Below are 55,431 nucleotides of genomic sequence, written 5' to 3'. Positions count from 1 at the left end.
GCCGAGCAGACCGGATTCTCCCCGCGGAGGCTCACCGGACTGCTGAACCAGCTGCAGGAAACCCGCGCCGTCAAGGCCGGCAAGCGCGGCATCCGGCTGGAAGCGGGAGCCAAGCTGCCCGCAGTGGTGGCACGCGCCGTCGAACATTCCGAAGCACGCCAGCGGGTGGACCGCTCCCGCATCGAGATGATGCGCGGCTACGCCGAGACCGACGCCTGCCGGCGCCAGTTCCTGCTGGGCTACTTCGGCGAGGACCTCCCCGAACCCTGCGGCAACTGCGACACCTGCACCGACGGCTCCGCCTACGAAGAGGATTACGACGACGCCGCCGCGGCCGCCGCGGGCGGGGAACCTTTCCCGCTCCAGGCCTCCGTCGTCCACAAGGAATGGGGGCCGGGCCTGGTGATGAGGCACGAGGACGACGTGATCACGGTGCTGTTCGAGCAGGAAGGCTACAAAACGCTGTCCCGCCAGGCCGTGACGGAAAACGGGCTGCTGATGCTCGCGACGTGAGCCTTCTCGAGAATGGCGGCAGTCATGACGAAGATGCCAGGGCGCTGATCGCCAAAGCGGGTTCCCCCGTCCCGGCGGCCCGGCCGGGTGCCCTTCCGTTAGCGTCCGCCGGGTGCCAGAGTTGAGCAATGACTGAGCAAACCGGGAACGCGGAAACCGGCGGGCTGATCCTTAACCTGGAGTGCATCCTCGCTGCTCCCCCGGAAGACATCTTCAGGATGCTGACGGACTCCGACGCACTGTCACAGTGGTGGGGTCCCCACGGCTTCACCCTTCCCGCCGTCGACCTCAACCTCACGGAGGGTGGCCGCTACCGGTTCCGCATGACACCGCCGGACGGTGAACCGTTCCACCTCGCCGGCGAATTCCTGGAGATCGATCCGCCCTGGCGGCTGGTGTACACCTTCCGCTGGGAGGAACCCACGCCGGACGACCGGGAAACCGTCGTCGACCTCGCACTCCACAGCGACGGCAAGGGCACCCGCCTGGCGCTCTCGCAGGGACCGTTCCTGACGGAGGAGCGTCTGGCCCTGCACCGCAGCGGCTGGACGGAGTCTTTCGAGAAACTGAGGGCAGTACTGGACAACCGGTCCTGAGGCACCGGTCAACCACCCGTTCCCGTACGCCCCGCGTGCGAGGCCCGCGCGGCCTCGTAGCTGCTGTCGAAGGGCAGGGTGTCCATATCCAGCAGCGGGTTCCCGTCCTGGGTGGCCACCAGCTCGCGGGCTGCCTCGTCCGAGTCCACGCTGGGCATCGACCCCGGCAAGTGCCGGCGGGCGGATTCCGGCAGGAAGTAGATGGTGACCATGGCCACCGCCGAGGTGGCCATGAGGTAGTAAGCGGGCATCATGTCGTTGCCAGTCGCCTGGATAAGGGAGGCGATGATGAACGGCGTGGTGCCTCCGAAGATGGCGACGGCGAAGTTGTAGGCGATGCCCATGGCCCCGTAGCGGTGGGCCGTCGGGAACAGCGCCGGCAACGCAGACGCGAGGTTGGCCACGTAGAACGTCACAGGGAAGGCCACCAGCGCCAGGCCCGCGAGGGTGGCCGGGACGGTTCCCACCGCGATCAGGCTGAACGCGGGGATGGCCAGGACCACTGTGCTGACGGCGCCGATCCACAACACGGGGCGGCGTCCGATCCTGTCCGAGAGATGCCCGGTGAGCGGGATGCACAGGGACATGACCACCAGGACGGGGATGGTGAGCAGCGTTCCGTGGATCTCGTCGTACCCCTTGTTGCTGGTCAGGTACGTGGGCATGTAGGAGGTGAGGGCATAGCCCACCGTGTTGGCGGCCGCCACGAGGATCATGGCCAGCACGATCCTGCGCCAGTACGCCCCGAAGATTCCTGCCGGGCCCATGGCACCGAGCACCTCCCCGGTCTCCGGGTGCCGGGCTGATTCCTCTTCCGCTTCCAGGGTTGCCTGGAACACGGGTGACTCCTCGATTTTCATCCGGAAGTAGATCGCCACAATGCCGAGCGGACCGGCGATCAGGAAGGGAATGCGCCAGCCCCACGCTTCCATCTGCTCCTGGCCCAGGGTCAGTTGAAGCACCGAGACCAGCGCCGCTCCCAGGGCAAAACCCAGGTAGCTGCCCATGTCCAGGAAACTGGCGAAGAAGCCTCGGCGTTTGTCCGGGGAATGCTCACAAACGAACGTGGTGGCTCCGGAATACTCGCCGCCAGTGGAAAAGCCCTGCACCAGTTTGGTGACCACCAGAAGGACGGCGGCCCAGATGCCCAGCACCGCGTAGCCCGGAAGAAGGCCGACGGCGAACGTCGCGGCCGCCATCAGCATCAGGGTCATGGCCAGCACTTTCTGGCGGCCGATTTTGTCCCCCAGCCAGCCAAAGAAGACGCCGCCCAGGGGACGTGCGATGAACGTGGCGCCGAAGGTCCCGAGCAGGAACAGGTTCTGCACGGCTTTGTCCGCCTCGGGCAGGAACACCGGACCCATGGTGGTGATCAGATAACCGAACACACCGACGTCGTACCATTCCATGGTGTTGCCGACGATGGTCCCGCCGAGGGCCTTTTTCAGGGTGTGACGGTCAACAACTTTGACGTCCGCGACGCGGAGGCGGCGGATTTTGGGAGGCTGCATATTCGTTCCTCCACAGGAGGTCGTGGCCATCCCCACGTGGCGCCGTGATTGGCTTCGGGTCTGCGCAGTTGGCGAACCCAGGTGCCCGGCAATCGTGCCGGGCTTTGCGGCTCAGCGGTAGTGCTTCACCCATCTTCGCACCGAGGTCCGGGCACATCAATGAATACGGTCCCCTCGGGTCTGCATCAACCCCGACCCGGACCTGGAGGGCACCTGGCTGGTCAACATTAACCTCACCGCCAAGTGACTTCTCCGCACGGTCAGTTAGTGCTTCAGCCCTTTCGCGTAGGCGGCCTGCCCCACGTGCTGGAGGCAGTCGGCAATCGTGCTCACCAGCCGAACGCCGAGAGTGACCGGCGGGTCCCAGCGGGTGTCAACGATGCGGTCGAAGTCCTCGTCGTCCAGGGTCTGCAGGAAGTCCGCGGTCTGCCGGTGAACGGCGTCATAGTATTCGAGCAGCAGCGCCGGCGGGGCCTTCACCGAATCGACCTGCACGCTCGAATGGCCGTAGCCGGTGTCACGCTCGCGAAGCGGCAGGTTGAAGCGGTCCACAAATCCCTGCGAGCTCCAGACCTGTTTCAAACCTGCTGCGGCGGCGACCTGCGCATCCTCCACCCGGCCAAGGTGCCAGACCAGCCATGCAATCGAATTTCCGGTGCCTGCGGGCCGGCGCACCAGGAGGTCGTCATCCACGTCGTCAAGAGTGTCCGCCACAGCCTCCCGGATCCGATCGAAGGCGTCCAGCAGCAGTTCGTTGGATTTCATCGGGTCCCCTCAGTCTGCGGTTTCGGTGAGGCCCATGCTCGCACGGAAGCTGCGCCACGGGATAGGCCCAACCTGCAGCTTCCACGGTTCGGCCGGGACGGGGCCGGACCCCAGGACCCGGGGACGGGGACGGACCCCAACGCCGCCCGGACGCGCGGGATAATGGAGCTATGACCGACCAGGATCAGGACCGGGATCCGTGGGAAGAGTTCGACAAGCTCCCGCCCGCAGGCCCCGACCGCGTTGCGGGGCTGCCCGGCGGACAGCCCCTGGGCTTTGGCTTCCGCACCGGCGTGCGCAGCGCCAGGGTGGCCTTCGGATTCGCCGTGTATGCGCTGGTCCTCGGAACCGTGCTGGTCCTCACCGGCGCAGTCGTCTTCATCAGCCAGGGGCAGTGGCTGCTGCTAGGGCTGATGGTGCTGATCGAGGCGGTCTTCGTTGTCGCCTTCAGCCAGCTGGTACGCCTGGCACGCAACCGGCGCTCGGCCCAATAGCAGGGACGGCAGCGGGTCCCCGGCCGTTGCCCTGCACCGGCGGCCTTGCAATACTTCACCCATGCCTCCCCTCCCCGCCACGTTCGCCGAAGACGTCCTCCACCAGCCGGCCCGCGTCCAGTTCGAAGCATTCCTCAACGAGCACCGCAGCATGCTCAACTCCTCCCTGGACGGACTCACCGAGGAGCAAGCGCGCCAGTCCTTGGTGCCGTCACGGACCACACTGCTGGGCCTGGTGAAACATGCCATCTTCGTGGAAAGGGTCTGGTTCGACGAAGCCATCACGTGCCGCCCGCGCGCCGAGATCGGCATCCCGGCCACACCGGATGAGTCGTTCATCCTGGACGAGTGCGACACCGTCGCCACCGTCCAGCAGGCCCACCGCGAGGCCTGCGACGCTTCCCGCCGCGCCACCTCGGTCCTGGACCTCGACGACGTGCTCCGCGGCAACCGCCGCGGCCCGCTGCCGCTGCGCTGGGTGTACCTGCACATGCTGCGCGAGCTCGCCCAGCACTGCGGGCACGCGGACATCCTGCGCGAACAGATCACGGCCGAACGAAACGCCTCCACCTAAGCGACAGCTGCCGTTAAGGACTTCTTCCGCAAGTCCGGTCATCTCCAAAGCGATCGCGTTGGCGTCTTTGGACAACGGCGACGGCGGGTAAGCCACTGCCAGGGCAAGCCGCCGGCTCCCGTCGGCACTGGCCATCGCGACGGTTCCGTATCCTGGCACGTCGCCCACATAGCCGTTGTAGAAGCCGTTCGTGCAGGTGTCGTTCCATTGATGCAGGCCTAGACCGTATTCGGCGTAGACGGGCGCCAGCATCTCCCCCACCAGACCGCGGCCCACCAGCCGACCATTCAACAGCGCGTCGAAGAACGTGTTGAGGTCCGTCACCGTCGACACAAGGCCGGTGGCCGCGGAACCACGGTGAAGGGCGGCGTAGGTGGTGTCGACGGGTTCACCGTCGACGAGGCTATAGCCGTGGACCATGCCCTCCGGCACCGACCCGTCGTCCGACAACCGGGTACCGCCAAGCCCCAGGGGCTGCACGACGTCGGCCCGCAGGACGTCAGCCAGCGGCCGCCCCCGGAGTCGTTCGACGATGAGGCCGAGGGCAATGTAGTTCGAATTCGAGTAGCTCAGGCCCTGGGCGCTGCGCTTGTGCCAAGGGAGCGTTGCGGCCAACTCAAGCCTCTGTTCAGGACTCATCCGGGTGGCGAGGGCCTGCCGCGGAGGAACGGAATCCAGCAGGGCGGCGTAGTAGTCGGGCATGCCCGAGGTGTGGCCGAGGAGCCGCCGCACTGTGAAGGGCTCCGGCTGGTGGAGCAGGCTGCGGAGCTCCGGCAGGTAGGTGCTGGCCGGTTCGTCAAGGGAAAGCCTGCCTTCCTCGGCGAGTTTCAGCACAGAGACTGCCACGAGGGACTGCGTGATGTGGCCGACGGGAACGGCGTCGGTGGCCCGGGCAGCTTCCCCCGCCGGGTTCCGGACACCCGCGGCATGGGTCCAGACCTCCGCGCCCACATGCAACTCCATGAGGACCGCGGGAGCACCGGCGTCAATCAGCCCCTGGCTGTATTGCTCGAGTTGCGCCCTCACCTCTCGAGTGGCTCCCGACGGCGGCCCGGACGCGGTGGGCGGGGAGGTCGACGTCGGCAATGCCGGCTCCGTGGGGCCCGGCACCGGGCCGACGGTGCATCCGCCCAGCACCATGGAGGTTACAACCATGAAGGCAACGTGCGCAGCACGGATCCACGATCCGCCCACCTGAGCCACAGCCATCGGACAACCTTCTGCCTGTCGGTTCGCAGCGTGCCCGGAAGCAGGGCTGTCCCGACACTTTTTATGCTCCCATGCACGTTACGGGAGTCAATATTCGGCGGCACAGCCGCTCCAGCGTCGTCAGAGCTCCGCGCAGTCCGCATGGCCGCCATGCTGCTCTCCCCCACCCTCCTGGTGCTGGCCCTGGTGATCGTGTACCCGCTCATCTCGGCCATCCACCAGTCGCTCTTCCGCGCCGAATCCGGCCTGGACGCGGATGGCTTCGTCACCGAGGGCGAGGCCTTCGTGGGCCTGGCCAACTACGCGGACCTGTTCGTGGGCGAATCCGGCAGGCGCTTCCTGAATGCCTTCGGCAACACCACGTTCTTCACCGTCACCACGGTGCTGCTGGAGACCGTCCTTGGCTTGTGTCTGGCGCTGGCCATGAACCGGGCGTTCCGCGGCCGGTCCTTCCTCCGCGCCAGCATCCTGGTGCCGTGGGCCGTGCCCACCGCCGTCTCCCGCCTGCTGTGGCGCTGGATCTTCCAGTCGGACGGCATCGCCAACACCCTGCTGGGCAGCGAAATCCTTTGGACCGCCGAGGGCACCGCCTCCAAGCTGGCCGTGATCATCGCCGAGGTGTGGAAGACTGCGCCGTTCATCGGACTCCTGGTCCTGGCCGGCATGCAGATCATCCCCGAGGAAGTGTACGAGGCCGCGAAGATCGACGGGGCCGGCTGGTGGCGCCAGCTGGGCTCCATCACGCTCCCCCTGGTGAAGCCGACGCTCCTGGTGGCCGTGCTCTTCCGTATGCTCGACGCGCTGCGGATGTTCGACCTCCCGTTCGTCCTCATCGGCCCCGGCAAGGAATCCGTGGAAACCCTCTCCATGCTCGCCTGGGACGAGTCCAACCAGCTCCGCTACGGCTCCGCGTCCGCGTTCGCCGTGATCCTCTTCCTGTACGTCGCCGTCGTCGCCATCGTGTTCGTGAAGGTGCTGGGCACGGACGTCACCGGTGCCAAAGAGTTGGGTTCCAAGCACCTGGCGCTCCTATTCCGTTTACGCCGGGCTGGTGCTGATTTTCGCCTACTGCCTGGCGCCGTTCTACTGGATGATCGTCTCCAGCCTCCGCCGCACCGCGGACATCTTCGACAACACCCTCCTGCCCGCGCCGTTCTCCCTGGAGAACTACGTCAAGGTGTTCGACGGCTCCACCATGTTCGGCCAGGCCCTGCTCAACAGCTTGATCGTGGCCGGCACCACCACGGTGTTCGCCCTGGTGCTGGGTGTGTTCGCCGCCTACGCCATCTCGCGGCTGAACTTCCGGTTCAAGTCCGTGATCCTCGGCGTTATTATTGCGACGTCGATGTTCCCCGGCATCTCGGTGGTGGTCCCGCTGCTGAGGTTCTTCACGGACCTCGGCTGGATCAACACCTACCAGGCCATGATCATCCCCAACCTGTCCTTCGCCATCCCGCTCGCCGTCTGGAACCTGACCACGTTCATGAAACAGCTGCCGTTCGACCTCGAGGAAGCAGCGATGATCGACGGCTGCACCAAGTGGCAGGCGTTCCGGAAGGTGCTGCTCCCGCTGGCCGCGCCGGGCGTGTTCACCACCGCCATCCTGACGTTCATCCACAGCTGGAACGAGTTCATCATCGCCCTCTCGATGATCAACGATCCCCGGATCCAGACCGCCACCGTGGCAATCTCCAAGTTCACCGGCGCCACCGAATTCCAGGCGCCGTTCGGCGAACAGATGGCTGCCGGAGTGATCGTCACCGTCCCGCTGGTGATCATGGTGCTGGTCTTCCAGCGCCGGATCGTGGAAGGCCTCACCGCCGGAGCCGGCAAATGAGCGGTTCGCTTTCGGAGGCCGCGCCTTCTTCGGGGGCGTCACCGGAAGCGCACGACGGCGGGTGGTGGCAGTCCGCGGTCATCTACCAGGTGTATCCGCGCTCCTTCGCGGACGGCAACGGCGACGGCGTGGGCGACCTCGCCGGCCTCACCGCCCGCCTGCCGTACATCGCCTCCCTCGGCGTGGACGGTATCTGGATGACCCCGTTCCAGCCCTCCCCGCAGGTGGACCAGGGCTACGACGTGAGCGACTACTGCGGCGTGGATCCGCTCTTCGGCACCATGGCCGAGTTCGATGCGCTGCTGGAGCTGGCCCACTCGCTGGGCCTGCGGGTATTGCTCGACGTCGTCCCGAACCACTGCTCCTCGGCCCACCCGCTGTTCCAGCAGGCTCTCGCGGCCGGGCCGGGGTCGCCGGAGCGGGAAATGTTCCACTTTGTGGAGGGCCGCAGTTCCACCCCGGACTCCCTCAGCGACCTGCCGCCCAACAACTGGCAGAGCGTGTTCGGCGGGCAGGCCTGGAGCCGCGCCGCGCCGGGTTCGCCTACGGATACCGAGTGGTACCTGCACCTCTTCTCCGCCGGGCAGCCGGACTGGAACTGGCGGAACCCGGCGGTGGGCGACTACTTCGAAGGCGTGCTCCGCTTCTGGTTCGACAAGGGCGTGGACGGCCTCCGGATCGACGTCGCGCATGCGCTCTTCAAGGCAGACGGCCTGCCGGACGCACCGTCCGCCACCGCCGTGGTGGACGGGCTCCGGTCCAACCCGCTGGTTTCGGACCAGGAGGAAGTTCACGAGGTGTACCGCCGCTGGCGCACCCTCGCAGAGAAGTACCAGCCGCACCGCCTGCTGGTGGGCGAGGTCAACCTGGAACCGGCCCGCGCCGCCCGCTACACCCGCGCCGACGAGATGCACCAGGCGTTCGCTTTCGCGTTTGTGAAGCTCGGCTGGGATGCCGCGGCCTGGGCTTCCGTGGGGGCGGAGCTGGAGGCGGCCCGGCAGCTCCACGGCGCGGCGCCGAGCTGGGCGCTGGAGAACCATGACATCGTCCGCGCCGTGACGCGGTTCGGCGGTGGCGAGCCGGGGGTCCGGCGTGCCCGGGCCGCCCTGCTGGCACTGCTCGGCCTGCCCGGCGCTGCCTACATTTACCAGGGCCAGGAACTCGGACTACCCGAGGTGGACGTCCCGGTCGACGCCCGGGTGGACCCGATGTGGGCCCGCGGCGGCATCACCCGCGACGGCGCCCGCGTCCCGCTCCCCTGGACCGAGGACCCTGCGCTGAACCACGGGTTCTCGATGGGTTCGTCCGCAGCCAAGCCGTGGCTGCCCCAGCCCGAGGACTGGGGCAGGCACGCGGCCGAAACCCAGCAGCAGGACCCGGGTTCCACGCTCGCGCTGGTGACTGCCGCCGTCGGACTCCGCCGCCAGTTGTGGGAACAGGGCGTGTTCACCGCGCACGACGGCGGCAGCTGGCGCGTGGAGGCAGGGAACCTGCTGATCTGCGAGCGCAGCCCGCGGTTCCTGGTGGCGGTCGCGATGGGAACCGAGCCGGTGCGGCTGCCCGCCGGGACCGTGCTGGCCAGTGCCGCGCCGCTGGAAACCGACGGCTGGCTGCAGCCGGACAACGCCGCCTGGGTGCTGCGGGACTGAGGCCAAAGACGAAGAGGCCGTCCATTATCCTTTCGGGAAGTGGACGGCCTTTGCGCCGCAGCCGGCAATCGTCAGCTACGTTTGATTTTTCTGCTGAATACAATCCAGAAAACGCATGCCAGCACCGCGCCAATGCCCAGCCCAGTGGGCACCATCCAGACATCCGGCCAAGGTTGCTGGAACTGCGCCACTGTGAGTCCGATAGGAACAGCGAACGCCAGGATGGCCAAAGCCATCAGGAGCCAGTTCATAGTGGATTCCGCGTCTCGAGCGACCGTGTCATTGGCCTCGGTGAGTTCTGCCCTTGTGCTCGCCAAGCGCTGTTCTGTGCGGTTGGTGCGCAGCGCAAAGTCGTAAACCTTCTGGAGTGCTCCATCCGTGGACACGATGCCACTCCAGTGCATCTGCTTGAAGGCACTACTAACGGGATCTGCGACAAGAAATCGTCCCAGCCTTCCTGCCCGCCGCGGCTCTTCGACAGAACCCGCTTCAAAGAGTCCGTTATCTACCGCGGTGATCAGCGATCCTTGCATTTCGCTCAGTAGATAAACATCCCGGTAGCGGATGAAATCTCCCTCTCCTTCGTGCACAACCACCAATCCTGACGATCCGATCCCGATTATTGCGGCGTCCCTGGGGAGGTGAATATAGCTGTCCTCTGCTCCGCTTTGCGTCGCAGCCAAGCTATCTATGCGTCCGTCGAGATCCGTCAAGAGCATGATTTGTCGGATTCTGGCATCTATCCCCATGTTCTCCGTCTGGGCCAGCTCAGCATCGTCGGAAAAATCGTCGCCCAGGATTATCTGAGTCATTAGCTTGCAGGGCGGCAATGTGCCGTCGTCGGGAGCAATATGGGCAACGGGCTCGAGCAGAGCTTTATAGAGTCCGTAGACCTTGGACCGGACCTCGTTTTGGGCCGTCGTCCGACCCGCCTGCGAAGGTAGGCCCGACGCGTCCTGCGGCATCTGATTCAGATCGACTCGAGAGGCTGCGTACTCCATATGGGAGTCCATTCGATGGGCCATCCCTGAGCTCGGCTCTTCAGAGGCAGCGACCGGACGTTCGCCTTCAGATTCCACCGCATCATGCAGGATCTCGTCTTCCAAGAGGCAAAGGATGTCGTCCTCATCAAGACCATCGAGCGCGTCGATCCGGACTCTGGAGGACAAAGTCGGATAAAGCGCGAGGTCCCGAAGGACGGACCGCAGCACTTCGAGTTCCTCGAGGATCACGTCCGGCATGTGAGTCGGAATGTATAAAAGGAACCGGATGACCGCGATTCCGTTATTTTCTGTTCCGTCGTGAATCCGTATCAAGTCAATGCCGTCGAGTCCAACCACTCGCTGGGGACCAAGATCAATTTCATCTCCACGGTCATTGTCCAAGGCAGTGCCAAAGCGAGCATCCAATAACTTACGCAGCTTGGGGTCCGCGTCTTCGGGGTTGTGTGGATCGAAATAGTCGTCCCCAGGACGCCGATACCATCGGCGTCCGTCGGTCGCCGGAGAGAGCCAGTAGCTCAACCGCTTGTCGAGGGCCTTCCACTCAACAGGTGCATTCGGGTCGTTCTCGTCGTAGCGACTGGGCAGCCGACCGGCGTGCCAGCCTCTTCCTGTGCTCGGATTCTCCGTGATCGACACGGGAACCATGACGGCAATATCTATATGGTTGATCCCCATTTAGGCCCAGTTTCCAATTTAAAGTGGGGACGTCAACCCGACGTAGAATTCAAGTCCCCCAAGAATGAATCAAATGCGTCGGAGACAGCTAAACACTTGCTGACAAATAATCCAAACTTTCAGGCGTGGATGAATTCTGAAGGATTCGGACGTTCATTCGAATTGGCCTATCTCGTTATGTCCACACACGATGGGCGTTGCGCAGGAACAAGAGACCGATCCGGTTTGTGCCGTCCAGCTCTAGACATGTGACCAATTAGTCACCTATTCTGGAGTCGTGGACGCAGTATTCAAGGCCTTGGCAGACTCCACCCGCCGCGATCTCCTGGATGAGCTCTTCCGGAACGACGGGCAGACGCTCCACGCCCTTGAGGCCCGCTTCGACATGACACGCTACGGCGTGATGAAGCACCTCAAGGTCCTGGAGGAAGCCGGTCTGGTGGTGACCCGCCGTCGGGGGCGCGAGAAACTCCACTTCCTGAATCCGGTGCCCATCCGCCTGGTCCACGACCGCTGGGTGAGCAAATACGCCGAACCATGGGCCGCTGGCCTCAGCGACCTCAAAACCAGATTGGAAAGTCCCATGGAAAAGATCTTCGAAATCTACATCAAGACCACCCCGGAACGGCTCTGGGAGGCCATCACCGACGGCGAGATCCGCAGCAAGTACCAGTTCGGATCCGTCATCACCTCGGACTGGACGCCGGGCAGCCGGTTCGAGATGGCACCCAGGGGCGGCGAGCTCCTGGGCGAGGGCGAGAACCTGGAAGTGGACCCGCCCCGCCGGCTGGTCCAGAGCATGCGCGCGCTCTGGGGCGAGGACGTCAAAGCCGAAGGGACGTCGCGGGTCACCTGGGAGATCGAGCCGGTGGGCGATTCCTGCCGCCTGACCGTCACCCACGACCAGCTCCGCGAAGGCGCCAACGACCAGCTCTTCGGCGGCTGGCCGATGATCCTCTCCGGCCTGAAGACCTGGCTGGAAACGGGCGAGCTCCTCACCACTCCCGGCTCGCTGATGTACACCTGAGGCTGGCAGTGCTGCGGCGACCGGCGGCACCCAAACCGGGTGCCGCCGTCGTGCGTCGCTGCTGCCCTGGTCCCCTACTGCCCTGCTCGCCTACTGCCCGGGCGCCCGGTACGCCGGCGTCTTCTTGGCCGCCTCGTCGATGTCTTCCGGCGTCAGGAGCGGCTTCAGGCGCACGTTCACGGACCCGGTCGAATTGATCATCAGTGAAAGCGCGGCGGCGTCGGCGTGGCTGGGAGCATCGAAAACGCCCAGGACGTCAGTGTCCCCGAAGGCGTAGTAGAAACAATCGAGCGATCCGCCGACGGATTTGAGGGCCTCCACCAGCGCGTCACGACGCTTGCTGCCGCCCTCGCGCATGAGCCCCTTGATTCCCTCGCCCACGTAGTTCGCTTCGAACAGATATTTGGTCATGGTTTTTCCTGTCTTGGAGCGGGTCCCCGGATTGGGGCCGTGGGCACAGCGTAGGCTCCTGTCACCGGGCTAACAATGGGTACTGCAAAGTCGGCCAGCGGCGTCTACAGGACCGACCTAAGGCAGGGTCTGACAGACCCTGCCTCGCGTTCCATAAGTCAGGTAATTTGAGTGGAGGACCCCGGCAACCGGCGCCGCGTTCCTCCCCACTCCCTGAAAAGGATCCTTCACCCGTGTCTCCCGCGACCTCCGCTTCCGCACGCGACCGCATGCCCTTCGGCGCGCTGCTGGTGCTGTCAATGATCGGCTTCACCGCCATCACCACCGAACTGCTGCCCTCCGGCCTGCTCCCCCAGATCAGCTCCGGCCTCAACGTGTCCGAACCCGTGGCCGGCTACCTGACCGCCGGGTATGCCGCCATCATCGTCGCCACGGTGATCCCGGTTTCCATGCTGCTCTCCCGCATCCCCCGGCACACGCTCCTGGTGGCACTCGTCCTGACCTTCGCCGTCAGCAACGCCCTGGTGGGCCTGGTGTCCGACTTCGGCGCCGCCCTAGCTGCCAGGCTGGTGGGCGGCATTGCCCACGGCCTGCTCTGGACCGCGATGGCGCCCTTCGTGGCGCGCATTGTTCCCGCCCACAAGGTGGGCAAGGCGATGGCCATCGTCTTCAGCGGCAACAGCCTGGGCCTGGCCATCGGCGCTCCGCTGGGGACCGCCCTGGGCGGGCTGATCGGCTGGCGGGCGTCGTTCCTCCTGCTGGCGGGCACCGGCGTCGTCCTCGCAGGACTTGCCCTATGGCTCCTGCCCGCCGTGCGCCGGGTCCCGGACGCCCCGCGCCCGTCCCTGCGCAAGGCGGTGGGCCTGCCCGGGGTGAAGTCGGTGGCCATCGCCTGGCCGCTGATGCTGATGGCGCACTTCGCACTGTTCACCTTCATCGCGCCGTTCCTCCGCGAGGCCGGCCTGCCCGACTACAGCATCACCCTGTCGCTCACAGTCCTTGGGTTCTCGGGGCTGGTGGGCATCTGGATCGCCGGCATCACCGTGGACATGCGGCCGCGCCGTTCCCTGCTGATCACGACGGCGATCATCGCCGCAGCGTACGTCCTCCTGCCGCTGGGCGGGACCACCGTCCCCGGCGCCCTGGTGCTGATGGCCGTGTGGGGAGCCGCCTTCGGCGCGATCGGCATCTACAACCAGTCCGCCATCCTCCGCGCAGGCAAGGAATACCGCGAGGCTGCCAACGGGCTCACCGTGCTGACCATCCAGCTGGGCATCACCATCGGCGCACTCTACGGCGCGGCCGCCCTCACCACCCTGGGGCCGCTGATGGTGCCGGTCGCTGCTGCGGTGCCTGTCGTCGTCGCCCTGGCGATTGTGGTGGCCGGACGCAAGCACGCCTACCCGCCGGGACCGAAGGAAGCGGGCTTTGTTGCGGCCGTTGCACCGGCGCCAGCTCCCGCCGCCAAAGCAGCCTCGCGCGCATAAGGGTGCGGCACCGCCACGGGACGATGCCGCACGTGATGCCTCCCGCCGTCGGCTAGGAGCGGCGGCGGGAAACTCTTTATGGCCGGAAGCTTTTGTCAGCCAACACTCGCACCTGTTGGCTGGGCTCCAACCGCCCCGATCTGTTGCATCAGGCTCATCGTGTCGGAGGAACCCCAGTGCTCGGCCACCATCCCGTCCTGGATGCGGATGATGTCCGTGCTGCTGAACTGCACGCTCTTGCCGCTTGCCGGGATACCCATGAACTCCCCCTTGTGCGTGCCGGACAGCACCGCGCGAGAGGCCTCCAGGTCGCCGTCGGCCAATGCCGGATCCAGTGTGACGGTGAGGTCCGGGAACGCCGTGCGGATAGCGTTGATGTAGAACTTCACGCCCTCCTTCCCCTGCGGCTGGCCGGGCATCGGGTCCTCGTGGTCCTTCATGTCGTCGAGCACAAATTCATCGATCAGGGCCAGATTGCCGCCCGCCAGCACTTCTTCGTAAAACCGCCTGAGGAGTCCAGTTCCTTCAGACATTTTCGGCTCCTTTTGTTGGGTGAGACCGGTCAGAATCCCCCCGGCTCATGGCCGCCCCGCACCACGCGACGACGGCACCTTACATCCCCATCCCGTCCATGGTCACGGGAGTGAGGGCAACGCCGAGCGCAATCACCGCCAGCGCCACCGCCACGGAGCGGTTTGCCAGCCGCTTCCAAGGCAGCATCTTCTCCCCGGCAATGAAGGCCCCGATCAGCGCCATCCAGCCGATGCTCATCACCCCGAGGGCGAACAGCGCCACCATCAGCGCCCAGCAGCACGCAACGCACCAGGCACCGTGCTCCACGCCCATGACCAGCGCGCCCCGATAGCCGGGCCGCATGCGGTGCAGGATGAAGTCCATGGGCGTCCGGCATTTCATCAGGCTGACGTTCTTGGCGGGCGTCAGCTGGTAAACCGCCGCCATGAGTATGACGCCCACCGCCAGCCAGCGCCCGCCCTGGTCCGAACCGAAGAGCCCGGGAGCGAGCGACGCGACCGACATATACAGGGAATAGGCCACCATCCCGAAGACCGTCCACGCAAGCAGGTAACCGGCCACGAACACGGCGGTTGCCCCGGCGGGCGCGTACCTCCCCGTTTTGCGCCGATGCTGCTGGATCCGGTCGTACGCCACCACCATGGGCGCCACGGACGGAAACATCATGGCGGCCAGCATCACCACCCACGTGGCAACGAAGAACCCCAGCGGCCCCGGGTCCGTCCAGCGGCCCATGTCCATCCCGCTCAACTGGGCTGAGGTGAAGACCCAGCTCGCCGCGGCCAGGACCAGCAGGACGGCGACGAGCCCAGCCTCCCGCGGATCGATCCGGGAGGCCGCTCTGGCGGAGGGCGACGCTGCCCATGAACCCGCGGCGGACCCGGGCGCGGCAGCTCCCCTGAACAGCTTCCTGTGATACATCGGCCGGCCGGACTTAGCCGCGGCCCTTGGGGGCGCCCTCCGCCATTTCGCTGGCGAAGCTGAAATCGGACGTCTCGCCGTAAACGCCGTCGAACTCCAGGCCGAAGAGGTCCGGGTGTCCCGGTCCCTTGCCGATCCGGAATTCGGGCGCAAAGCCGTACATCGCATTCTTCACGGTGGTTACGCCGCCGTCGGGTCCGGGCAGTGGCTCGAACGTAACCAGCACACGGCCCGCCACGGAGCCGGACGGAGTCTCCCCGTCGGAGAACGTGACACTCGCGCGTTCCAGGCCCAGCCATTCCCCGTACAGCGCCGCCAGGTCGCCGAACGGTCCGCCGGCCTCACCCCGGAGGATGCTCCCGAGGGCGCTCACCTGCGCATCGGACGCGCCGTCGTCGACGACGGCCCCGACCTTCCAGCCGCCTGCGGTCAGGTGGGAGGGGAACCAGTTGGCGAACGCGAAGTCGACGCCGGACAGGTCCGTGTCATCCATCTTCCCGCTCGCGATATGGAAGACGTTCAGGCCGCGGCATTCGCCGTCCGGTCCGGTCGGAGCACTGTCCACAGGGCAGGGACAGATCAACTGGCAACTGCAGCTGCCAACGTATGTTCCGGAAATTTCCCAAGACATGGGACCCTCCTCGCTGGCGCCGTCGCCAAGCAGAAGCGGCCCAGAGTCAGCGCCGAGAATTGTGGAAACAGGGCGGAAGGCCCCGTTAAGGCAGACAATATTCCCGCGCCATCTGCGTGTCAATACGGCGTGAAAACAAGGAAATCGGGCCCGGATGGTGCCCTTCGGAGGGCACGTGTGGGGCCATTCCGGCCCGCGCCCCACAGCTTATTTCCGTTCCCGCCACAGCAGCGTCACGCCGAATGCCACCGCACCGAGCACCAGCATGGTGATCACCATGAGGCCCCAGTTGGCCTGGTTGACGCCGGTGCCGTAGAAGATGCCGATCATCACGGTGGCCGTGATGGCGCCCAGGTACCGGCAGGTCTGGAAGATGCCGGCAGCCACCCCCCGCTCGGCCGGCTGGGTGGAGACGTACATGCCCTGGCTGGACGCGATGCTCACCACGCTCCACGGAATGCCCATCAGCGCCGTGAGCAGCAGCACCAGCGGGATGGCGAACGAGGCGGTCAGCAACCACATCGCTCCCGCGGCCGCCACCAGGAACAGCACCCCGGCAATCAGCACCCGCCGCACACGGAAGCGTTCGATGGCGCGGACAGCGAACGGCGTCGCGATCACGGACATTGCTGCCAGCGGCAGCATGAGGAGACCCACGACGCCGGGATCGTAACCGGCCGCTTCCTGCAGCAGCTGCGGCAGGCCGAAGAACGCGAAATAGTAGATGCCGTTGAACACCGCAAAGCCCAGGTAGACCAGCAGCAGCGGCCGGTTCCTGCCGAGCAGCCTCAGGTCCAGGAAGGGCGGGCTGAACTTCAGTTCACGCCAGACGAACAGCGCTGCCAGCACCGTGCCGCCGCCCAGCAGCAACCAGCGCGCGTCGGGCAGCACGTTCAGCAACGCCATCATGACCAGCGTCAGGGAGCCGACGAAGCCCAGGATGCCGGGGATGTCGGAGTCGCGCAGCAGTTCCGAGGCACTGCCGCGTTCCCGGTCCTCGTCCGCCGGGGCGTACTTCCGGACGATGAGGAGTGCCGCGAGCGCCAACGGCACGTTGATCAGGAACAGGGCCTGCCAGCCGACCAGGCTCACCAGCAGCCCGCCCACCACCGGGCCCACCGCTGCCGCTGAGGTGTTGGCCATCTGGATCCGGCCGAGCGGCCGGGTGGACTTCACCTTCGCCGTCCGGTCCAGCGCCCCGACGATGACGACGGCACTCGGGTACGCGGTGGCCGTGCCAAGGGCCATGAGCGCCCGGGCCACACAGAGGAGTGCGAAGTTCGGGGCGAACGGAGCCAGTGCGCAGGTCACTGCGACAAGCACCATCCCGAAGCTGAACAGGCGCCGCGGCCCGAAGCGGTCCGCCAGCTTGCCCATGAGCGGCTGGCCGGCCGCAGAGGTGAGGTAAAAGGCGGTGATCACCCAGGTGACCGTGGCGACGTCGAGCCCGAAGTCCGCGCGCAGCACCACCAGTGCCACCGCGATCATGGACGAGTTCAGCGGGTTCAGCGACGTGCCCAGGCTGAGGCCGGCAACGGCGAGGGCTGTCCGGGGTTTGTTGCTCACGGAAACAGTCTTGCCTACATGGGGCGCGAGGCCGAACTAGGTTACGCGTGTGCGTTGCGCTCGGGGCGCGGCACAACGGAGTTCCGCCACCGGGGAGCCTGCGGAGAAGTCAGCTCTTCTTTGCGCCCTTTGCCACGGTGAACAGGAAGGTGGAGTCCTCTTGTGCTTCCAGGCTGTGCAGCCCGTCCGGGACGATCAGCAGGTCCCCCGGCTTCCCCTCCCAAGAGTCCTCGCCGAAACGCAGGCGGAGGCTGCCCTGGAGGACATAGACCGTGGCGTCGCCCGGGTTCTGATGCTCACTCAACTGTGTGCCGGCTTTGAGCGCCATGACGGTCTGCCGAAGCACCTTCTCATGTCCGCCGTAGACGGTGTCGGCAGCACGCCCGTTGCTCGCTGCAAGCGCCGCGGCGAGCTGCTGCCGGGCCAGGGCCTCGATCGATATCTTCTGCATGAGGCCACGGTACCCACCGGGGCGGCCGGGCGGTATAGGCCGGTGGTCCCGCTATGCAGAAGCGCACGAAACACATATGTCCTGCCCGGACGCGGCCGGGCCAGCACAACCCCTAGACAGCACGACACGCCGTCAGTAAATTCGAAGAATAGACCCCATCCCGCTCAGGAAAGAGGTCTTCCTTCCGGCCCCTGTGCACAGCCGGCCGGTACGAGCTGCTGAAGCCTCACGGCAGCACTGGATGCACGACGGGAAAGAGCCGGTCATGGCCACTTATGATTACGTTTCCGGAGCTGCGGCGCCCGCCGCTTACCCCCAAGTAGTGCCGAGGCGTAAAGGACGCCTCGTCGTCAACTGGATCACCACGACGGATCACAAGACCATCGGGTACCTGTACCTGATCACCTCCTTCGTGTTCTTCTGCTTCGGCGGCGTCATGGCCTTGCTGATCCGCGCCGAGCTTTTCGAACCCGGCATGCAGGTCCTGCAGACCAAGGAGCAGTACAACCAGCTGTTCACCATGCACGGCACCGTCATGCTGCTCATGTTCGCCACCCCGCTGTTCGCGGGCTTCGCCAACGTGATCATGCCGCTGCAGATCGGCGCCCCCGACGTCGCCTTCCCGCGACTGAACGCCCTGGCCTTCTGGTTCTTCCTGTTCGGCTCCACGATCGCCGTCTCCGGCTTCATCACCCCGCAGGGCGCCGCTGCTTTCGGCTGGTTCGCCTACGCACCGCTGAACAACACGACGTTCACGCCTGGTGTTGGCGGTGACCTGTGGGTCTTCGGCCTCGCGCTCTCCGGCTTCGGCACCATCCTCGGTGCGGTCAACTTCATCACCACCATCATCTGCATGCGCGCCCCGGGCATGACCATGTGGCGCATGCCGATCTTCACCTGGAACACGCTGGTGACGGCCATCCTGGTCCTGATGGCCTTCCCGCCGCTGGCAGCAGCCCTGTTCGCCCTCGGCGCCGACCGCAGGTTTGGTGCGCACATCTATGATCCCGAGAACGGCGGTGCCGTCCTCTGGCAGCACCTGTTCTGGTTCTTCGGCCACCCCGAGGTGTACATCATCGCCCTGCCGTTCTTCGGCATCGTCTCCGAGATCTTCCCCGTCTTCAGCCGCAAGCCGATCTTCGGCTACAAGGGCCTCGTGTACGCGACCATCTCGATCGCAGCGCTGTCCGTCACCGTGTGGGCGCACCACATGTACGTGACCGGCTCGGTCCTGCTGCCGTTCTTCGCCTTCATGACCATGCTGATCGCGGTACCTACCGGTGTGAAGTTCTTCAACTGGATCGGCACCATGTGGGGCGGGTCCCTCACCTTCGAAACCCCCATGCTCTGGAGCATCGGGTTCCTGGCCACCTTCCTGTTCGGCGGCCTGACCGGCATCATCCTGTCCTCCCCGCCGCTGGACTTCCACGTCTCAGATTCCTACTTCGTGGTGGCGCACTTCCACTACGTGGTGTTCGGCACCGTGGTGTTCGCCATGTTCGCCGGCTTCTACTTCTGGTGGCCGAAATGGACCGGCAAGATGCTCAACGAGCGCCTTGGCAAGATCCACTTCTGGATGCTTTTCCTCGGTTTCCACGGAACCTTCCTGATCCAGCACTGGCTGGGCGTTGAAGGTATGCCCCGCCGGTACGCGGACTACATGCCGCAGGACAACTTCGCCTGGATGAACCAGTTCTCCACCATCGCCTCCTACCTCCTCGGAGCCTCGCTGATCCCGTTCTTCTGGAACGTGTACATCACCTGGCGCAGCCACGAGAAGGTTGAGGTGGATGACCCCTGGGGCTTCGGTGCTTCCCTGGAGTGGGCCACGTCCTGCCCGCCGCCGCGTCACAACTTCACGTCGCTGCCGCGCATCCGTTCGGAGCGTCCGGCCCTGGACCTCCACCACCCGGAACTCCGCGTACGCGAACACGAAACCACCCATTCGCCTGCGGCAGACGTCCTCGGGGCGGCAGATATCGGCGAGAGAGACGTCCGGAATCCCAATCCGGACCAGTAAGCAAAAGGCCCTGGGCTTTCATCCGTGGCGCTGCCCCCTCGGGGGATAGCGCCATCCGGGTGCCCCGTCCCGGCATCCCCATCGCTGCGCCGTCCCGTCGTCTTGCCCGACGTTCCTGGGCACGTGGGAAGCGCGAACGGACACTTGAGGCCCTGCTTGCCGGGGCCTCAAGTGTCCGTTGGCGCCAACCGGAGAACTCGCCCATCCTTGCTCACGCTATCGAATATCGATACTGTTCATCTGTTATTCGACACCTTAGGAGACTTGATGGGAAAGCTGACCGTCCTCGCGCTGCGGATTGTCCTCGCGATGGGACTTGCCGGTTCGGTATTTGTCCAGGCAGTGATGGTTCCGCTGCTGGCCCGGGACCTGCACGAGGACATGGGCCCGGACATCGCCAGCGTCAGTGTTCCTGTCATCGTGATCGTCCTCCTGGGCATCGTGACTATCCAGGTCACCATGGTGTGCGTCTGGCGCCTGCTCACGATGGTGCGCCGGGGAACAGTGTTCTCGCATGCCGCCTTCCGTTACGTGGACGTGGTGGCCGGCGCGATCGCGGCGGCCTCCCTGCTGACCTTCGGCCTCGGCGTCGTCCTTGCCCCGGGCGAATCCGTCGCTCCCGGTGTTGTCCTCCTGATTGGCGGCGCCGGCGTGCTGGTGGCCGGAGTCGCGCTCGTCGTCGTCGTACTGCGCCTGCTACTGGCGCAGGCGGTGGCCCGCGACGCAGAAGCCAGGCACCTGCAGGACGAACTGGACGAGGTAATCTGATGCCGATCGTCGTCGACATCGACGTGATGCTGGCCAGGCGCAAGATGCCCGTGGGCGCGCTGGCGGACCGCGTCGGGATCACGCCCGCAAACCTGGCGGTACTCAAGAACGGCCGGGCCAAGGCGGTGCGCTTCACCACCTTGGAGGCGTTGTGTGAGGTACTCGAGTGCCAGCCCGGCGACCTGCTGCGCTGGGAGCCCGAGGACGCGGCGGACTAGCCTACGGCTTGCCTGACCGGACCATCCGGATCACGGGCAGCTCCTCCCACTCGGGCGGAAGCAGTTTGCGTGTACCGTCGGGCCGGAAGCCGTGTTTGAGGTAGAAGGCCAGCGCCCGGGGATTGTCCTCGAGCAACCAGAGGTACGCCGGTGAATCGCCGACGGCGGCATGCAGCAGGGCTGCGCCAAGGCCGCTGCCGTATGTGCGTCGGAGGGTGTAAATCGCATACAGCTCCAACTGTTCGGGCGCGTCCGCGTCAAGGCCCGGACCCGCGTCCGCGAATCCCACCACTTCGTCGCTGGAATCCAGGGCGACAATTCGCGGGTCAGGACTCGCCAGGAAGGGTCGACGCCGTTCAACGCGCTCGGCAATATCGGCCCTGCGGACGCGGAAGAACTCCGGTGACAGCTGGTGCGCGTAGCACTCCTCGTGGGCCAGGGTGTGCATACGCACCACGGCGTCAGCGTCCTCGGGAGTTGCCCGACGGATTCGGTAATCCATCATTCCAGCCTAGCCAGCTGCCTGTTGACGCGCGGGCCCGAACCAGCGCGCCAGCGCATCCTCGAGCCCGGGCTGGGTCCCGTCTCCAGTCCACGCCACATGCCCGTCGGGCCGGATCAGCACGGCCGCAGGAGCGCTGACTGAACCGATCACCGGAAGCTCCCATCCGCCGTCGTACGCGGCGTCCACCAACTGCACCCGATCGGCCCACGGCCCCGGGTCGATGCTGCCCGGCACGCCGAAGTTGAGCAGCACCGCACGGGCACCGTGCAGGAGGGTGAACACGCGCAGCGGGCCGTTAGCGGTGACGACGTCGAGATCGGGCATGCGACGCCCCAGCAGCGCGTGCCCCTCACCGAGGTCATAGCGGACGTCCAGTCCGGAAATGAGCCCGCACAGCCGCTTCCTGGCCTCATCGATCGTCAGCAGGCCGGCCACCGTGTCAGCCAGCGCACCGATGCGCGGGTCGGCCCGCTGCATGAGCGACTGCGCCATCGTGTGCTTCAGCGCGCGGGCCCCTGCGGGGTGACGCTCCGCGTGATAGGTGTCCAGCAGGCTGTCCGGCGCAACGCCCTTGACCACCTGCGCGAGCTTCCAGCCGAGGTTCACGGCGTCCTGGATGCCGAGCCCGATCCCCTGGCCGCCCGAAGGGGCATGGATGTGCGCGGCGTCCCCGGCCAGCAGCACGCGGCCGCTGCGGTAGGCCGCAGCCTGCCGCGTGGCGTCGGTAAACCGGGAGATCCATGTCGGAGAGTGGACCCCGAAGTCAGTGTTATAGACCTCAGTCAGCGCCTTGCTGAGGTCAGCCAGGGTGGGCTCGGTCGCCGGTCCAAGTTGCCTCTCCGTCACGATCACGCGCATGGTTCGCCCGTCCTCCATCAGGTGGAGCCCGTGGACCCCGACCTCGTCGATGCGCATGCCCGCCGGCGTCTCCTCGGTCACCTCCACTTCGGCGATCAGGCTGCTCCTGGTCGCATCCCAGCCGGGGAACTCGATGCCTGCTGCCTTGCGGACGGCACTACGCCCGCCGTCGGCGCCGACCAGGTACAGCGCGCGCATCCGGCCGCCGTCGGCGAGATGCACGTCCACCCCGCTGTCGTCCTGGGCGAAACCGGCCACCTCGAGCCTCCGATGGACCGGCACGCCCAGCTCCTCGATCCAGCCGGCCAGGATCCGCTCAATATGGTTCTGCCACAGGCCCAGCGTGTAAGGGTGCCGAGTAGGAAAGTCGCTCATGTCCAGCATTGTGGTCCCGAAGAACGCCGCCTGGACGGGCTTCCCCTCGGCGAGGAACCGGCCGGCGATCCCGCGCTGATCGAGGATTTCGATCGTCCGCGAGTGGAACCCGCCCGCGCGCGAGCCCACCAGCTCCGGCGTCGGGCGTCGCTCCACGATCGCTGCATCCACCCCCGCCAGCGTCAGCTCACCGGCCAGCATCATCCCGGTCGGGCCGCCTCCGGCAACGATCACATCAACCATCACAACGCCGGCCTCTCCAAAACTTTCCGTGTGCCTGTTCAGGCACGTCCGAGCCAGTTTGGGGCACGAGGGGGGCCTTGCCGCAAGCCCCCATGTGCGCGATAAATTGGAAGTGGCGGGAGCCAGAGCAATGTTTGCCGAGGATACCTACTGTCTAGAACGACGGATCCTGCCAGGTTTCTTCCTCAAGCCCAGCACGTACGAGAGGAACACGAAGGCGCCGATTCCCCCGAAGATTAACGTCAGGACGACGCCCACCCCCCTCAAAAATACGCCGTCGCTTTCGTACCCAAGGACCACTGCGTGGCCCGGGTCGGACTCCCTGTACACCACCGTGACTTCCTCGCCAACAACAGGGTGCTGGTCATGGTCCACGGCGGCCGAGGTGTAGTGAACGAATCCGTCAACGGACTGATACTCCACTTTGATGTCGCGGGCGGAGGCTTTCCTTACATCGTCAAAATCAACAATCGTTCCCACCGTCTGTTCCCCGCTCCGAGCAAGCTCGTCGTCGGCATCTATTAGGAGGGTGCCGACGACGATAAGCACCGGTCCGAGGCAGAGAACCAGAGCTGTGATCGCGAGGTTCGCCCACCTCCCCGGCGACAGTTTTGGTTTGCGGTTCACGTTTGCGTTCGGCGAGGTCACGGTCCCAATTCTGCCCCAGGACCGATCAACCGCTGACAGCCGGAATTAGCGATGCGCGAAGCCATGCGTCAACGTCCTGCTGCGAGCGCAGAACTCTGCCGATGGCCCAGCGGACAAATGTGTTCACGGTCTGTGAAGAATGTATGCCGCAGTTCGTCAAGGAAAACCCCCACGCTCTGCGAGCAATGGCCGCGCAGCATCATATTGCCACTCGGTGGTCCACGAATCAGCGCCGGCCAACCTGTGCACGTCGGCGAGGAATTCGCCCCCCGGCGTCCAGTCCGGCGCGTGGAAGATCGCGTCAATTTCCGTGTGCTTACCGCCCGTGATGGCAGCGATGCCTACACCGCTGCGTCCCGCCCTGCTTGCGCCCCACTTACGTCCGAGCCCGCGCGGCCAGCGCGCCGCTAAGGAACTCGAGGTGGGCCGGCGTGGTGGCGGTAGTGCTACCGGCGTACTCCGGGTGCTTGGTCAGGAACTTCTTGATGTACGGGCACACCGGAACGATCGGCAAGCCATCAGCCACGGTTGCGTCCAGGGCGGCGGTGGCGAGCTTGCCCGCGAGGCCCTGGCCGCCGAATTCCTCGTTGATCACCGTGTGATAGAAAATCCGCTGCCGCGAGTCGCCGGCGTCGTACGTTTTGTACGCGGCCTTGCCGATCACGTTGCCGGCCACAAGCACTTCAAAGCGCTCGCGGTCCGGATTGTGGCGGATAGTCACATCGGTCATCGGAATCTCCTTGATAGCGGCTCTTGCTACAGCCTAACCTCAAGGGATCTGCCGTTATTTCTGACCTAGGAGCAAACATGGCCGCCACCGAAGACGAAGCACAGATCCTGGACCGATGGAGTCACCGGCTGGCCCAGGCCCTGCAGCTCCTGGACCTCGATTTTGACCGGGAACTCATCCTCGACCTCGCCGGGGAGTCCTCACGGTCGGTCACCCACGCAGCAGCGCCGATCACCACGCTGATGGTGGGATACGCCGCGGGACTCGCCGCCGGCAGCGGCACAGCCTCCGGGAGCGCCGGGTCCAAGGAGGCGTCCGCCGCGGCGATCGCCCAGGCCGCCGACGTCGCCCTCAGGTTGTGTGAGGACGGAGCCGACGGCGGCCCGTCCAGCAAAGGCTGGGCCGACACCGCGCAGTAGCAGACACAGCGCAGTAACAGACACTGAGCAGGAACAGATACCGCGCTGGCGGACACCGCCCGGTAACAGCCGCCCGGTAGGGTTGATGTCAACCCCACCGACCGGAAGGCACGCAGCATGCAGGTCCCCCTTTACGTATGGATTCTGACCGTCATCGGCATCGTGGGCCTACTGGCCTTCGACTTCTTCTTCCACGTCCGCAAGGCGCACTCCCCGAAGTTGAGGGAGTCGGCCACGTGGTCCGCGATCTACGTGGGAATCGCCTTGGTCTTCGGGATCGGCGTCCTGGTTTTCGGCGGCCCCACCATGGGCACGGAATACTTCGCCGGCTACGTCACCGAGAAGGCCCTGTCGGTGGACAACCTCTTCGTGTTCCTGATCATCATGGCCAGCTTCAAGGTTCCGCGTGCCGACCAGCAAAAAGTGCTCCTGTTCGGCATCGTCTTTTCCCTGATCGCCCGCACCGGCTTCATCTTCCTCGGCGCCGCCCTGATCAACAGCTTCGCCTGGGTGTTCTACATCTTCGGCCTCATCCTGCTGATCACCGCCGGCAACCTGCTCAGGCCGAATTCGCACGACGACGGCTCCGAGGGTCTGGTGGTCCGGCTCGCCCGGAAGTTCCTCCCGGCGTCGCAGCACTACGACGGTGACAAGCTCTTCACCGTGGAAGACGGCAAGCGCGTCCTGACCCCCATGCTCCTGGTGATGGTAGCCATCGGCGGAACCGACATCCTGTTCGCCCTGGACTCCATCCCCGCCATCTTCGGCCTGACCCAGAACGTGTACATCGTCTTCACCGCGACGGCGTTCTCCCTGATGGGCCTGCGGCAGCTGTTCTTCCTCATCGACGAACTACTGGACCGCCTGATCTACCTCTCCTACGGCCTCGCCGCGATCCTCGGCTTCATCGGCGTGAAGCTCATCCTGCACGCGCTGCACGAAAACAACCTGCAGTTCATCAACGGCGGCGAACACGTGACCGTCATCGAGATCAGCACGGGCCTGTCACTGTCCGTGATCATCGGCGTCCTGGTGGTCACGGTCCTGGCCTCGATCTACAGCCCCAAGGGCAAGGCCAAGAACATGGTCTCCGGTGCCAAGCGGCACGCCACCGAGTACGTGGACCTCAACTACGAGACGGGCATCGCCGAGCGCGAGGAAATCTTCAACAAGATGCTGCGCGAGGAAGCCGAACTCAAAAAGCTTCCCGAGAAGTACAAGCGGCTCATCCGCGACGAGACCGAGTTCATGGACCTGCTCAAGCAGGCCCACGCCGAGCACGACGAAGCCCTCCAGCGGGAGGCCCGCTCCTAGGAGTGACCCCGGGGGAACTGTGTCCTACGCTTGAAAGAGCGTCATCCGCGCTGCGCTCGGCGATCAGGCCTGGGAGTCGCTGCCGGACGGCCCACGGGACATGCTCGCGGCAACCAGCCCGGCGGTGCTCGCCGAGATCCGGGGCGACGGCCTGGATCTCAGCGAGAAGCAGCCCGAACTGAACGCCGAGGACCTGGCACAGCTGCGCCAGTGCGCTTCGCGGCCTGAAGAGGTTCAGTCCGCAAGAGGCTCAGTCCGCAAGAGGTTCAGCCGGAGTCGGTCCGGCTCAGTACACAACGTCGAAGCTGCTGAACTCCCCCGTCGCCGGCGACACCGACTCCTCCACGTGGTCCACGCGCCCCGGCGCGTCACTGGACCACAGCCAGCGGCGGAACTCCAGCACCACCGCCTGCGGACCTTCGACGACGACGGCGACCGTACCGTCGTCGTCGTTCCTTACCGTTCCGGTCAGCGAGAGTTCCTCAGCCTTCCGCACGGTCCAGTACCGGAACCCCACCGCCTGGACGACGCCCTCCACCCGGGCGCGCAAGCGGACGTCCGGCCCGGCGTCCTGATCTGCAGCATGAGCCATGGTTCCAATGTAGTGCGGCGGCCCGGGGTTTCAAGGGGTTGTGTTCGCGGCGTGCTTGGCCTTGCGGCGCTTGGACCGCGACCACACGAGGATGGCCCCGATGGCGCCGATGAGCACGGGTATGGTCACGCCCAGCGGCTGCGCCCAGTCCTTCACGAGAGCATTCAGCACATAGCCCAGTTCGATCTCCACCTGGATGTCCTCCCGGAACGTCTCCAGGCTGAGGTCCGGTCCGTCCTCGGCCGTGGCAAACAGCTGCAGGGTCATGGTTTTGCGTCCTGACTCCTTAGGCGTGATCCACCAGCGCCACTCCGCGACGCCCTGTTCCGGCACCAGCATCTCGCCGCTCGGATTTCCGGCCCGCTCGACGGTCATGCCCGGGCCGGACAGATCCGCCCGCATCTCTTCACACACAATCGGCGCCCGGGTCTGCACAGGGTTGGGCCCGGGAATGTTCTTCTCATGGCCCTCCCCGGGATCGCCCAGGGTGACGTGCAAGACGAACTCCCTGGTCTCGCCCTGGCGCATGGGCGACGGCGGCCGGAACGTCAGCTCGCCCTGAAAGCACGTCTCCAGGATTTCCTTGGCCCGCCTTGCCCGTTCGAAGGCGGTAGAGGTGGGAACCGACGTCGAAGCGGGACGCGACGTCGGGAACGGGCCGGGGCCGGCGCCGGGCTTGCTGTCGGGAGGGCCGCTCTCACCGGGAAGGGGCCGGGTGACAGTTGGCCGCGCGGTGCTTGATGTGGTGGTCGGCTCCGCACTCGGGTCCGGCGTGCACGCACCCAGCCCCAGCACTACAAACAGCACCAAACACACCACCGCGCACACCGGTATCAGGGCGGATGCCATTGCCTTCGCACCGCTCACGAGCCGCTGCTTCCCCAGTGCGTACATCAGAACTCCGACAGATCGGACTGCGTCCTGATTCGAGTCTGCGCGGGCGGAAAGGGCCAGTCAAGGAGCCGGCTCAAGCCGACGCCGCCTACCGCGCGGGCCGCAGCGAGGTGATCATCCGGCGGATGTTCCGGTACTCGCCCGTCTCCACGTACAGCTTCGCCTTCTCCCAGTACGGGAGCGACGGATCCCCCGGTGTGGCATTGTTTGCGGGGTCGTAGCCGGCGCCGAACATCGCGCCGCTGGGCGGCCACCGGAACAGCAGGAAGATGGGACACGCCAGCGTCCCGATCTCCTCGGGAGTCATCGTGATGCCGTAGGCGGCAATGGTTTCAGCCGTCCGCGCGGGCGCCTGCGGATCTCCCCGGATCTCGAACATGAACCGGGGCGCGTTATCGTCGGCCACGCCTTTCTCAGCCAGGGCTGTCATGGGTTCGGAATCCAGTACCGCAAACGGGTACTGCTGCACGCACTCCGAACCGGTCACGATCCTGGTCTCCAGGACAGCCATCGGCTTCCCTGCCGCGTTCAAGACTTCCGCGAACGCTCCGCCGAGCGGCGATTTTCCGCGCGGATCCTTGATGATCCAGTCCCCCGGATACTCGAATGTCAGGTCACCGTCCGGCGTCGTGAACGTCTTCCAGCCGGAGGCCGTAGGCGACGGCAGCCGGCTCGGGGACGTGCCCGACGACGCCGGTTCAGTGGGCGGGGCGCCCGCCGTCGCGCTGGGCGGCACTGCAGTCCCGGTCGCCGGGTCAGTGGCCGACCCGCTGGCTGTTCCGTCCGCCGTTCCGTTCGGCGTTCCGTCCGTCGTAGCGCCGGGTGGACTGGCGGTCGACGATCCCGCATCCGGTGGCGCGGGAGGCGGGCCGCAGGCTGCCAGAAGTACCGCGAGGCAGGCAGCGGCAGCAGCAGCTGATCCGGGACGTTCCGGTCCAGATGATCCATAGCCGGGCTTCGTCGATCGGCGCATGCAATCCTCCTCATACAGCTGAGGAATTCATTGTGGCCCCGCCCCGAGGCGACTCGCGCGGGGACTGAAGAATTTGCCGCCAAAACGTTGCGCACCGCGGAGAGTCCGCGGTGCGCAACATTGACTGCGTGGCCCTGGATAGCTAGGCGGGCTTCAACGAGGTGATCATCTTCTTGATGTTCTTGTACTCCTGCGTGCCCATGTAGACCTCCGGAGTGTCCACGTGCATCTCATTGCCCGGGGTGGTGTCGAAGGGATTGTAGACGCCGCCGAACATCGCACCGCTGGGCGGCCAGTTGAAGAAGTGAAAAATCGGGCACGCTTCCGTTCCCGTGGGTTCGGGCGCTGTGGTGATGCCGTACGCGAACAGGGTCATCAGCTTCGGATCCGTAGCAGTGGTGTCCGTCCGGGTCTCAAAGACATACCGGGGAACGGTTCCGTTTTGTTCCAAGGCCGGAAGGGGCTGCGTTTCGTACACGCCGTAAGGCTGCTTCACGGTGCATTCGGCCCCGGTGACCATGTTCGTCCGGAGGTCCGCCAGGTTCTTGCCGTTGGCGTTCGTGATGTTCAGGAACACGCCCCCGGGCGCTGCATCTGCGGCCTTGTCGGTGATCTTCCAGTCTTCCGGATAGTCGAAGGTCAGGCCGTCCGCCGTGGTGTAGGACTTCCATCCTGCTTCGGGTGTCGAGGAAGCCGACGGTGAGGTGGTGACCGTGGGCGAAGCCGAAGTGGTGGCGGTGGTGCTGGGCGAAGCGGTCGAGGTAACGGCGGGCCCGGTGGAAGTCGTCGACGGTGACGAGGCCGGCGGGCCGCAGGCTGCCAGCAGGAACGCGAGGCAGAGGGCCCCCGAGACTGCGATGGGCGGGGATACTGAGCGGTGCATCTGTTCTCCTGAATCTCATGAGACCGCGAATAATTCCTCAATTGTGGACTGGTGCGAGCCGCCGCCCTAGCAATAAATCCAATCGATGTCCAAATGTTATCGGCGCGCCCGTACCGCCCGTGATTTCAGCCCTTCACCGAAGCTTGATAGAGCTTAACCAATGCAAGAATTCCTCACCCCGGCAATGCCCTTCCTAGCCATGGCGATCGCAGTAGCGGCAGGACTGATCCTCTCCTGGCTGATCCGTAAGACAGTCCTCCGGCTCAACCGCCGCCGGCCCGAGCTCCACGCCACGTCGCGAGTGGCGCGGCTCCCGTTGCGGCTTGCCCTCTGCCTGATCGGCGTCCGCGTCGCGCTGGCCCTGACCACGGACGACGGCGGGTGGCGGTCCGCCGTGGACCATCTCCTGCTGATTGCCCTCATGGGCTCGCTTGCCTGGCTGGCCGTGGCGGTGCTGCTGATCGTGGAAACCCTGGTCCTCAGCCGCTATAACGTGGACGTGGCAGACAACCGCCGTGCCCGGCGCCTGCGGACCCAGATGATCCTTGCCAGGCGGATCGCTGTGGCCCTTGTCGTGGTGCTGGCAGTGGGCAGCGTCATGCTGACCTTCCCCGCCATCCAGGCGCTTGGCGCCGGGCTGCTGGCCTCCGCCGGCGTGATCTCCATCGTGGCCGGCCTCGCCGCCCAGACGTCCCTGGTGAACGTTTTTGCCGGCATGCAACTGGCCTTCACCGACGCCATCCGCGTGGACGACGTTGTGGTGGTCCAGAAAGAATGGGGCCGGATCGAGGAAATCACCCTGACCTACGTGGTGGTCCATATCTGGGACGACCGCCGGCTCATCCTGCCCTCCACCTACTTCACCACCACCCCGTTCGAGAACTGGACCCGCCGCCAGTCCGAGGTGATGGGCACCGTGGAGTTCGACCTCGACTGGCGAGCGCCCATCGAGGACATGCGCGCCGAACTGCGGACCGTTCTCGACGGCACGGAACTCTGGGATGAGCGCGTGGGAATCCTGCAGATCACGGATGCCACCAACGGCTACGTCCGGGTGCGGATCCTGGTGAGCGCAGCGGACAGCGCCGCCCTCTTCGACCTGCGCTGCCTCATTCGGGAGGCCATGGTCACCTTCCTGCAGCAAGGCCACCCGGAGTCGCTCCCGCACGTGCGCTGGGAACCCGTGCAGCCGGCACCCGCCCGGGAAAAGTCCCGGCAGCCCGCCGTGGAGTCCCGCCAGCCGGAGCAGCCAGTGCACGCCCGTCAGCCGCCCGGCCCGCAGGACTCCCAGCTCTTCACCGGCTCCATCGAAGCCATCGAACGGTCCCGCGCCTTCACCGGTCCCGGCGAGGAAGTCTTCGAGGACCGGGACAAGACGCTCTCCGCACGGAACTAGCAGCCCTTTCCTGCCCGGCGGATCTGAACAATAATCAAACCGAGCCCCATCATCAGACCAGCCGCAAGCAACTGAGGAGACCAGGCCATGACCACCCACGCGGACCCCGCAACGGAACCCCCTGTCAGCGCCGCAGAGGACAACGACGACGAGGTGACCACGGACCCCGGGTGGTTCCACAAAGCGGTGGTCTACCAGATATACCCGCGCAGCTTCGCGGACTCCGACGGCGACGGCATCGGCGACCTTCCCGGCATCATCAGCAAGCTGGACTACCTGCAGAAGCTGGGGGTCGACGTCGTCTGGCTCTCCCCCATCTACACCTCACCGCAGGACGACAACGGCTACGACATCAGCGACTACCGCGATGTGGACCCCCTCTTCGGCACCCTGGCCGACCTGAAGGAACTAACCGACGGGCTGCACGCGCGGGGCATGAAACTCGTGATGGACCTGGTGGTCAACCACACATCGGACGAGCACCCGTGGTTCGTGGAATCGCGTTCGTCCAAGGACAACCCCAAGCGCGACTGGTACTGGTGGCGGCCGCCCCGGCAGAGTCCCGTAGGCGGCGCCGGCGCGGAGCCCAACAACTGGGGCTCCGCGTTTTCCGGCCCGGCCTGGGAGTTCGACCAGGCCACCGGCGAGTACTACCTCCACCTGTTCTCCCGGAAGCAGCCGGACCTGAACTGGGAAAACCCGGAGGTCCGCGCCGCCGTTTACGACATGATGAACTGGTGGCTGGACCGCGGCGTGGACGGCTTCCGGATGGACGTCATCAACTTCATCTCCAAGGACACCGCGCTTCCGGACGGGCCGCGGGCGGACGGCATGCTGTTCGGCGACGGCAGCCGGCACTTCATGTCCGGACCGCGGATCCATGAGTTCCTGCACGAAATGCACCTGGAGGTCTTCGCCGGCCGGGACAAGCCGCTGCTGACAGTAGGCGAGATGCCGGGCGTCACGGTGGAGGACGCCGTCCTGTTCACCGATCCCACCCGGCGCGAGGTGGACATGGTGTTCCAGTTCGAGCACGTGGCGCTGGACCAGGAGGACGGCAACAAGTGGCGGCCCCGGAAGCTGCGGCTCACGGACCTGAAGCAGTCCCTGGGCCGCTGGCAGGAAGCCCTGGCCGGGCGCGGCTGGAACAGCCTCTACTGGGGCAACCACGACCAGGCCCGTGCCGTGTCGCGCTTTGGCGACGACGGGCAGTACCGGGAGCTTTCCGCCAAGATGCTGGCCGGCATCCTGCACCTGCACCGGGGCACCCCGTACGTGTACCAGGGCGAGGAACTGGGCATGACCAACATGAGCTTCGGGGCCATCAGCGACTACCGCGACATCGAGGTGCTCAACCACCACCGCGAGGCCACCACCCACCTCGGCCACACCGACGCCGACGTCCTGGCTGCCCTGGCTCCGTTGAACCGGGACAACGCCCGCACCCCGGTGCAGTGGGACGCCAGCAGGCATGGAGGGTTCACCACTGGCGCCCCGTGGATTGCGGTGAACCCGAACACCAGCCATATCAACGCCGCGGAGCAGGAGGACAATCCGGACTCGGTGTTCAGCTTCTACCGGCAGGTCATCGCCCTGCGGCACGCCGAGCCCGTGGTGGCGGAAGGCGACTTCACCATGCTGCTGCCCGACGACGAGCATGTGTATGCATTCCGGCGGTCGCTGCCGGGATCAGGAGCGGCACCCGGCGTCCAGCTGTTGGTGCTGGGCAACTTCTCCGGGGAAGACCGGACCGTGGAGCTCGACGGCGGCGACTGGGGTGATGCCGAAGCCGGCGCGGATGAGCCGGAACTGGGCCACTACCCGGCTGAACTGATCCTGGGAAATTATCCGGGCGACGGCGCCGCGACGCACGCTGCCATATCGCTGCGCCCCTGGGAATTGAAGGTCTTCCGCCGGCAACACAACAGCTGAGCCCTACCCAAACACCAGCTAAGCAAGGAGAGCACCATGACCATTCCACCGCTGCCAGAGCCGGATCCGTTCCCGCCGGAACCGGGACCCACCGGCCCGCCGGACCCGGACAACCCGTTCCCGCCCAACAGGCCGGACCCCACAGAGCCGCACCCGCCGCACCCTGGGCCGGAACCGTCACCGGCTCCCGGACCCCTGCCGATTCCGGACCCGGGGCCCGTGCCACCGGTGCCGCCCGCCCCGAATCCGGACCCCACACGGTTCTGAAGGTTTCGGGCTCTCAGGGAGTTTCCGGCTTTTAGGGAGTTTCCGGCTTTTAGGGAGTTTCGGCCCTCCAAAGGGTTCAGTCGCCGATGCTGTGCAGGAACCGCCGGACTTCGGCGTTGAACGCGTGGGGTGTTTCGGCGGCTGCCAGATGCCCGACGTCGGGAATCACTGTCAGCTGTGCACCGGGAATCTGGCGGTGCATGTCCCGGGCAACCGCCAACGGCGAACGCACGTCGCGCTCGCCGTAGAGCAGCAGCGTGGGCACGCTGATGGTGGGCAGCACGTCGCGGTAATCAGCGCGGCCGCTGGCGCTTAGCAGCGCCCTCATACCGGCGGGGTGGAAATCAGCCATGATGGCACTGAATTCGTCGACGACGGCGGGATCGGCCCGCTCCGTGAAGAGCGTTGGCATCCACACCGGGATGAACTGCTCCGGCGGCTGGTCGAGTTCCGCGAGGATCTGGGCGTAGCGGCGGTCCACTTCCTCTGGCGGGAGCGAGCCTGCCCAGCCGGCGTAGGCAGAAGCCAGCACCAGGGATGCCACCATATGCGGATGGCCCCGGTAGAGCTCCAGGGCCACGCCTGAGCCCCAGGACAGCCCCAGGACATGCGGCTTCCGCGGCGCTACATCGCGAAGGAAACCTGCGAGGGCATCGCCCAGCTGCCGGCCGGTGAAGTCGGGCGGAGGATCGTCCGACAGTCCGCATCCCGGGGCATCCCAGGCGATAACGGTGAACTCGCGGGAAAGTCCCTCGAGCTGCTGCCGCCAGACGCGGCTGTCCTCATACGCGCCATGAAGAAGCACCAGCGGAGGGCCCTGGCCCGCACGCTGATAGCCGATTCGCAGTCCTGAAACCTCAACGGTGTGCATGCCGCACCGCTCCTTTGGAGCTGACCCTGATGGCTCTGATTCTAGGCCGATCAGGGTCAGCTGCCTACAGGAACGAAGGCCTGCGCCGGTAAAGACCCCTAGACGAGCGTGATGTCCCGGGTCCGGTGATCGTAGTTGAAGGTGATCCGGCCGCCGGGGTGGTGGAGTTCGTGGTTTGCACCGTCAAACGCGCCGAACGCGCCATAGTTCTCGTCCCAGGTGCGGTTGAGCGCGATCTTGAAGCTGTAGTGCCCGGCCGGAAGGTCGGTGGTGAGCTTCCACAGCTGGTCTACCGCATCCAGCTTCATCTGCGATTCGTCATACTGCGGGGCCCAGTTCGCCGGGGCGCCGAGCAGGACGTTGAAGTCGCCGGCAATGGCAACAGCCTCCGGCTGGTCGATCGACTCCACGCTGGGAACCTGCGCCGGTGACTCCTCGCCGGAGTCAGCCGGCTGGGCGGCGGCCTTGCGCGAGCGCACGGCCTTGGCCACCGGTGCCACTGCGTCTTCAATCAGCTCGGCGGCTTTTTCAACCACCTTGGCAGCCTTGGACGGCGCCTTTTTCTTCGGTGCAGCCTTGGGTGCCTTTGCGGCTGCAGCCTTCGGAGCTGCGGCGGTGGCCGGGAGCGAAGTGGGTACCGGGACGTCGGAGGGCACCGGAGTGCCTTCGGCGAGTGCGGTGGCAAATGAGTCGGCATCCGGGAATGCCACGGTGGCACGGAGGCCGTCTTCGGTAATGGTCCAGCCACTGCGTCCCTTAACGAGCCAACCGGCCTTGACGAGCTTGCTGGTTGCGGTGGTCAGCGCCTTGTGTCCCCGGGGGATGCCTCCGCTGAGCAGTTCACTTTCCTTCTCATTCAGCGGGACGCGAACCGTGGCCTGGGCCAGGACGGCGCCTGCGCCGAGGGTCTCACCTGACAGAACGCTTTCCGCGAGAATGTCGAGCACTGACTTGAGTCGAACCGTGGTGGTGTCTGCAATAGCCGTGGGCATGTTTGTCCTTTCGAGCATGTGATCACTCAGCATTTTGCCAGTGAACTGTAACCAGAGGCGACTATGCGGGTTAACAACGTGTGTCGTGACCCACTATGACGCGGAATGCGCCGCAAGTGATCATAGGGTCTCAGCTTAGTGGCTGAAACATCGGGACTTTGGGCCCGTTGACAAGGCGCCCGGGCTTTGAGTCATTCAGGCGGCGTCCGAGCGAATCCCGCGTGGAGGTCGTGGATAAGGACGCTCCCGCCCAGCAGTTGCGTCTTTGCCTCGAGCTGTTGCACCAGCCCGTCATTGACCGCCCCGAAGATTTCTATGGTCCGAAGGTTGACGAGCGGTGCAATCGGAGGGAAGCGCGGTCCGGCCACCTTCATGTGAAACTCCAGCGACGGCAGGTCCTCGTGGACGTGGAGGACGCTCATGCGAGTGCCGTCGCCCGAAAAGTAGACGTTGTAGGCGATGATCCGCGGTTCATTAGCTTCGACAAAGTGGGCAAGCTCAGCCATGGCGACCTTCAGTTCGGCCAACTTTCCGGGCCGAACGTCGGACGTATCAAGATAGACAACGAAATTGCTCATGCTGCCCTCCCGGGGTTTCGGGTCCTGCTGCGGGTCCTGGTTCGGGTTCGGGGCAGGCACCGGGGTCAGGAGGCGCCGTCGTCCTGGACGGCGTATTTGATCACGGATTCTGCATAGTCCTGCGGGTGCGTCAGGTGCGGGATGTGACCCGCCCCTGCGCAGGTGAGACGCTGTGCATGCGGCAAGGCACCGTGGATGTGGTCGAGGACGTGAGCGAACATCGGCGGGCTCTGGTCACCCTGGGTCAGGAGGACAGGGCCGGTGTAGGCCTGCAACTTCCCGAGATCGAGGGTAAGGCTTTCCGGGTCGCCGAGCTCGTCCAGGAAAGTGGGCGCATTGCGAACGAACGTCTCCCGCTGCTCCTCCGGACTGCGTTCCCAGCTTCCGGGACCCAGTGCGATCGAGTCAACGAAAAGTTCAGCACCTTCCGCGTTCCGTCCCTCCCTTAGCGCTGCTGCCACGGCGCCCACGCGCGTAGTGAAGCCTTGGAGAACCTCGGCATAGGCGGGGTCGCCAGCCAGCAGGCCCAGTCCCGGCGGTTCGTGGGCGACAACCGCCGCCACCACGTCCGGGTGGGCGGCGGCCAGCCGCAGCGCAATCAGCGACCCGAATGAGTTGCCCACCACCACAGCCGGGTCAAGGCCAAGCAGGCTGATGAGCCCGAAGAGATCTTCGACGTCCTCCCCGACCAAGCCTTGGCGGTCCGGCCGCGAACTGCTGCTATGGCCCCTCCTGTCATAGCTGACCACCCGGAAATGGCTGGCCAGCATCGGGACAATTTGGTCCCATTCGTGGTGGTCCACCCAGGATCCGTGCACCAGCACCAGACCGGGGCCGCGGCCGGTCTCCTCGTAGAACAGGTCGACTTCGCCAACCGTGATGACGGCCATGACTGCCTCCGTTCAGGCCAGGCTCGGCTCCAGGCGCACGATGACGGCCTTGGAGACGGGCGTGTGGCTGCCCTCCGCTACGCTCTCCAGGGGCACCAGGACGTTCGCTTCCGGGTAATAGGCCGCCGCGCATTCCCGCGCCGTGGGGTAGGAAATCACACGGAACTTCCGGATCACCCGTTCGGTGCCGTCTCCGTAGACCCCGTGGATGTCCACGTATTGCCCGTCTGCCAGGCCCAGCTCGGAGATGTCTTCGGGGCTGACGAAAACAACGTCCCTACCCTTCTTGACCCCGCGGTACCGGTCGTTGTGCCCGTAAATGGTGGTGTTGAACTGGTCGTGGGACCGCATGGTCTGCAGGATCAGCGTGCCGGCCGGCCGCTCCACGTGCTCCAACTCGTTGACGGTCAGCACGGCCTTCCCCGTGGGGGTGTGGAAGGTGCGGGAATCCCGCGGACCGTTGGGCAGCACGAACCCGCCCCATTCCCGGATCCTCCGGTTGTAGTCCTCGCAGCCGGCCACCACGCGCGAGATGTGGTCCCGGATGAGGTCGTAATTCCGTTCGAAACCGGCCCAGTCAGCATCGATCCTGCTGTCCACGGTAGCCCGGGCCAGCCGGCTGACAATCGCCACCTCGGACAACAGCCCGGGCGCCACGGGCTTCACCTTTCCCTCGGAGGCGTGCACGGCGCACACTGTGTCCTCCACGGACACGAACTGCGGCCCGGTTTCCTGCATGTCGATTTCCGTCCGTCCCAGCGTGGGCAGGATCAGGGCTTCCCCGCCCGTGACCGCATGTGAGCGGTTCAGCTTGGTGGAAATCTGCACCGTCATTTCGGTGTTCGCCACTGCCGCCTCGGCCGCGTGGGTGTCCGAGATGGCCGCCACGAAGTTTCCGCCCATTGCGACGAAAACCTTGATCCCGCCGTCGCGCATTTTGCGGATGGCTTCCACGGCGTCAGCACCGGGTTCCCGGGGCGGCTCGAAGCTGAATTCCTTGGCGAGGGCATCCAGGAAGGCCGGCGGCATCTGCTCCCAGATGCCCATGGTGCGGTCGCCCTGGACATTGCTGTGACCGCGGATCGGGGACGCTCCAGCGCCGGGTTTGCCGATGTTTCCACGCAGCAGCAGGAGGTTGATGATCTCCTTGATGGTGGGCACGGCCTTCTTGTGCTGCGTGATGCCCATGGCCCAGGTGATGATCACCTTTCCGGCCCGCAGGTACCGCTCGGCGAGTTCGTCGATTTCCATGCTGCTCAGGCCTGTGGCGCGGAGCACGGTGGATTCCTGTAGCGATGCAAGGTGCGCCTTGAGCTCGTCCAGGCCCTCGCAGTGCTCCCGGAGGAACTCGTGGTCCAGCACCTTCCCGGGGCGCTTCGACTCGGCGTCGAGCACCCGCTTGGACAGGGCCTGCATCAGCGCCATGTCCCCGCCCAGCCGGATCTGCAGGTACTGGTCCGCCAGCTCCGTGCCGCGTCCCACGATTCCGTTGATTTTCTGCGGGTTCTTGTAGCGCATGAGCCCGGCTTCGGGCAGCGGGTTGATGGCCACGATCTCGCAGCCGGCTTCCTTGGCCTCCTCGAGGGCAGTCAGCATGCGGGGATGGTTGCTGCCGGGGTTCTGCCCCATGATGATGATCAGGTCCGCCTTGGCGAAGTCATCGTAGGAGACGGTGGCCTTGCCCACGCCGATGGTCTGGCCCATGGCCCAGCCGGAGGACTCATGGCACATGTTGGAGCAGTCCGGCAGGTTGTTGGTCCCGTAGGCCCGCACGAACAACTGGTACAGGAAGGCGGCCTCGTTCGAGGTCCGGCCGCTGGTGTAGAACGCGGCCTCGTCCGGGCTATCCAGGCCTTGGAGCTTGCTGCCGATGATGGAAAATGCCTCGTCCCAGCTGACCGGCCGGTAGTGGTCCTCCCCCGCCGGTTTGTACACCGGCTCCGTGAGGCGGCCCTGCATCCCGAGCCAGTATTCGGACCTCCCCCGCAGTTCCGTGACCGGGTTCGCGGCCCAGAACTCGGAAGGCACCACCACCGGAGTTGCCTCCCATGTGACCGCTTTGGCGCCCTGTTCACAGAATTCGAAGGTCTTCCGGTGCCCGGGGTCCGGCCAGGCGCAGCTCATGCAGTCGAAGCCGTCCTTCTGGTTCAGCCCCAGCAGGGTTTTGCCGGCACGTCCCACGCCCATGTGCTTCAGGGCCGGCTGCATGGAGTGGTAGACGCCGGGGATGCCCGCGGCCCAGTCCTTCGGCTTCCCGACTTCAAGGTTGTTTTCGTCGGCTTCTTCCACGTGCGGATTCTTGCGCGCCATGCTGCACTCTCCCTGACTCCGTACTTACTCATCAGTGCTGCTGTGAACTTCAGGATTAGCAGTTATGGCAGGACCCCGCAAGCATTCGTCAGGGGCGCTAGGGCTCAGGAGTAGCCGAGCTCCGCAAGCAGCTCGGTCTTGCGCTCTTCGTCCGCGAACGAGGACCGGATGGAGTTGGAAGCCAGCCGGACCCTGTCGAACTCGGACAGCCCCAGGACGGTCTGCAGCTGCACGAAGTTGTCATCCACGTACCCGCCAAAATACGCGGGATCGTCCGAGTTCACGCTCACGTTCAGGCCCGCCGCGAGCATGGCCGGCAACGGATGGTCAGCCAGGGTGTCCACCGCACGCAACCGCACGTTGGACAACGGGCACACGGTCAGCGGCACCCGCTCCGCGACGAGGTGTTCCACCAGGTCGGGGTCCTCCATGCAGCGGATGCCGTGGTCGATCCGCTCCACATCCAGCAGTTCCAGCGCGTCGATAATGTACGACGGCGGGCCCTCCTCGCCGGCGTGCGCTATCCGGTGCAGTCCGGCCTCCTTCGCCCGGGCGAACAGCCGCTCGAACTTGGCCGGCGGGTTGCCCACCTCGGCCGAGTCCAGGCCGATGCCTGCAATGGGCGCGTTGATGGCCAGCAGCCGCTCCAGGACTTCGAGGGCCGATTCCTCGGACAGGTCGCGCAGGAACGCGGCAATGAGCAGGGTGGACACCCCGAACTCCTCCAGGGAGTTTGCCAGCACGGAGGCAACCCCGTTCACGCAGGTTTCCAGCGGAACGCCGCGGGATACGTGGGCCTGCGGGTCCATCATGATTTCGGCGTGCCGCACTCCCGCGGCCGCCGCACGTTCAAGGTAGGCGCGGGTCATGTCCGCGAAGTCCTGCTCCGTCTGGAGCACGGCCATGTTGGCGTAGTACAGGTCCAGGAACGACTGCAGGTCCGTAAATTCGTAGCGGGCACGCAGCTCGTCCAGGTCCGCGTACGGCAGCGCAATGCCGTTGCGCTCAGCGAGGGCGAAAATCAGCTCCGGTTCCAGGGTTCCCTCGATGTGGAGGTGCAGCTCCGCCACCGGCAGCAGCTTGACGGGCGGCTCGGCCGCTTCCTCTGCGGACACTGCTTCGGCGGACAGAGCCTGTTCGGACACAGCCTCTTGGGACACAGCCTCTTCGGCGTCGGGTACAGGAGCATCGCTGAGTGCTGACGCGCCGCCGGGTCCGGGCGCGTCGTTGTAGGTTTCCATCCGGTAAGGATATGCCCGAGGTGCCCCAGCACCGATAGAGTCGAATCAATGCAACATAACAAGCAGGCTTCCGATGCGCCCTTCCTGACTCCGGACCACCACACCGATGGATTTGTCCGGGTGCGCGGAGCCCGGGAAAACAACCTGCGCACCGTGGACGTGGACGTTCCGCGGGATGCCATCGTCGCGTTCACCGGTGTTTCCGGTTCCGGCAAGTCATCGCTCGCCTTCGGCACCATCTACGCCGAGGCCCAGCGCCGCTACTTCGAGTCAGTGGCGCCGTACGCGCGGCGCCTCATCCAGCAGGGCCACAATCCCAAGGTGGAGATGATTACGGGACTGCCTCCCGCCGTCGCGCTTCAACAACGGAGAGGCACCCCGAGCAGCCGCTCCACCGTGGGCACAGTGACCACGCTGTCCAACTCGCTGCGCATGCTGTTCTCCCGCGCCGGCACCTATCCGGACGGCATGGCCCAGCTGGATTCGGACGCCTTCTCGCCCAACACCGCTGCCGGCGCCTGCCCCGTCTGCCACGGCCTGGGCATTGCCCATACGGTCAGCGAAACCTCCCTGGTCCCGGACACCTCGCTCAGCATCGCCGACGGTGCCATCGCGGCGTGGCCCGGCGCGTGGCAGGGCAAGAACCTCCGCGACATCCTCAGCCACCTCGGCTACGACGTGAACACCCCGTGGCGGAAGCTCCCCAAGAAGCACCGCGACTGGATCCTCTTCACCGAGGAACAGCCTGTGGTGGAGGTGACGCCGAAGCGGGACCGGGTGGCCAAACCGTACAAGGGCCGTTTCTGGAGCGCCAAGAGCTACGTGCTCCACACCCTGGCCGACACCAAGAGCGACACCATGCGCCAGCGCGTCCTCCGGTTCATGGAAACGGGTCCCTGCGAGCGCTGCGAAGGAAGCGGCCTCACGCCCGAGGCCCTGACGGTGACGTTTGCCGGCCGGACCATCGCCGAGCTCAACGCCGTGCCCATGGCCGAACTGGCAGAGATCATCCGGCCCACCAGCAAGCTCAAGGACGCGGGGACGGCCAGCCGGGCTGCAGCCTCTGGTGAAACCAACGAAGTGGCGGTGGCCATCACCCGCGACCTGCTGCTGCGGATCACCGTGCTGCTGGAGCTGGGCCTGGGCTACCTCGCCCTGGGCCGGGCCACGCCCACGCTCTCCCCCGGCGAAATGCAGCGGCTGCGGATCGCCACCCAGCTGCGCTCAGGCCTGTTCGGCGTGGTGTACGTGCTGGATGAGCCGTCCGCCGGGCTCCACCCCGCCGACGCCGAACCGCTGCAGTCCGTGCTCGAAGCGCTCAAGTCCTCCGGAAATTCCGTGTTCGTGGTGGAGCACAACATGGACGTGGTCCGCCGTGCGGACTGGCTCGTCGACGTCGGCCCGCGCGCCGGCGAAGGCGGCGGCGAGATCCTGTACAGCGGGCCCGTGGCCGGGCTCGCCGACGTGGAGTCGTCCGTCACGCGGCCGTTCCTGTTCCCGGACGGGGCCGGTAAAACCCGGAACGCCGCCGGAACGAACGACGGCGGTGCCTCCGCAGCGCGTGCCTCTGCGGCCGGCGCCCGCCGTGAGGCTGCCGGCTGGCTGGGGTTGCGCGACATCACCCGCCACAACCTGCGCGAACTCGATGCCGACTTCCCGCTCGGCGTGCTGACGGCGGTCACGGGAGTGTCCGGCTCCGGCAAGTCCACCCTGGTCAGCCAAGTCCTCGCCGAGGTGGTGGGAGCTCGGCTGCGCCCGGAAGCCGACGGCGCGGCAGGCTCCGCAGCGAAGGCGACGGGTAAGGCCACGGAGGATCTGGAGTCCGGGGACGACGGGTCCGGGGAGCCGTTGAACATTTCTGAAACCGTGGGGCCGGTCTCCGGGCTGGAACAGATCGACCGGCTGGTGCGGGTGGACCAGAAGCCGATCGGCCGCACGCCGCGGTCCAACCTGGCCACCTACACCGGGCTCTTCGACGCAGTGCGCAAGGAGTTCGCCGCCACGGAGCAGGCACGGGCCCGTGGCTTCGGCGCAGGAAGGTTCTCCTTCAACGTGGCCGGCGGCCGCTGCGAGACGTGCCTGGGCGAAGGGTTCGTTGCCGTGGAGCTCCTGTTTCTCCCTGGCAGCTACGGTCCCTGCCCCGAGTGCCAGGGTTCGCGTTACAACCCGGAGACCCTTGAGGTCACCTACAACGGCAGGAACGTGGCCGAGGTGCTGGCCATGACCGTGGACGCCGCCAGGGAGTTCCTCGCCGATGTTCCGGCCGCTGCCCGCAGCCTGCAGACCCTGCGCGACGTCGGCCTGGGCTACCTCCGCCTCGGCCAGCCCGCCACCGAGCTGTCCGGCGGGGAGGCGCAGCGCATCAAACTGGCCACCGAACTGCAGCGGGCCAGCCGCGGCCACACCCTGTACCTGCTGGACGAGCCCACCACGGGCCTGCACCCCGCGGATGTGCAACTGCTCATGGCCCAGCTGCACGGGCTGGTGGACGCCGGCAACACGGTCATTGTGGTGGAGCACGAGATGGATGTGGTGGCCGCAGCGGACTGGGTGATCGATCTCGGCCCGGCCGGTGGCGACGCCGGCGGTGAGATCGTGGCGTCCGGGACGCCGGCCGCCGTCGCGCGTTCCCCGAAGAGCCGGACGGCGCCGTACCTGGCGACGGCGCTGGGCCCGTCAGCGGACGGCCACTAAACCGGCCCGGAACCCGGCCACGCCGCGCGGAGAATCTATTTCGATTTGATAACGGGCCGGCACTGTTTTACCGTGGAAGGCAATCCCGCCACGCGGGACAACGAATGCCCGGTGCTGCCACCACCAGTTACTGCCCGGCCGGCAGACACCGTACATGACCTCTAGTTCGTCAGGGGCGGGCAGTGGCGCGACAACGTCCGGGGACGGACCGAGCGCAGGTGGCCCTCAGGAGCATCCACTTCCATGAACACTTCCACTCGCATGAACACCCGCACGAGCAAATCCAAGCTGGGAACCGCTGCACGCCGCGGAGTCACTTTGGCCGCCGTGTCAGCGGCAGGCCTCGCACTCTCCGCCACCGCAGCCAACGCGGCGGTGCCCACCGCCACCAGCACCAGCACCTGGGACGCACTCGCCCAGTGTGAAAGCGGCGGCAACTGGAGCATCAACACCGGCAACGGTTTCAGCGGCGGGCTGCAGTTCACCCCCAGCACCTGGGCAGCCTTCGGCGGCACCGGATCGGCTGCGGACGCCACCCGCGAGCAGCAGATCGCCGTGGCCGAGAACGTCCAGGCCAGCCAGGGCTGGGGCGCCTGGCCTGCCTGCGCCGCAAAACTGGGCCTGAGCGGCGGCGGCGGAGCACCTGCCCCGAGCGTTCCAGTCACTCCGGCGGCGCCCACTGAAGTCGCCGTGCAGGCCGCGCAGGCTCCCGTCCAGGCCGTTGCGCCGGTTCAGGCTGAACCCCGCCACGCCGCGCAGGTTCCGTTGAGCGGCGAAACCTACACCGTTGAGGCCGGCGACACCCTGAGCACCATCGCGGAGAAGCTGGGCGTCACCGGCGGCTGGCAGACCCTTGCCGACGCCAACACGGACACCATCGTGGATCCTGACCTGGTGTTTGCAGGACAGGTCCTGCAGCTGCCTGCCTAAGGTTTAGGCAACGACGCTTTAACTACGACGCCGGAGCGTCCCCTTGGCGGGGAGCTCCGGCGTCGTTGTTTCTTAAGTCAGTTCAGATGGTTTCAGTTCAGGCTGGCGTGCGTGTAGGTGGCCTGCGGCAGTTCGCGGACGATCCGTACTTTCCAGGCGGAGTCGTCGCTGGTGTCCAGGACGGCCACGGTGCCGATGTGCAGGTGCAGGGCAACGCGCTTGGCGGCCAGGAGCTCCAGGTAGAGGTGCTCGTTCATGCGGGCCGGCGAATCGATGACGAACTTCACGGCGTCGCGCACCTTGCGGTAGTTGGCGCTGCGTTCGCGATGCAGGTGCAGCTCCAGCGAGTGGCGCTGGCGGACCTTCGGTTCGTGCTTGTTCAGCCAGGAGACGCCTGCATGCACGCCGACCACAACAGTGAGGGACACGGCGTAAATCCACCATCCGGTGGACAGCAGGAAGAGTGGCAGGTTGGCGATGGCCACCACTGCGATGAACAGGCGGAGGGCAACGATGCGCCGAAGGGTGAGAGCGACAGAGCCAAGGGCGGCGCGGAAGCCGTTCTGCTCCTTGCGGGCCGCTTCCGGATCAAGGGTGAACTCATCAAGCACCAGGACGCCATTGGCTTCCGGGCTCAGCATTTGTCCGAACTTCGGAGTGAACGGAACTGCTTGGGTAAGTGTCATGTCGTATCTTCCGGAGGGTGGCTGAGGCGGGATTTGCTTGCGGTCATCTTAGTCAAATTGTGACCGTGTTGTCTCCAGCGTCTCACCATACGGTCCAGTAGACTACGCCGCACTTTTCTCGAGCCGCTGACAGCTTACCCGATCAACGGCCGGGCGGGGGTGGTGCGGCGGACGCACCGGCATTTGGTCTGGGACCCCGCCGCCTCCACACTTGAAGGATGCAGACTTTCCTTCCCTATCCAGATTTCCAGCAGAGCGCCGCGGTCCTGGACCGCGTCCGGCTCGGCAAGCAGCGTGTCGAGGCGCTGCAGACCCTGCGTGCGCTGGTGATCCCGGAGTACGGCTGGCAGTCGCACCCGGCCATCCGCATGTGGATGGGCCATGTCCCCGCCCTTACCATGTACGGCCTGGCCATGGTTGATGAATGGATCGCGCGCGGCGGCGAGGACACCACCCGTGCCAAAATTCTGGAGTTCGCACCCCAGGCGGATCACGCAGCCTACGCGGCCAAGATCCCCATGCCGCCGTGGCTGGGCGAGCCGGACCTCCACCTCAGCCACCGCTCCCGGCTGCTGCAGAAGGAGCCCCGGTTCTACAGCGAGCTCTTCCCGGGAACGCCGGCGGACCTGGAGTATGTCTGGCCTGAACCCCGGCACGAGTTCCTCCCCGAAGACCCGGCCGGAGACCGGCTGTGGATCCTGCGTGCCCAGGTGGGCGACACCAGCCCTGAGAAGCTGGACGTCGTCAGCCTTCCGGAAGTGGGCCGCGCTGCGAAGGCCGCTGCCCAGGCCGACGACTACGAGTTCGTTTACGCGGACGACACCGCCCGCCGCCCGGCCAAGAACCCCAAGAAGCGTCCTCCCAAGCAGCTTGTGAAAAAGCCCACCCGGAAGCGCCAGCAACAGGAAGAGGCCTTCCGCACGCTCCCCGGCAATACGGCAATCGCAGTCCCCTTCGACGGCGGTGCCACGTTTGCGGTGGGCAAGGTGCAGGGGCGGCCCATCACGGTGGACGGCCGCTTCGCGCGGAACTTCCAGGTTACCGAAGTGGTGGAACGCTCCTCGTTCGACTACCCGGCCCTGCTGCAGGACCCGCGCCTGTTCTTCCCGGTTCCGGCGCCCTAGGCGTAGTTGCCGGGGCCCTGGCCGAGCCATGGGCGCCGTTCTGGCAGACTGGCCCGTATGACTGTTCTTATGGCCGGCTGCGGCGATCTGGGTACTGAAGCCGGGCTGCGGTTCGCGGCCGCCGGCCACCGTGTGGTGGGCTGGCGGCGGTCCCCGGACAAGCTTCCGGCCGCCATCGAAGGAGTCCGAGCGGACCTGACCACCCCGCCGCTGCCGCCCATCCCGGAGGGCACCACCGCCGTCGTCGTCGCCATTGCGGCCGGCGCCCCCACTGAAGAGGGCTACCGGTCCGCGTACGTGGACGGACTGTCGAACGTTCTGGATGCGCTGGAGCGCGACCGGAAGCACGACGACGGGGCGCTGCCCACAGTGGCGCTGCCCTCGCTGGTCCGGCGCGTGTTGTTCGTCTCCTCCACAGCCGTTTACGGCGACGCCGGCGGGGGCTGGGTGGATGAAGGCACGACGCCGGAACCCGGCGGATTTTCCGGCCGCATCATCCGCGAGGCGGAGGACCTGCTGCAGAAGCGGCTGCTCGCCACCGGGATCACTCCCGTTATTCTTCGCCTGGGCGGCATATACGGGCCCGGGCGGACCCGGCTGATCGACCAGGTCCGGTCCGGTTTGGCCGTGTCGCCGGCAGAACCGCGCTACACCAACCGCATCCACCGGGACGACGCAGCAGCGGCGATCGTGCACCTCTGCACCATGGCCGCCGAGCCCGGCCCCGTGTACCTCGGCGTGGACAACGATCCTGCAGAGCTCGGCGAGGTCCAGCGCTTCCTGGCCGACGAGCTGGGACTGCCGCTGCCGGCGTCGGACGGTGCTGCTGGTGGTGGTGGCAGCGGGACAGGCGGTTCCGCTGGCGGTGAGCCCTCCCGCGGAGGCAACAAACGGTGCAGCAATGCACTGCTTCGCAGCACGGGGTTCGAGTTAGCGTACCCAACCTTCCGCGAAGGGTACCGCGCTATTTTGGCCGGCGAAGGCGTCCGGCACCCGTGATGCAGTCTGGCCTTTCCGTGTCCGCAGCTCTTTCCGTGTCCGCAGCGCAGTAGGGGGAACAGTGGATTTTCAGCACATTATCGAGTCGGTCGGCAGGTTCATGGACTTTGCCGGCGTGGCCGTCATGGTGATCGGCGCCGTCGTCTCCATCCCCATGGCACTGCGTGGATTCCAGCCGAAACGCCTGCCGGAGGGCTCAGAGCCGCTCTCGGTCTACCGCTCCTACCGGCAACTGCTGGGCCGTTCGATCCTGCTGGGGCTCGAACTGCTGGTGGCGGCGGACATCATCCGGACGGTGGCCGTCACGCCCACCTTCGAGAGCGTGGGCGTGCTGGCGATCATCGTGCTCATCCGGACCTTCCTGAGCTTCTCGCTGGAACTGGAAATCACCGGGCGCTGGCCCTGGCAAAAACAGCCCGCGGGCGCAGCAGCCTCCGCCGGCTCCTCGAGTTCATCCACTGAAAGCTGAATCCCTTGTCCGCTATGGAATTCCCTGACCCGTGGCCCGATCCGCCGGAGCTGCCCTCCCCCGTGATCATGGATCAGCGGTGGACCGATGCAGTGTTCCTGCACTGGCGCATTCCCGAAGCGGAGGCGGCAGCGTTCATGCCCGCCGGGGTGGCGCCGGACGTTTTCGACGGCTCTGCGTGGGTCGGGCTGATCGGGTTCCGCATGCAGAAAGCAGGTATTGGCCGCGGCCCGGCGGCGCCGTACTTCGGGGACTTCAACGAAGTCAACGTCCGGCTGTATTCGCGGGAACCGGACGGGACCAGGGGCGTGGTTTTCCTCAGCCTGGACGCTGACCGGCTCGCGGTGGTGCTGGCCGCACGCGCGGCCGGGATCCCGTATGTGTGGTCTCGCGCCCGCTTCCGGCCAGCGCATCCGGGCAGCCCGTCCACCGGCTATTCGGTGCGCCGGTTCCGGCGCGGGGCGACGAGCGACTTCGCTGTTGTTCCGGCCTTCGACGACGTCGCGGCCGATCCGCTGTCCATCCACCTCACAGCCAGGTTCGGCCTGCACTCCCGCTTTCGCGGCCGCACGCTCTACATCCCGAATACGCATTCCCCGTGGCCGCTCTACCGGGCTGAGCTGACGGTGCTTGAGGACGGGCTGATCGGCGCAGCCGGCCTGCACGTGGCGGGCCCGCCGGATTCGGTGCTGTTCTCCCCCGGCGTCCGGACGCAGTTCGGCCGGCCGCGGGTGCTCAGGGCGTAAGCGGTCCGGCGGCTCGGCGGGGACGGCAGGGCCGCAAGTGTCCGTTCGCGCTTTGCTTCAGGGCCGCAAGTGTCCGTTCGCGCTTTGGCTGGCCGGCTCAGGAAACCTCCGCCGGTTTGCGGACGGCCGAAGTGCCCGGATCGGCCCCATGACGGCGGGCTACCCTCCGGGCGATAGCGGCGCACACCACCAGTTGCATGGCGTGATACATGATCACCGGCAGGATCACTACACCGGCCAGCGGCCCGTGAAACAGGATGGCTGACAACGGCAGGCCGGTCGCGAGGCTCTTCTCGGAACCGCAGAACATGATGGCAGTGGCGTCCGCCCGCGAGAAGCGCATCGCCCGGGCCGCCAGGGACGTCGCCGTCAACGCCACAGCCAGCATGAACGCGCAGAGCCCTGCGGTCACGGCCAGCTGCGCGGGCGGCAGTTTTTGCCACAGCCCGTTGGCCACCGCAGCACCGAAAGCAGCGTAGACCACGAGCAGGACGGCTCCGCGGTCCACGATCTTCAAGGGCAGGGCTCGCCTGGCGGCCCAGCCGCCCAGCCTCCGGTTGAGCAGCTGTCCCAGCACGAACGGAAGGACGATCTGGAGCACGATCTTCACGGCCGAGGCGGGGTTCATTCCGCTGTAGGAACCCAATGCCAGCGCCACAAGCAGCGGCGTCACCACTATCCCCAGCAGGTTGGAGATGGAGGCCGCACACACGGCCGCGGCGGTATTGCCGCGCCCGATGCCCGTGAATGCGATGGCCGTTTGCACGGCGGTCGGGAGCATGGTGAGGAACAGCAGGCCGGCCACCAGCTCATGGGTCAGGTACCAGGACGATCCCGCTGCCACCCCGAGGCCCATCAGCGGAAAGAAAACAAAGGAGGCGGCTGCAATGACCAGATGGAGTTGCCACGCTTTGAGTCCTTGAACCACCGCGGACGTGGACAGGCGCAGGCCGCTGATGAAGAACTGCACGGCCACCGCTACACCGCTGGCTGCGGCAAGGAGGGATCCCACGTCGCCGCGGGGCGGAAGCACCGCCGCCGAACCCAGCGTGAGCAGCAAAAGCACTATAAACGGATCCAGCCAGGCGAACCGACGGCTGACCGATCTCGCTCCATTTCCCGCGACTCCCATGAAACAGCACCTTCCGCATCGACAATGCGCTTAAGAATACTGTAGGCATTTTTACAGAATGCCTCCCGGTGTAAACGCTGTGTAAACTCCTGCCGCTCTAGGAGCGATTGATAATCTGTAGACAGTAGTCTGGGATCATGATCGTCCAGGAAAGCCTCGTTTCACTCGCAGCACATGAGATCCGCAAGCTGATCGTCAGCGGCGAACTCGCTCCGGGCGACAAACTGAATGAACCTCCCCTCGCCGAACGCCTGGGCATCTCACGGCCGCCGCTTCGTGAGGCGCTGCGCATGCTGGAGAGTGAGGGTTTGCTGGAGCAGACACCCCGCCGGGGCTACCGGGTGGTGGAAATGACCGAGGCGGACATCAACGAGATCTACTCACTCCGCCGGGCGCTCGAAATGTTCGCCCTGGACCTCCTGCTCGCCAGGAAAGACGCGTCCGCCTACTCGGCCCTGGACCCGATCATGACCACCATGCGGGCGGCCGCCAAGCGAGGCGACCAGGCCACGGTGGTGCAGGCAAACGTCGACTTCCACACCGCACTTGTGGAAGCTGCCGGCCACCGCCGCCTGACGGATGCCTACCGCTCACTGATGCTGCAGATGCAGCTGTGCATGGCTGCCAACGTGATCAGCGAAGCCCGCACCAAGGGTGACCTCAGCAAGGGCTGCGACCGGCATGCCGCCCTGCTCGAGTGCCTGCGGTCCGGGGACGCCGAGCGAATTCGCCGCGAATTCGAAGAACACGGCGAACGGGACTACCTCGAGCGCCAGGGCAACTCGGCGGAGCCGGCCGCGGGCCAGGAATCCGGCGTTTCCGTCGAAGGCATCGCGGGATGACGGCATCAGTGCTGGGTGAGCTCAACGGGAGCGTGCTGGACGCCACGGCCATCGCGGAAGCTGTCCGCGCCGGTTCCCTGGCCGCGGTCAATGTCCTGGCCGCCGCCCGCACACTTGCCCAGTCCCCCGCCGGACGGGCCATGAACGCTTTCATTACCGAAGACTGGGACCGTGCCGCCCGGGCAGCTGCCGCCGTCGACCGCCGCCGCCAAGCCGGCGAAGACCTGGGGCCGCTGGCGGGCGTACCGTTCAGCGTCAAGGACGTGATCGCCGTTGCGGGCCTTCCGATAACGGGTGCCAGCAAGGCGTTTGCGGACACCGTGGCGACGACGACGGCGCCGGCCGTCCAGCGCCTGCTGGCCGCGGACGCGGTCCTGATCGGCAAGACCAACTGCCCTGAGTTCGCCTTCGGCGTCACCTGCGACAGCCCGCTCCTGGGCAGGACCGGCAACCCGCGGTTTCCCGCGAACACGCCGGGCGGCTCCAGTGGAGGCGAGGCCGCGTCGCTGGCCGCCGGCATTTCTGCACTGGGCGTCGGCACCGATTTCGGCGGCTCCCTCCGCTGGCCTGCCCAGTGTGTCGGAATCACCGCGCTTCGTCCCGGTGTGGGCTCGGTTCCCGGGGATGGCCAGGTTCCTGGCGTCGGCGGCAATTTTGGTGCGGACGGAACCGTACCCGCCGCCAGCCCCGGCATTCAGGGCTCCTTACAGACCATCGGCCCCATGGCCAGATCAGTGCGCGACCTGCGGACGGCGTTCCTCCTCATGTCCGGGGCTGAGGCTCGCGTCGTCGCGGAGCGCCAGGAATCTTCCGAGCGCCCGGAGCCATCCGAGGGTTCCGGACGCGCGTTCCGGATCGCCTGGAGCGACGGGGCTGCCCTTGGTCCCGTCCGGGCGGAGGTCACGGCGCTGATGGAGCGCCTGGCCGCTGCACTGGCGGCGGAAGGCCACACGGTCCGGCGCCAACCGGATCTGTTCGCGGACTGCCTGGCACCCTATAACCGGCTGCGGGCGGTGGATCCCATGGCGGACCATGCCGCGGCCGTCAGGGGACGCGAAGACGGCGTAACCGCCGCCAACCTCCAGACCATCCAGTCGTCGCTCGCCGCCACGGCCGCCGACGTGGAGATTGCCTGGCAGGCGGCCAATGCGGCGCGCTCCGCGGCCTTGACACAGATCGCGGCAGTGGACATCGCCCTGCTCCCGGTGGCGGGAGGCCCCGCGGGCGATACCGACGGCCGCCTCGACATCGACGGCCACTCGGCCGAAGGCTGGGAAATCATGGGGCACTGCCGTGCCGTCACGCTGACCGGGTGCCCGGCCGTGTCGCTGCCGGTTGGATTGTCCGCCGAAGGCCTGCCGTTGTCCGTCCAAATAGTGGCCGGGCCGGGCGCTGAGCTGACCGCGCTGGACTTCGCCGCCATGCTGGAGAAGCTGGATATCTGAGCTCCCCGCCCCTCCTTTTGGGGCCTCCGCAGCGTTGCTGATGATCCTGTCGACCAGGCTCCAGTGCTAGGCTCCAGAGGTCCCAAACTGTAGAATTGTCTACAGAATTCACAATTAACATTTCGGAAACGAAGCAAGCGATTCCCGGACACACGGAACCCATAGCGTCTTAGCTGTCAGGCAATCATCTCTGGCACCTGGATCACTGAAAGTGGGAAGCAACGCATGTTTTCACGCACTAGCAAAGCCGCCGTCGTAGCCACTCTGGCCGCTCTGGCCCTCGCTGCAAGCGGCTGCTCAGCCAGTAGCACCGCCTCCGCAGGCACGGCAGCGAAAGAAAAGTTCACCATCGCCACCAGCGGTACGTTCCGTCCCATCACCTTCTCCGAAGGGGGCAAGCTCACCGGTTTCGATATCGAGGTGGGCACCATGATCGCCGACAAGCTCGGCATGGAAGCGGAATTCGTTGAAGGCCAGCTGTCCGGACTTCTCCCGGGGCTGAACAGCGGAAAGTTCGACGCCGTAATGTCCGGCCTCACCATGACCGAACCGCGCAAGCAGTCCATCACCTTCTCCGCACCGTATCTCGCCGACGGCGCAGTGGCAGTGGTGTCCAAGAACAACAGCTCGGTCCAGGACGTCAGCAAGCTGGACGGCTTCAAAGTGGGGGCCATCGGCGGCTCCGGCACCGAATCGGACGTCAAGGGCATCGGCGGATTCACCGAGCTCAAGGCTTATCCCGGCGCCCCTGAAGGCTTCGCCGACGTCGCCGCCGGACGCATCGACGTCTTTGCCACCGGCCGTATCGCCGCGGAGAACTTCATGAAAAACTCCCCGCTCGCGGCGGACCTGAAGATCGTGGGTGAGGTGTACGGAACCAAGCCCGCCGGCGTCGGACTTCCCAAGAGCGATACCGAAATGAAGCCCAAGGTGGACAAGATCATCGCCGAACTGAAGGCTGACGGAACCCTGGAAAAACTGAACCAGAAGTGGTTCGGCTTCACGGTCGAAATCCCGGCGGGGTAACTGTCGCCATGAACATCCCTGAGCCCGGCTCTGTAGCAGCCGAATATTTCCCGATCTTCCTGAACGGCGCCCTGACAACACTGGGCATCGTGGCCGCGGCCATCGTCTGCGCCACCGTCCTGGGATACGTGATCGCCACACTGCGGCTCTCGCGGATCCGCGCACTGCGGATTTTCGCAGCGGCGTACGTCTGGTTCTTCCGGGGCCTTCCGCTGATGCTTTCGCTGTTTTTCTTCTACTACACGAAGCCGTTCGGACTGACCCTGGACGCCTTCACGGCGGGCCTGATCGCAATGAGCCTGAACTCGGCGTCGTTCTTCTCGGAAATCATCAGGGCCGGGCTCAAGTCCGTCAACACCGGACACCTGGAGGCGGCCGACTCGGTGGGCATGAACCCGCTGCAGAAGTTCCTCCGCGTCACCGGCCCCGAGGGCATCCGCCTGATGACTCCGCCGTACATCAACAACTGCATCATCATGCTCAAGGAGTCGGCCCAGATTTCCGTGATCACCGTCCCGGACCTCATGCTCCAGGGCCAGAAAGCCTACAACTCCACGTACAACGTCATGGAGACCCTGGGCGTCGTTGCCGCGATGTACCTAGCCATGACCAGCCTCCTGATGGTCCTGCAGGTAATCATCGAAAAGAAGACCGGCCGGAAGATGGGCACCACCAAATCACTCCGCGAGCCCGTAGGGAGCATGGCATGATCAGCATCACCGGATTGACCAAGAGCTACGGCTCCCGCGAAGTGCTCAAGGATGTGGACCTGCGCATCCTGCCGGGCGAGGTGGTGGCCATCATCGGGCCCAGCGGGGCCGGCAAGAGCACGCTCCTGCGCTGCATCAACATGCTGGAAGTCCCGGACGCCGGGCGGATCCACGTGGACGGCCGGCAGGTGTTCTACACGCCGAACGCGCGCGGGAAGCTGGGCATCCTGGACCAGTTCCGGCTGACGTGGCTGCGGCGGGAGATCTCCATGGTCTTCCAGCAGTTCAACCTGTGGCCGCACCGGACCGTCCTGGAGAACCTGCTGGAGGGTCCGGTCATCTCCAAGCGCGAGAAGCGGGCGGTAGCCGAAACCCGGGCGCTGGAGAAGCTGCGCTCCGTGGGCCTTGAGGAAAAAGCGGACGCCTACCCGGCGGACCTCTCCGGCGGACAGCAGCAGCGGGTGGCAATCTGCCGCGCGCTCATGATGGAACCCAAGGCAATCCTGTTTGACGAACCCACGTCCGCTTTGGACCCGGAGCTGGTCAACGAGGTCCTGGACATCATGGCGAAGCTGGCGAAAACCGGCATGACCATGGTGATCGTGACCCATGAGATGAAATTCGCCCGCGAAGTGGCAGACCGGGTGTTCTTCATGGAACACGGCGGCATCGTGGCGGAGGGACCCCCGGACGAGGTGTTCCAGCACCCGAGGCTCCGCGTCTACGCATCCCACCTGAGCCACTAATGGCGCGTTATCCGCTCACTTTGGTTGCAGCCCAGGCGGCCCGGCCGCACCTCGTGTGCGATGCCCTCCCGGGAGTGCGCCTCCCCGGCCAGCTGATAGGCATTGGCGAGAACTACTGGCCGGATGTCCCCCGGCCCTCCCCGGACACTCCCGGGTCCGATGCTCACGGCGCCGATACTCCCGGGTCCGATACTCCCGGGTCCGCCGGAGGCACTGCCCCGAACCGGCGGGCCGCGGGTCGCATTCCGCTCGTCTTCGGCAAGTTTCCCGGGAGCCTGGCAGGCGACCGGCAGCCGATCGTACTGGACCCCGCGCTGACCGGAACGGTGGTCTGCGAAGGCGAACTCGCCGTCGTCGTCGGCCGGGTACTGAAGGACGCGCACAGCGCGGAAGAGGCACTGGAGGCAATCGCCGGCATCACCGTGGCGAACGACGTCTCAGCGCGGGACTTTCAAGCCGCCGACGTCCAGTCCACCCGTGGCAAGAGCTTGGACACCTTCTGCCCGCTGGGACCTGAGCTCGTGACGCTGGACGAGCTGCCGGACCTGCAGTCGCTGAGCATTCTCACCCGGGTCAACGGCGCCGTGGTCCAGGAATCGTCCACGGCCGGCATGGTGTTTTCCGTGGCTGAACTGCTGATGTTCTGTTCGCGGTTCATGACCCTGTACCCGGGCGACGTGATCCTGACCGGGACCCCGTTCGCGGCCGACGAATCGGTGTTGGAGCTGCAGCCGGGTGACACGGTTTCGGTGGAAATCGGGGGCGTCGGCACACTGGCCAATCCCGTGGTTGCGCGGGTGTGACAGTGTCGGCGGCCGTTGCTGCCTTGCCTGCTACCTTGCCGGGGCTGATCCTGAGTGCCTACGCGGCAGCACCTGCCCTCGATTCCTGGCACCGCGCGGACGAGGCCGCCTACCTGTCGGCCGCTGCCTCGCTCCCCCACGTCGCCGGCCTGGAGCTTCCGTTCTACGGGCGGGGCTTGAATCAGTACGACGGCGGCTGGTTCCTTGAGGCTGTCCGGCAGCTGCCGCCGCACCTGGCGTTCACCGTCACAACCATCCCGGACACGATGCACCGTTTGAGTCGAGAGCGGGCTTTTGGGATCGCTTCCCTGGACGAGGAGGGGCGGCGCGCGGGCCTGGCCGCGGTGTTCCGTGCCGCCGAAGCTGTCCGCAGCCTCAATGACACCCTGGGGCGGCGGGCCGTGACGTCGGTCCACCTGTTCAGTGCTCCCCGCCCGGCCCCCGGCGCGCCTGCCGGAATGTCTGCTGGAGCACTGGTCGCGTCGCTGGCGGAGCTGGCGGACTACGCCTGGGATGGCGCCCGGCCGGTGCTGGAGCACTGCGACGCCGGGACAGGCAGCGGACCATTGATCAAGGGATTCCTTCCCGTTGAAGCCGAGATAGACGCGATCCTGGCAGCGGATGCCGGCGTCGGTCTTGCTGTGAACTGGGCCCGCTCGGTGATTGAACAGCGCGACGTCTCCGCCCCGGTGCGCCACCTTAAACTCGCCGGCGACGCGGGCGTACTAGCCGGCGTCGTGCTGTCCGGATGCTCGCCAGTGGACACGCGGTTCGGCCGCGCCTGGGACGACACCCACCTGCCTCCCGCCCCGCTGGAGCCCGGTTCCCTGCTGACGGCGGACCGGATCAGGGAGTTTGCCGTTGCCGCCAGCGTTGAGACGCCTGGCAGCCCCCGCTGCCTGTACCGCGGCCTGAAGGTCTCGGCGCCACGCGGCGCGACCGTGGACCAGCGCATTGCCCTCGTTTCGGGATCCATCGCCGCGGTGCGCGAGGCCGGGTTCTGAGGCAAAGACCATTTCATGCCGGTAACGGCTTCGGCCCACGTGGAGTCGCTATTTTGTCGCTCCTATAGGTGTCAATGTTTCGTTGAGCCAGTTTTCGTAGCGTTGGTGCAAGACGTCGTCGCGGGTGAGTCCGCGTTCGAGCCGGGATAGCCTGGTGGGCCAGAGCTGGAGACTGTCTGCGGCGGACTGGAGCGTGATCTTCTTGGTTTTACGGAGAGCCCGAAGGGCGCCGGCGTCCGGGGCGGGCTGCGGGTGCAGGAGCTGCTCGTAGATTTCGCGGGCGATATAGCGTTTCAGGCAGCG

54 protein-coding genes and 3 pseudogenes (1 of these 57 only partly in view) are annotated in these 55,431 nt (G+C 66.0%); 30 read left to right on the top strand and 27 right to left on the bottom strand.

The features are described 5' to 3' along the window. On the top strand, nt 1–513 hold the 3' end of the coding sequence (locus WMN78_RS06600) for a RecQ family ATP-dependent DNA helicase (RefSeq protein WP_340532761.1). The gene continues 1,221 nt to the left of window position 1, outside the view; the window shows 513 of its 1,734 coding nt (coding positions 1,222–1,734); the start codon falls outside the window, past its left edge; it ends in the stop codon at nt 511–513. Nucleotides 514–641: 128 nt separating this feature from the next. Next, on the top strand, nt 642–1,109 hold the full coding sequence (locus tag WMN78_RS06595) for an SRPBCC domain-containing protein (RefSeq protein ID WP_340532760.1): 468 nt from the start codon (nt 642–644) through the stop codon (nt 1,107–1,109). 8 nt (nt 1,110–1,117) lie between these two features. Here WMN78_RS06595 and WMN78_RS06590 read toward each other — a convergent pair whose 3' ends face one another. Further along, complete coding sequence (locus WMN78_RS06590; RefSeq protein WP_340532759.1) at nt 1,118–2,650, bottom strand: MFS transporter; 1,533 nt, start codon at nt 2,648–2,650, stop codon at nt 1,118–1,120. 234 nt (nt 2,651–2,884) lie between these two features. Then, on the bottom strand, nt 2,885–3,385 hold the full coding sequence (locus tag WMN78_RS06585) for a mycothiol transferase (protein ID WP_340532758.1): 501 nt from the start codon (nt 3,383–3,385) through the stop codon (nt 2,885–2,887). A gap of 170 nt (nt 3,386–3,555) precedes the next feature. On the opposite strand from WMN78_RS06585, the gene WMN78_RS06580 reads away from it, so the two are divergent. Both WMN78_RS06580 and WMN78_RS06575 read left to right on the top strand, forming a co-directional pair. After that, nucleotides 3,556–3,879 carry a hypothetical protein gene (locus tag WMN78_RS06580; protein ID WP_340532757.1) on the top strand — a complete coding sequence of 108 codons (324 nt, stop codon included), beginning with the start codon at nt 3,556–3,558 and terminating at the stop codon, nt 3,877–3,879. Between the two features lie 61 nt (nt 3,880–3,940). After that, entirely contained in the window at nt 3,941–4,453 is a 513-nt protein-coding gene (locus WMN78_RS06575; protein ID WP_340532756.1) for a DinB family protein, read from the top strand. Nucleotides 4,454–4,558: 105 nt separating this feature from the next. Here WMN78_RS06575 and WMN78_RS06570 read toward each other — a convergent pair. Then, nucleotides 4,559–5,416: pseudogene (locus WMN78_RS06570) on the bottom strand (serine hydrolase domain-containing protein); the annotation flags it as partial. Here WMN78_RS06570 and WMN78_RS06565 point away from each other — a divergent pair. From WMN78_RS06565 to WMN78_RS06555, 3 genes and pseudogenes are all read left to right on the top strand, one after another. Continuing rightward, nucleotides 5,381–6,568: pseudogene (locus tag WMN78_RS06565) on the top strand (carbohydrate ABC transporter permease); the annotation flags it as partial. The pseudogenes WMN78_RS06570 and WMN78_RS06565 overlap by 36 nt on opposite strands. A 145-nt stretch (nt 6,569–6,713) precedes the next feature. Beyond that, a complete protein-coding gene (locus WMN78_RS06560; RefSeq protein ID WP_340532859.1) occupies nt 6,714–7,499 on the top strand; it encodes a carbohydrate ABC transporter permease in 786 nt (261 codons plus the stop codon). After that, complete coding sequence (locus tag WMN78_RS06555; protein ID WP_340532857.1) at nt 7,496–9,148, top strand: alpha-amylase family glycosyl hydrolase; 1,653 nt, start codon at nt 7,496–7,498, stop codon at nt 9,146–9,148. Before WMN78_RS06560 ends, WMN78_RS06555 begins: the two co-directional genes overlap by 4 nt. 71 nt (nt 9,149–9,219) lie before the next feature. Here the strand turns inward: WMN78_RS06555 and WMN78_RS06550 are convergent, their stop codons facing one another. Next, nucleotides 9,220–10,827 carry a hypothetical protein gene (locus tag WMN78_RS06550; protein ID WP_340532755.1) on the bottom strand — a complete coding sequence of 536 codons (1,608 nt, stop codon included), beginning with the start codon at nt 10,825–10,827 and terminating at the stop codon, nt 9,220–9,222. A gap of 277 nt (nt 10,828–11,104) precedes the next feature. Here WMN78_RS06550 and WMN78_RS06545 point away from each other — a divergent pair, with 277 nt between their 5' ends. Further along, on the top strand, nt 11,105–11,854 hold the full coding sequence (locus WMN78_RS06545; protein ID WP_340532754.1) for an ArsR/SmtB family transcription factor: 750 nt from the start codon (nt 11,105–11,107) through the stop codon (nt 11,852–11,854). Nucleotides 11,855–11,944: 90 nt separating this feature from the next. Here WMN78_RS06545 and WMN78_RS06540 read toward each other — a convergent pair whose 3' ends face one another. Continuing rightward, nucleotides 11,945–12,265, bottom strand: coding sequence for a GYD domain-containing protein (locus WMN78_RS06540; protein WP_340532753.1), 321 nt, complete (start codon nt 12,263–12,265; stop codon nt 11,945–11,947). 233 nt (nt 12,266–12,498) lie between these two features. Here WMN78_RS06540 and WMN78_RS06535 point away from each other — a divergent pair, with 233 nt between their 5' ends. Next, complete coding sequence (locus WMN78_RS06535) at nt 12,499–13,752, top strand: MFS transporter (protein WP_340532752.1); 1,254 nt, start codon at nt 12,499–12,501, stop codon at nt 13,750–13,752. A gap of 95 nt (nt 13,753–13,847) precedes the next feature. Here the strand turns inward: WMN78_RS06535 and WMN78_RS06530 are convergent, their stop codons facing one another. The 5 genes from WMN78_RS06530 to WMN78_RS06510 form a co-directional block, all read right to left on the bottom strand. Then, nucleotides 13,848–14,285, bottom strand: coding sequence for an ester cyclase (locus tag WMN78_RS06530; protein WP_340532751.1), 438 nt, complete (start codon nt 14,283–14,285; stop codon nt 13,848–13,850). Between the two features lie 79 nt (nt 14,286–14,364). After that, nucleotides 14,365–15,207: a DUF2182 domain-containing protein gene (locus WMN78_RS06525; protein WP_340532750.1), complete on the bottom strand. Its 843-nt coding sequence runs from the start codon at nt 15,205–15,207 to the stop codon at nt 14,365–14,367. A 13-nt stretch (nt 15,208–15,220) separates the two neighbouring features. Further along, nucleotides 15,221–15,838 (bottom strand): DUF1326 domain-containing protein, encoded by a 618-nt coding sequence (locus WMN78_RS06520; RefSeq protein WP_340532749.1) that lies wholly within the window; start codon nt 15,836–15,838, stop codon nt 15,221–15,223. A gap of 207 nt (nt 15,839–16,045) precedes the next feature. Next, nucleotides 16,046–17,404 carry an MFS transporter gene (locus WMN78_RS06515; RefSeq protein ID WP_340532748.1) on the bottom strand — a complete coding sequence of 453 codons (1,359 nt, stop codon included), beginning with the start codon at nt 17,402–17,404 and terminating at the stop codon, nt 16,046–16,048. Between the two features lie 109 nt (nt 17,405–17,513). After that, entirely contained in the window at nt 17,514–17,855 is a 342-nt protein-coding gene (locus tag WMN78_RS06510) for a cupin domain-containing protein (RefSeq protein WP_340532747.1), read from the bottom strand. Nucleotides 17,856–18,120: 265 nt separating this feature from the next. Between WMN78_RS06510 and ctaD the strand changes: the two genes are divergently transcribed. The 3 genes from ctaD to WMN78_RS06495 all read left to right on the top strand — a co-directional run bounded on the left by ctaD (nt 18,121) and on the right by WMN78_RS06495 (nt 20,861). Further along, nucleotides 18,121–19,875 carry a cytochrome c oxidase subunit I gene (gene ctaD / locus WMN78_RS06505; protein WP_340532746.1) on the top strand — a complete coding sequence of 585 codons (1,755 nt, stop codon included), beginning with the start codon at nt 18,121–18,123 and terminating at the stop codon, nt 19,873–19,875. Nucleotides 19,876–20,142: 267 nt separating this feature from the next. Then, a complete protein-coding gene (locus WMN78_RS06500) occupies nt 20,143–20,643 on the top strand; it encodes a DUF2975 domain-containing protein (RefSeq protein WP_340532745.1) in 501 nt (166 codons plus the stop codon). Then, nucleotides 20,643–20,861: a helix-turn-helix transcriptional regulator gene (locus WMN78_RS06495; protein WP_340532744.1), complete on the top strand. Its 219-nt coding sequence runs from the start codon at nt 20,643–20,645 to the stop codon at nt 20,859–20,861. The genes WMN78_RS06500 and WMN78_RS06495 overlap by 1 nt, the downstream gene beginning before the upstream one ends. Before the next feature lies 1 nt (nt 20,862). On the opposite strand, the gene WMN78_RS06490 is transcribed toward WMN78_RS06495, so the two are convergent. The 4 genes from WMN78_RS06490 to WMN78_RS06475 all read right to left on the bottom strand — a co-directional run bounded on the left by WMN78_RS06490 (nt 20,863) and on the right by WMN78_RS06475 (nt 24,220). Further along, nucleotides 20,863–21,363, bottom strand: coding sequence for a GNAT family N-acetyltransferase (locus tag WMN78_RS06490; protein ID WP_340532743.1), 501 nt, complete (start codon nt 21,361–21,363; stop codon nt 20,863–20,865). Between the two features lie 9 nt (nt 21,364–21,372). Next, complete coding sequence (locus WMN78_RS06485) at nt 21,373–22,842, bottom strand: FAD-dependent monooxygenase (RefSeq protein ID WP_340532855.1); 1,470 nt, start codon at nt 22,840–22,842, stop codon at nt 21,373–21,375. 147 nt (nt 22,843–22,989) lie between these two features. After that, nucleotides 22,990–23,490 (bottom strand): DUF3592 domain-containing protein, encoded by a 501-nt coding sequence (locus tag WMN78_RS06480; RefSeq protein WP_340532742.1) that lies wholly within the window; start codon nt 23,488–23,490, stop codon nt 22,990–22,992. Nucleotides 23,491–23,866: 376 nt separating this feature from the next. Further along, nucleotides 23,867–24,220, bottom strand: a complete 354-nt coding sequence (locus WMN78_RS06475; RefSeq protein ID WP_340532741.1) for a GNAT family N-acetyltransferase — start codon at nt 24,218–24,220, stop codon at nt 23,867–23,869. A 77-nt stretch (nt 24,221–24,297) separates the two neighbouring features. On the opposite strand from WMN78_RS06475, the gene WMN78_RS06470 reads away from it, so the two are divergent. Together WMN78_RS06470 and WMN78_RS06465 are read left to right on the top strand one after the other, a co-directional pair. Continuing rightward, nucleotides 24,298–24,639 (top strand): DUF6457 domain-containing protein, encoded by a 342-nt coding sequence (locus tag WMN78_RS06470; RefSeq protein ID WP_340532740.1) that lies wholly within the window; start codon nt 24,298–24,300, stop codon nt 24,637–24,639. Nucleotides 24,640–24,756: 117 nt separating this feature from the next. After that, on the top strand, nt 24,757–25,953 hold the full coding sequence (locus WMN78_RS06465; RefSeq protein ID WP_340532738.1) for a TerC family protein: 1,197 nt from the start codon (nt 24,757–24,759) through the stop codon (nt 25,951–25,953). A gap of 286 nt (nt 25,954–26,239) precedes the next feature. On the opposite strand, the gene WMN78_RS06460 is transcribed toward WMN78_RS06465, so the two are convergent. The 3 genes from WMN78_RS06460 to WMN78_RS06450 form a co-directional block, all read right to left on the bottom strand. Beyond that, on the bottom strand, nt 26,240–26,545 hold the full coding sequence (locus WMN78_RS06460) for an acylphosphatase (RefSeq protein ID WP_340532736.1): 306 nt from the start codon (nt 26,543–26,545) through the stop codon (nt 26,240–26,242). 30 nt (nt 26,546–26,575) lie between these two features. Then, nucleotides 26,576–27,439, bottom strand: a complete 864-nt coding sequence (locus WMN78_RS06455; RefSeq protein WP_340532735.1) for a hypothetical protein — start codon at nt 27,437–27,439, stop codon at nt 26,576–26,578. 88 nt (nt 27,440–27,527) lie between these two features. After that, entirely contained in the window at nt 27,528–27,950 is a 423-nt protein-coding gene (locus tag WMN78_RS06450; protein ID WP_340532734.1) for a hypothetical protein, read from the bottom strand. 70 nt (nt 27,951–28,020) lie between these two features. On the opposite strand from WMN78_RS06450, the gene WMN78_RS06445 reads away from it, so the two are divergent. Continuing rightward, the gene (locus tag WMN78_RS06445) at nt 28,021–28,389 is read left to right on the top strand and encodes a hypothetical protein (RefSeq protein ID WP_340532733.1); all 369 of its coding nucleotides are present in this window, start codon (nt 28,021–28,023) and stop codon (nt 28,387–28,389) included. A 165-nt stretch (nt 28,390–28,554) separates the two neighbouring features. Here WMN78_RS06445 and WMN78_RS06440 read toward each other — a convergent pair whose 3' ends face one another. Further along, nucleotides 28,555–29,295 carry a hypothetical protein gene (locus WMN78_RS06440; protein ID WP_340532732.1) on the bottom strand — a complete coding sequence of 247 codons (741 nt, stop codon included), beginning with the start codon at nt 29,293–29,295 and terminating at the stop codon, nt 28,555–28,557. A gap of 160 nt (nt 29,296–29,455) precedes the next feature. Here WMN78_RS06440 and WMN78_RS06435 point away from each other — a divergent pair, with 160 nt between their 5' ends. Then, a complete protein-coding gene (locus tag WMN78_RS06435; RefSeq protein ID WP_340532731.1) occupies nt 29,456–30,691 on the top strand; it encodes a mechanosensitive ion channel family protein in 1,236 nt (411 codons plus the stop codon). An 87-nt stretch (nt 30,692–30,778) separates the two neighbouring features. Then, complete coding sequence (locus WMN78_RS06430; RefSeq protein ID WP_340532730.1) at nt 30,779–32,623, top strand: alpha-glucosidase; 1,845 nt, start codon at nt 30,779–30,781, stop codon at nt 32,621–32,623. Nucleotides 32,624–32,966: 343 nt separating this feature from the next. Here WMN78_RS06430 and WMN78_RS06425 read toward each other — a convergent pair whose 3' ends face one another. From WMN78_RS06425 to WMN78_RS06400, 6 genes are all read right to left on the bottom strand, one after another. Beyond that, nucleotides 32,967–33,761: an alpha/beta fold hydrolase gene (locus WMN78_RS06425; RefSeq protein ID WP_340532729.1), complete on the bottom strand. Its 795-nt coding sequence runs from the start codon at nt 33,759–33,761 to the stop codon at nt 32,967–32,969. Between the two features lie 98 nt (nt 33,762–33,859). Next, nucleotides 33,860–34,753, bottom strand: coding sequence for a glycosidase (locus tag WMN78_RS06420; RefSeq protein ID WP_340532728.1), 894 nt, complete (start codon nt 34,751–34,753; stop codon nt 33,860–33,862). 191 nt (nt 34,754–34,944) lie between these two features. Beyond that, nucleotides 34,945–35,331 (bottom strand): hypothetical protein, encoded by a 387-nt coding sequence (locus tag WMN78_RS06415; RefSeq protein ID WP_340532727.1) that lies wholly within the window; start codon nt 35,329–35,331, stop codon nt 34,945–34,947. Between the two features lie 65 nt (nt 35,332–35,396). Further along, the gene (locus WMN78_RS06410) at nt 35,397–36,221 is read right to left on the bottom strand and encodes an alpha/beta hydrolase (RefSeq protein WP_340532726.1); all 825 of its coding nucleotides are present in this window, start codon (nt 36,219–36,221) and stop codon (nt 35,397–35,399) included. A 12-nt stretch (nt 36,222–36,233) separates the two neighbouring features. Continuing rightward, on the bottom strand, nt 36,234–38,531 hold the full coding sequence (locus WMN78_RS06405) for an FdhF/YdeP family oxidoreductase (protein ID WP_340532725.1): 2,298 nt from the start codon (nt 38,529–38,531) through the stop codon (nt 36,234–36,236). Between the two features lie 104 nt (nt 38,532–38,635). After that, a complete protein-coding gene (locus WMN78_RS06400; protein WP_340532724.1) occupies nt 38,636–39,772 on the bottom strand; it encodes an adenosine deaminase in 1,137 nt (378 codons plus the stop codon). A gap of 48 nt (nt 39,773–39,820) precedes the next feature. Here WMN78_RS06400 and WMN78_RS06395 point away from each other — a divergent pair, with 48 nt between their 5' ends. Together WMN78_RS06395 and WMN78_RS06390 are read left to right on the top strand one after the other, a co-directional pair. Then, a complete protein-coding gene (locus WMN78_RS06395; RefSeq protein ID WP_340532723.1) occupies nt 39,821–42,466 on the top strand; it encodes an excinuclease ABC subunit UvrA in 2,646 nt (881 codons plus the stop codon). A gap of 243 nt (nt 42,467–42,709) precedes the next feature. Then, entirely contained in the window at nt 42,710–43,396 is a 687-nt protein-coding gene (locus WMN78_RS06390; protein ID WP_340532721.1) for a transglycosylase family protein, read from the top strand. A 92-nt stretch (nt 43,397–43,488) separates the two neighbouring features. Here WMN78_RS06390 and WMN78_RS06385 read toward each other — a convergent pair whose 3' ends face one another. After that, on the bottom strand, nt 43,489–44,082 hold the full coding sequence (locus WMN78_RS06385) for a hypothetical protein (protein WP_340532720.1): 594 nt from the start codon (nt 44,080–44,082) through the stop codon (nt 43,489–43,491). 218 nt (nt 44,083–44,300) lie between these two features. Between WMN78_RS06385 and WMN78_RS06380 the strand changes: the two genes are divergently transcribed. The 4 genes from WMN78_RS06380 (at nt 44,301) to WMN78_RS06365 (ending at nt 47,420) form a co-directional block, all read left to right on the top strand. Further along, nucleotides 44,301–45,206, top strand: a complete 906-nt coding sequence (locus tag WMN78_RS06380; protein WP_340532719.1) for an MSMEG_6728 family protein — start codon at nt 44,301–44,303, stop codon at nt 45,204–45,206. A gap of 57 nt (nt 45,207–45,263) precedes the next feature. After that, nucleotides 45,264–46,205, top strand: a complete 942-nt coding sequence (locus tag WMN78_RS06375; RefSeq protein ID WP_340532718.1) for an NAD-dependent epimerase/dehydratase family protein — start codon at nt 45,264–45,266, stop codon at nt 46,203–46,205. 61 nt (nt 46,206–46,266) lie between these two features. Then, nucleotides 46,267–46,674, top strand: coding sequence for a DUF1622 domain-containing protein (locus WMN78_RS06370; RefSeq protein WP_340532717.1), 408 nt, complete (start codon nt 46,267–46,269; stop codon nt 46,672–46,674). Nucleotides 46,675–46,688: 14 nt separating this feature from the next. Continuing rightward, the gene (locus tag WMN78_RS06365; protein WP_340532716.1) at nt 46,689–47,420 is read left to right on the top strand and encodes a DUF2071 domain-containing protein; all 732 of its coding nucleotides are present in this window, start codon (nt 46,689–46,691) and stop codon (nt 47,418–47,420) included. 97 nt (nt 47,421–47,517) lie between these two features. Here WMN78_RS06365 and WMN78_RS06360 read toward each other — a convergent pair whose 3' ends face one another. Beyond that, nucleotides 47,518–48,486: a bile acid:sodium symporter family protein gene (locus WMN78_RS06360; RefSeq protein WP_340532715.1), complete on the bottom strand. Its 969-nt coding sequence runs from the start codon at nt 48,484–48,486 to the stop codon at nt 47,518–47,520. A gap of 203 nt (nt 48,487–48,689) precedes the next feature. Here WMN78_RS06360 and WMN78_RS06355 point away from each other — a divergent pair, with 203 nt between their 5' ends. The 7 genes from WMN78_RS06355 to WMN78_RS06325 all read left to right on the top strand — a co-directional run bounded on the left by WMN78_RS06355 (nt 48,690) and on the right by WMN78_RS06325 (nt 55,128). Next, on the top strand, nt 48,690–49,394 hold the full coding sequence (locus tag WMN78_RS06355) for a GntR family transcriptional regulator (RefSeq protein ID WP_340532714.1): 705 nt from the start codon (nt 48,690–48,692) through the stop codon (nt 49,392–49,394). Continuing rightward, on the top strand, nt 49,391–50,839 hold the full coding sequence (locus tag WMN78_RS06350; protein ID WP_340532712.1) for an amidase: 1,449 nt from the start codon (nt 49,391–49,393) through the stop codon (nt 50,837–50,839). The genes WMN78_RS06355 and WMN78_RS06350 overlap by 4 nt, the downstream gene beginning before the upstream one ends. Nucleotides 50,840–51,064: 225 nt before the next feature. After that, nucleotides 51,065–51,865 (top strand): transporter substrate-binding domain-containing protein, encoded by an 801-nt coding sequence (locus WMN78_RS06345; protein WP_340532711.1) that lies wholly within the window; start codon nt 51,065–51,067, stop codon nt 51,863–51,865. An 8-nt stretch (nt 51,866–51,873) separates the two neighbouring features. Beyond that, nucleotides 51,874–52,575: an amino acid ABC transporter permease gene (locus WMN78_RS06340; protein WP_340532710.1), complete on the top strand. Its 702-nt coding sequence runs from the start codon at nt 51,874–51,876 to the stop codon at nt 52,573–52,575. Continuing rightward, the gene (locus WMN78_RS06335; RefSeq protein ID WP_340532709.1) at nt 52,572–53,321 is read left to right on the top strand and encodes an amino acid ABC transporter ATP-binding protein; all 750 of its coding nucleotides are present in this window, start codon (nt 52,572–52,574) and stop codon (nt 53,319–53,321) included. The genes WMN78_RS06340 and WMN78_RS06335 overlap by 4 nt, the downstream gene beginning before the upstream one ends. After that, nucleotides 53,321–54,124 carry a fumarylacetoacetate hydrolase family protein gene (locus tag WMN78_RS06330; protein ID WP_340532708.1) on the top strand — a complete coding sequence of 268 codons (804 nt, stop codon included), beginning with the start codon at nt 53,321–53,323 and terminating at the stop codon, nt 54,122–54,124. The genes WMN78_RS06335 and WMN78_RS06330 overlap by 1 nt, the downstream gene beginning before the upstream one ends. A gap of 35 nt (nt 54,125–54,159) precedes the next feature. Beyond that, nucleotides 54,160–55,128 carry a DUF4862 family protein gene (locus WMN78_RS06325; RefSeq protein ID WP_340532707.1) on the top strand — a complete coding sequence of 323 codons (969 nt, stop codon included), beginning with the start codon at nt 54,160–54,162 and terminating at the stop codon, nt 55,126–55,128. A 48-nt stretch (nt 55,129–55,176) separates the two neighbouring features. On the opposite strand, the pseudogene WMN78_RS06320 reads toward WMN78_RS06325, so the two are convergent. After that, nucleotides 55,177–55,431: pseudogene (locus tag WMN78_RS06320) on the bottom strand (IS110 family transposase); the annotation flags it as partial.

Origin of the sequence: Arthrobacter oryzae, assembly GCF_037911235.1 — a bacterium.
Lineage (GTDB): Bacteria > Actinomycetota > Actinomycetes > Actinomycetales > Micrococcaceae > Arthrobacter > Arthrobacter oryzae_E.
Note: the sequence above shows the minus strand (reverse complement) of the source record. Positions and strands in the feature narration are given on the sequence as shown.

Bases quoted from the DNA above. Each gene is read 5' to 3' on its own strand.
- WMN78_RS06350 (WP_340532712.1), top strand. From the start codon at position 49,391: ATGACGGCATCAGTGCTGGGTGAGCTCAACGGGAGCGTGCTGGACGCC.
- WMN78_RS06525 (WP_340532750.1), bottom strand. From the start codon at position 15,207: ATGTATCACAGGAAGCTGTTCAGGGGAGCTGCCGCGCCCGGGTCCGCC.
- WMN78_RS06540 (WP_340532753.1), bottom strand. From the start codon at position 12,265: ATGACCAAATATCTGTTCGAAGCGAACTACGTGGGCGAGGGAATCAAG.
- WMN78_RS06475 (WP_340532741.1), bottom strand. From the start codon at position 24,220: ATGACCGATGTGACTATCCGCCACAATCCGGACCGCGAGCGCTTTGAA.
- WMN78_RS06375 (WP_340532718.1), top strand. From the start codon at position 45,264: ATGACTGTTCTTATGGCCGGCTGCGGCGATCTGGGTACTGAAGCCGGG.
- WMN78_RS06390 (WP_340532721.1), top strand. From the start codon at position 42,710: ATGAACACTTCCACTCGCATGAACACCCGCACGAGCAAATCCAAGCTG.
- WMN78_RS06490 (WP_340532743.1), bottom strand. From the start codon at position 21,363: ATGGATTACCGAATCCGTCGGGCAACTCCCGAGGACGCTGACGCCGTG.
- WMN78_RS06465 (WP_340532738.1), top strand. From the start codon at position 24,757: ATGCAGGTCCCCCTTTACGTATGGATTCTGACCGTCATCGGCATCGTG.
- WMN78_RS06410 (WP_340532726.1), bottom strand. From the start codon at position 36,221: ATGGCCGTCATCACGGTTGGCGAAGTCGACCTGTTCTACGAGGAGACC.
- WMN78_RS06330 (WP_340532708.1), top strand. From the start codon at position 53,321: ATGGCGCGTTATCCGCTCACTTTGGTTGCAGCCCAGGCGGCCCGGCCG.
- WMN78_RS06450 (WP_340532734.1), bottom strand. From the start codon at position 27,950: ATGGCTGTCCTGGAGACCAGGATCGTGACCGGTTCGGAGTGCGTGCAG.
- WMN78_RS06485 (WP_340532855.1), bottom strand. From the start codon at position 22,842: ATGGTTGATGTGATCGTTGCCGGAGGCGGCCCGACCGGGATGATGCTG.
- ctaD (WP_340532746.1), top strand. From the start codon at position 18,121: ATGGCCACTTATGATTACGTTTCCGGAGCTGCGGCGCCCGCCGCTTAC.
- WMN78_RS06425 (WP_340532729.1), bottom strand. From the start codon at position 33,761: ATGCACACCGTTGAGGTTTCAGGACTGCGAATCGGCTATCAGCGTGCG.
- WMN78_RS06400 (WP_340532724.1), bottom strand. From the start codon at position 39,772: ATGGAAACCTACAACGACGCGCCCGGACCCGGCGGCGCGTCAGCACTC.
- WMN78_RS06470 (WP_340532740.1), top strand. From the start codon at position 24,298: ATGGCCGCCACCGAAGACGAAGCACAGATCCTGGACCGATGGAGTCAC.
- WMN78_RS06395 (WP_340532723.1), top strand. From the start codon at position 39,821: ATGCAACATAACAAGCAGGCTTCCGATGCGCCCTTCCTGACTCCGGAC.
- WMN78_RS06590 (WP_340532759.1), bottom strand. From the start codon at position 2,650: ATGGCCACGACCTCCTGTGGAGGAACGAATATGCAGCCTCCCAAAATC.
- WMN78_RS06365 (WP_340532716.1), top strand. From the start codon at position 46,689: ATGGAATTCCCTGACCCGTGGCCCGATCCGCCGGAGCTGCCCTCCCCC.
- WMN78_RS06555 (WP_340532857.1), top strand. From the start codon at position 7,496: ATGAGCGGTTCGCTTTCGGAGGCCGCGCCTTCTTCGGGGGCGTCACCG.
- WMN78_RS06380 (WP_340532719.1), top strand. From the start codon at position 44,301: ATGCAGACTTTCCTTCCCTATCCAGATTTCCAGCAGAGCGCCGCGGTC.
- WMN78_RS06495 (WP_340532744.1), top strand. From the start codon at position 20,643: ATGCCGATCGTCGTCGACATCGACGTGATGCTGGCCAGGCGCAAGATG.
- WMN78_RS06595 (WP_340532760.1), top strand. From the start codon at position 642: ATGACTGAGCAAACCGGGAACGCGGAAACCGGCGGGCTGATCCTTAAC.
- WMN78_RS06520 (WP_340532749.1), bottom strand. From the start codon at position 15,838: ATGTCTTGGGAAATTTCCGGAACATACGTTGGCAGCTGCAGTTGCCAG.
- WMN78_RS06530 (WP_340532751.1), bottom strand. From the start codon at position 14,285: ATGTCTGAAGGAACTGGACTCCTCAGGCGGTTTTACGAAGAAGTGCTG.
- WMN78_RS06455 (WP_340532735.1), bottom strand. From the start codon at position 27,439: ATGTACGCACTGGGGAAGCAGCGGCTCGTGAGCGGTGCGAAGGCAATG.
- WMN78_RS06435 (WP_340532731.1), top strand. From the start codon at position 29,456: ATGCAAGAATTCCTCACCCCGGCAATGCCCTTCCTAGCCATGGCGATC.
- WMN78_RS06500 (WP_340532745.1), top strand. From the start codon at position 20,143: ATGGGAAAGCTGACCGTCCTCGCGCTGCGGATTGTCCTCGCGATGGGA.
- WMN78_RS06550 (WP_340532755.1), bottom strand. From the start codon at position 10,827: ATGGGGATCAACCATATAGATATTGCCGTCATGGTTCCCGTGTCGATC.
- WMN78_RS06340 (WP_340532710.1), top strand. From the start codon at position 51,874: ATGAACATCCCTGAGCCCGGCTCTGTAGCAGCCGAATATTTCCCGATC.
- WMN78_RS06445 (WP_340532733.1), top strand. From the start codon at position 28,021: ATGATCCAGTCCCCCGGATACTCGAATGTCAGGTCACCGTCCGGCGTC.
- WMN78_RS06420 (WP_340532728.1), bottom strand. From the start codon at position 34,753: ATGCCCACGGCTATTGCAGACACCACCACGGTTCGACTCAAGTCAGTG.
- WMN78_RS06415 (WP_340532727.1), bottom strand. From the start codon at position 35,331: ATGAGCAATTTCGTTGTCTATCTTGATACGTCCGACGTTCGGCCCGGA.
- WMN78_RS06510 (WP_340532747.1), bottom strand. From the start codon at position 17,855: ATGCAGAAGATATCGATCGAGGCCCTGGCCCGGCAGCAGCTCGCCGCG.
- WMN78_RS06575 (WP_340532756.1), top strand. From the start codon at position 3,941: ATGCCTCCCCTCCCCGCCACGTTCGCCGAAGACGTCCTCCACCAGCCG.
- WMN78_RS06355 (WP_340532714.1), top strand. From the start codon at position 48,690: ATGATCGTCCAGGAAAGCCTCGTTTCACTCGCAGCACATGAGATCCGC.
- WMN78_RS06585 (WP_340532758.1), bottom strand. From the start codon at position 3,385: ATGAAATCCAACGAACTGCTGCTGGACGCCTTCGATCGGATCCGGGAG.
- WMN78_RS06345 (WP_340532711.1), top strand. From the start codon at position 51,065: ATGTTTTCACGCACTAGCAAAGCCGCCGTCGTAGCCACTCTGGCCGCT.
- WMN78_RS06385 (WP_340532720.1), bottom strand. From the start codon at position 44,082: ATGACACTTACCCAAGCAGTTCCGTTCACTCCGAAGTTCGGACAAATG.
- WMN78_RS06580 (WP_340532757.1), top strand. From the start codon at position 3,556: ATGACCGACCAGGATCAGGACCGGGATCCGTGGGAAGAGTTCGACAAG.
- WMN78_RS06460 (WP_340532736.1), bottom strand. From the start codon at position 26,545: ATGGCTCATGCTGCAGATCAGGACGCCGGGCCGGACGTCCGCTTGCGC.
- WMN78_RS06335 (WP_340532709.1), top strand. From the start codon at position 52,572: ATGATCAGCATCACCGGATTGACCAAGAGCTACGGCTCCCGCGAAGTG.
- WMN78_RS06440 (WP_340532732.1), bottom strand. From the start codon at position 29,295: ATGCACCGCTCAGTATCCCCGCCCATCGCAGTCTCGGGGGCCCTCTGC.
- WMN78_RS06430 (WP_340532730.1), top strand. From the start codon at position 30,779: ATGACCACCCACGCGGACCCCGCAACGGAACCCCCTGTCAGCGCCGCA.
- WMN78_RS06405 (WP_340532725.1), bottom strand. From the start codon at position 38,531: ATGGCGCGCAAGAATCCGCACGTGGAAGAAGCCGACGAAAACAACCTT.